At 70.0% G+C, this 56624-nt stretch carries 54 protein-coding genes (1 of these 54 only partly in view); 15 read left to right on the top strand and 39 right to left on the bottom strand.

Translation table 11 applies throughout. The annotated features are described in order from the left end of the window. The 5 genes from ACFSVL_RS42060 to ACFSVL_RS42040 all read right to left on the bottom strand — a co-directional run. Positions 1 to 168, bottom strand: partial view of a helix-turn-helix domain-containing protein gene (locus tag ACFSVL_RS42060; RefSeq protein WP_378312980.1) — the start only. It extends 708 nt beyond the left edge of the window; the window shows 168 of its 876 coding nt (coding positions 1-168); it begins with the start codon at positions 166 to 168; the stop codon falls past the left edge of the window. Between the two features lie 438 nt (positions 169 to 606). Continuing rightward, positions 607 to 1509, bottom strand: coding sequence for an acyl-CoA thioesterase II (gene tesB, locus ACFSVL_RS42055; protein WP_378312978.1), 903 nt, complete (start codon positions 1507 to 1509; stop codon positions 607 to 609). Between the two features lie 36 nt (positions 1510 to 1545). Then, entirely contained in the window at positions 1546 to 2970 is a 1425-nt protein-coding gene (pyk, locus tag ACFSVL_RS42050) for a pyruvate kinase (RefSeq protein ID WP_378312976.1), read from the bottom strand. Between the two features lie 157 nt (positions 2971 to 3127). Then, positions 3128 to 3793 (bottom strand): DUF2461 domain-containing protein, encoded by a 666-nt coding sequence (locus ACFSVL_RS42045; RefSeq protein ID WP_378312975.1) that lies wholly within the window; start codon positions 3791 to 3793, stop codon positions 3128 to 3130. A 61-nt stretch (positions 3794 to 3854) separates the two neighbouring features. Beyond that, positions 3855 to 5084: a glycoside hydrolase family 18 protein gene (locus tag ACFSVL_RS42040; protein ID WP_378313213.1), complete on the bottom strand. Its 1230-nt coding sequence runs from the start codon at positions 5082 to 5084 to the stop codon at positions 3855 to 3857. Positions 5085 to 5253: 169 nt separating this feature from the next. Between ACFSVL_RS42040 and ACFSVL_RS42035 the strand changes: the two genes are divergently transcribed. After that, complete coding sequence (locus ACFSVL_RS42035; protein ID WP_378313211.1) at positions 5254 to 5556, top strand: ArsR/SmtB family transcription factor; 303 nt, start codon at positions 5254 to 5256, stop codon at positions 5554 to 5556. A 10-nt stretch (positions 5557 to 5566) separates the two neighbouring features. Continuing rightward, complete coding sequence (locus tag ACFSVL_RS42030) at positions 5567 to 7003, top strand: aromatic amino acid ammonia-lyase (RefSeq protein WP_378312974.1); 1437 nt, start codon at positions 5567 to 5569, stop codon at positions 7001 to 7003. Here ACFSVL_RS42030 and ACFSVL_RS42025 read toward each other — a convergent pair. From ACFSVL_RS42025 to ACFSVL_RS42010, 4 genes are all read right to left on the bottom strand, one after another. Next, the gene (locus ACFSVL_RS42025; protein ID WP_378312972.1) at positions 7000 to 7563 is read right to left on the bottom strand and encodes an exonuclease domain-containing protein; all 564 of its coding nucleotides are present in this window, start codon (positions 7561 to 7563) and stop codon (positions 7000 to 7002) included. The genes ACFSVL_RS42030 and ACFSVL_RS42025 overlap by 4 nt on opposite strands. Positions 7564 to 7638: 75 nt before the next feature. Beyond that, positions 7639 to 8073, bottom strand: coding sequence for a VOC family protein (locus ACFSVL_RS42020; RefSeq protein WP_378312971.1), 435 nt, complete (start codon positions 8071 to 8073; stop codon positions 7639 to 7641). Positions 8074 to 8082: 9 nt separating this feature from the next. Next, entirely contained in the window at positions 8083 to 9354 is a 1272-nt protein-coding gene (locus tag ACFSVL_RS42015) for a S41 family peptidase (RefSeq protein ID WP_378312970.1), read from the bottom strand. A 97-nt stretch (positions 9355 to 9451) separates the two neighbouring features. Beyond that, positions 9452 to 10477: a 6-phosphofructokinase gene (locus ACFSVL_RS42010; protein ID WP_378312968.1), complete on the bottom strand. Its 1026-nt coding sequence runs from the start codon at positions 10475 to 10477 to the stop codon at positions 9452 to 9454. Between the two features lie 289 nt (positions 10478 to 10766). On the opposite strand from ACFSVL_RS42010, the gene ACFSVL_RS42005 reads away from it, so the two are divergent. Continuing rightward, entirely contained in the window at positions 10767 to 11855 is a 1089-nt protein-coding gene (locus tag ACFSVL_RS42005) for a 3-deoxy-7-phosphoheptulonate synthase (RefSeq protein ID WP_378312966.1), read from the top strand. A 269-nt stretch (positions 11856 to 12124) separates the two neighbouring features. Here the strand turns inward: ACFSVL_RS42005 and ACFSVL_RS42000 are convergent, their stop codons facing one another. Together ACFSVL_RS42000 and ACFSVL_RS41995 are read right to left on the bottom strand one after the other, a co-directional pair. After that, on the bottom strand, positions 12125 to 12613 hold the full coding sequence (locus tag ACFSVL_RS42000) for a polyadenylate-specific 3'-exoribonuclease AS (RefSeq protein WP_378312964.1): 489 nt from the start codon (positions 12611 to 12613) through the stop codon (positions 12125 to 12127). 20 nt (positions 12614 to 12633) lie between these two features. Then, the gene (locus tag ACFSVL_RS41995) at positions 12634 to 13395 is read right to left on the bottom strand and encodes a lysophospholipid acyltransferase family protein (protein ID WP_378312963.1); all 762 of its coding nucleotides are present in this window, start codon (positions 13393 to 13395) and stop codon (positions 12634 to 12636) included. A gap of 217 nt (positions 13396 to 13612) precedes the next feature. Here ACFSVL_RS41995 and ACFSVL_RS41990 point away from each other — a divergent pair, with 217 nt between their 5' ends. Genes ACFSVL_RS41990 through ACFSVL_RS41975 form a run of 4 tightly spaced genes read left to right on the top strand, consistent with a single transcriptional unit; the run spans position 13613 to position 16567 of the window. Next, positions 13613 to 14380, top strand: a complete 768-nt coding sequence (locus ACFSVL_RS41990) for an alpha/beta hydrolase (protein WP_378312961.1) — start codon at positions 13613 to 13615, stop codon at positions 14378 to 14380. Next, complete coding sequence (locus ACFSVL_RS41985) at positions 14377 to 14943, top strand: hypothetical protein (protein WP_378312959.1); 567 nt, start codon at positions 14377 to 14379, stop codon at positions 14941 to 14943. Before ACFSVL_RS41990 ends, ACFSVL_RS41985 begins: the two co-directional genes overlap by 4 nt. A 10-nt stretch (positions 14944 to 14953) precedes the next feature. Further along, on the top strand, positions 14954 to 16093 hold the full coding sequence (locus ACFSVL_RS41980) for a glutamate--cysteine ligase (RefSeq protein WP_378312957.1): 1140 nt from the start codon (positions 14954 to 14956) through the stop codon (positions 16091 to 16093). 18 nt (positions 16094 to 16111) lie between these two features. Continuing rightward, a complete protein-coding gene (locus tag ACFSVL_RS41975) occupies positions 16112 to 16567 on the top strand; it encodes a YdeI/OmpD-associated family protein (protein WP_378312955.1) in 456 nt (151 codons plus the stop codon). Between the two features lie 365 nt (positions 16568 to 16932). On the opposite strand, the gene ACFSVL_RS41970 is transcribed toward ACFSVL_RS41975, so the two are convergent. Further along, positions 16933 to 17499 (bottom strand): TetR/AcrR family transcriptional regulator, encoded by a 567-nt coding sequence (locus ACFSVL_RS41970; protein ID WP_378312953.1) that lies wholly within the window; start codon positions 17497 to 17499, stop codon positions 16933 to 16935. 106 nt (positions 17500 to 17605) lie between these two features. On the opposite strand from ACFSVL_RS41970, the gene ACFSVL_RS41965 reads away from it, so the two are divergent. After that, positions 17606 to 18391, top strand: a complete 786-nt coding sequence (locus ACFSVL_RS41965) for an SDR family oxidoreductase (RefSeq protein ID WP_378312952.1) — start codon at positions 17606 to 17608, stop codon at positions 18389 to 18391. A 281-nt stretch (positions 18392 to 18672) separates the two neighbouring features. Here ACFSVL_RS41965 and ACFSVL_RS41960 read toward each other — a convergent pair whose 3' ends face one another. The 7 genes from ACFSVL_RS41960 to ACFSVL_RS41930 all read right to left on the bottom strand — a co-directional run bounded on the left by ACFSVL_RS41960 (position 18673) and on the right by ACFSVL_RS41930 (position 24247). Beyond that, positions 18673 to 19542, bottom strand: coding sequence for an NUDIX domain-containing protein (locus ACFSVL_RS41960; protein WP_378312950.1), 870 nt, complete (start codon positions 19540 to 19542; stop codon positions 18673 to 18675). Positions 19543 to 20021: 479 nt separating this feature from the next. Then, positions 20022 to 20948, bottom strand: coding sequence for an ROK family protein (locus ACFSVL_RS41955; protein ID WP_378313209.1), 927 nt, complete (start codon positions 20946 to 20948; stop codon positions 20022 to 20024). A gap of 15 nt (positions 20949 to 20963) precedes the next feature. Further along, positions 20964 to 21338 carry a hypothetical protein gene (locus tag ACFSVL_RS41950; RefSeq protein ID WP_378313207.1) on the bottom strand — a complete coding sequence of 125 codons (375 nt, stop codon included), beginning with the start codon at positions 21336 to 21338 and terminating at the stop codon, positions 20964 to 20966. Positions 21339 to 21409: 71 nt separating this feature from the next. Next, positions 21410 to 22567, bottom strand: coding sequence for an ArsA family ATPase (locus ACFSVL_RS41945; RefSeq protein WP_378312948.1), 1158 nt, complete (start codon positions 22565 to 22567; stop codon positions 21410 to 21412). After that, the gene (locus ACFSVL_RS41940) at positions 22568 to 23005 is read right to left on the bottom strand and encodes an SRPBCC family protein (RefSeq protein WP_116202091.1); all 438 of its coding nucleotides are present in this window, start codon (positions 23003 to 23005) and stop codon (positions 22568 to 22570) included. A 27-nt stretch (positions 23006 to 23032) separates the two neighbouring features. Further along, entirely contained in the window at positions 23033 to 23827 is a 795-nt protein-coding gene (locus tag ACFSVL_RS41935; protein ID WP_378312946.1) for a metallophosphoesterase family protein, read from the bottom strand. Between the two features lie 9 nt (positions 23828 to 23836). After that, complete coding sequence (locus tag ACFSVL_RS41930; RefSeq protein ID WP_378312944.1) at positions 23837 to 24247, bottom strand: polyketide cyclase / dehydrase and lipid transport; 411 nt, start codon at positions 24245 to 24247, stop codon at positions 23837 to 23839. Between the two features lie 112 nt (positions 24248 to 24359). Between ACFSVL_RS41930 and ACFSVL_RS41925 the strand changes: the two genes are divergently transcribed. After that, positions 24360 to 26156, top strand: coding sequence for an AMP-dependent synthetase/ligase (locus tag ACFSVL_RS41925; protein ID WP_378312942.1), 1797 nt, complete (start codon positions 24360 to 24362; stop codon positions 26154 to 26156). A gap of 43 nt (positions 26157 to 26199) precedes the next feature. On the opposite strand, the gene ACFSVL_RS41920 is transcribed toward ACFSVL_RS41925, so the two are convergent. From ACFSVL_RS41920 to ACFSVL_RS41905, 4 genes are all read right to left on the bottom strand, one after another. Next, complete coding sequence (locus tag ACFSVL_RS41920) at positions 26200 to 31014, bottom strand: RHS repeat-associated core domain-containing protein (RefSeq protein WP_378312940.1); 4815 nt, start codon at positions 31012 to 31014, stop codon at positions 26200 to 26202. A gap of 104 nt (positions 31015 to 31118) precedes the next feature. Continuing rightward, complete coding sequence (locus ACFSVL_RS41915) at positions 31119 to 31586, bottom strand: YbjQ family protein (RefSeq protein WP_378312938.1); 468 nt, start codon at positions 31584 to 31586, stop codon at positions 31119 to 31121. Positions 31587 to 31613: 27 nt separating this feature from the next. After that, positions 31614 to 32708 carry an FAD-dependent monooxygenase gene (locus ACFSVL_RS41910; RefSeq protein WP_378312936.1) on the bottom strand — a complete coding sequence of 365 codons (1095 nt, stop codon included), beginning with the start codon at positions 32706 to 32708 and terminating at the stop codon, positions 31614 to 31616. A gap of 83 nt (positions 32709 to 32791) precedes the next feature. Beyond that, the gene (locus ACFSVL_RS41905) at positions 32792 to 34030 is read right to left on the bottom strand and encodes an aminotransferase class I/II-fold pyridoxal phosphate-dependent enzyme (protein WP_378312935.1); all 1239 of its coding nucleotides are present in this window, start codon (positions 34028 to 34030) and stop codon (positions 32792 to 32794) included. Between the two features lie 71 nt (positions 34031 to 34101). Between ACFSVL_RS41905 and ACFSVL_RS41900 the strand changes: the two genes are divergently transcribed. Beyond that, positions 34102 to 34584 carry a hypothetical protein gene (locus tag ACFSVL_RS41900; protein ID WP_378312933.1) on the top strand — a complete coding sequence of 161 codons (483 nt, stop codon included), beginning with the start codon at positions 34102 to 34104 and terminating at the stop codon, positions 34582 to 34584. A 44-nt stretch (positions 34585 to 34628) separates the two neighbouring features. Next, on the top strand, positions 34629 to 35774 hold the full coding sequence (locus ACFSVL_RS41895) for a GDSL-type esterase/lipase family protein (protein WP_378312931.1): 1146 nt from the start codon (positions 34629 to 34631) through the stop codon (positions 35772 to 35774). A 41-nt stretch (positions 35775 to 35815) separates the two neighbouring features. On the opposite strand, the gene ACFSVL_RS41890 is transcribed toward ACFSVL_RS41895, so the two are convergent. Next, entirely contained in the window at positions 35816 to 36694 is an 879-nt protein-coding gene (locus ACFSVL_RS41890) for an NmrA family NAD(P)-binding protein (protein WP_378312930.1), read from the bottom strand. A gap of 97 nt (positions 36695 to 36791) precedes the next feature. On the opposite strand from ACFSVL_RS41890, the gene ACFSVL_RS41885 reads away from it, so the two are divergent. Further along, complete coding sequence (locus ACFSVL_RS41885) at positions 36792 to 37142, top strand: MerR family transcriptional regulator (RefSeq protein ID WP_378312928.1); 351 nt, start codon at positions 36792 to 36794, stop codon at positions 37140 to 37142. A 265-nt stretch (positions 37143 to 37407) separates the two neighbouring features. Here the strand turns inward: ACFSVL_RS41885 and ACFSVL_RS41880 are convergent, their stop codons facing one another. Further along, positions 37408 to 37863: a hypothetical protein gene (locus ACFSVL_RS41880; protein ID WP_378312926.1), complete on the bottom strand. Its 456-nt coding sequence runs from the start codon at positions 37861 to 37863 to the stop codon at positions 37408 to 37410. A 514-nt stretch (positions 37864 to 38377) separates the two neighbouring features. Between ACFSVL_RS41880 and ACFSVL_RS41875 the strand changes: the two genes are divergently transcribed. Further along, the gene (locus tag ACFSVL_RS41875) at positions 38378 to 39319 is read left to right on the top strand and encodes a methylenetetrahydrofolate reductase (protein WP_378312924.1); all 942 of its coding nucleotides are present in this window, start codon (positions 38378 to 38380) and stop codon (positions 39317 to 39319) included. On the opposite strand, the gene ACFSVL_RS41870 is transcribed toward ACFSVL_RS41875, so the two are convergent. From ACFSVL_RS41870 to ACFSVL_RS41810, 13 genes are all read right to left on the bottom strand, one after another. Next, a complete protein-coding gene (locus ACFSVL_RS41870; protein WP_378312922.1) occupies positions 39297 to 39785 on the bottom strand; it encodes a hypothetical protein in 489 nt (162 codons plus the stop codon). The two genes, ACFSVL_RS41875 and ACFSVL_RS41870, sit on opposite strands and share 23 nt — an antisense overlap. Further along, a complete protein-coding gene (locus ACFSVL_RS41865) occupies positions 39782 to 40258 on the bottom strand; it encodes a hypothetical protein (protein WP_378313206.1) in 477 nt (158 codons plus the stop codon). The genes ACFSVL_RS41870 and ACFSVL_RS41865 overlap by 4 nt, the downstream gene beginning before the upstream one ends. A gap of 35 nt (positions 40259 to 40293) precedes the next feature. Continuing rightward, entirely contained in the window at positions 40294 to 41535 is a 1242-nt protein-coding gene (locus ACFSVL_RS41860; protein ID WP_378312920.1) for an MlaD family protein, read from the bottom strand. Then, positions 41535 to 42725, bottom strand: a complete 1191-nt coding sequence (locus tag ACFSVL_RS41855) for an MCE family protein (protein ID WP_378312919.1) — start codon at positions 42723 to 42725, stop codon at positions 41535 to 41537. Before ACFSVL_RS41855 ends, ACFSVL_RS41860 begins: the two co-directional genes overlap by 1 nt. Then, a complete protein-coding gene (locus ACFSVL_RS41850; RefSeq protein ID WP_378312917.1) occupies positions 42722 to 43918 on the bottom strand; it encodes an MCE family protein in 1197 nt (398 codons plus the stop codon). The genes ACFSVL_RS41855 and ACFSVL_RS41850 overlap by 4 nt, the downstream gene beginning before the upstream one ends. Beyond that, the gene (locus ACFSVL_RS41845; RefSeq protein ID WP_378312915.1) at positions 43915 to 44946 is read right to left on the bottom strand and encodes an MlaD family protein; all 1032 of its coding nucleotides are present in this window, start codon (positions 44944 to 44946) and stop codon (positions 43915 to 43917) included. Before ACFSVL_RS41845 ends, ACFSVL_RS41850 begins: the two co-directional genes overlap by 4 nt. Further along, positions 44943 to 45980, bottom strand: coding sequence for an MCE family protein (locus ACFSVL_RS41840; protein WP_378312913.1), 1038 nt, complete (start codon positions 45978 to 45980; stop codon positions 44943 to 44945). Before ACFSVL_RS41840 ends, ACFSVL_RS41845 begins: the two co-directional genes overlap by 4 nt. Further along, complete coding sequence (locus tag ACFSVL_RS41835; RefSeq protein ID WP_378312911.1) at positions 45977 to 47332, bottom strand: MCE family protein; 1356 nt, start codon at positions 47330 to 47332, stop codon at positions 45977 to 45979. Before ACFSVL_RS41835 ends, ACFSVL_RS41840 begins: the two co-directional genes overlap by 4 nt. After that, a complete protein-coding gene (locus ACFSVL_RS41830; protein WP_009075203.1) occupies positions 47329 to 48189 on the bottom strand; it encodes an MlaE family ABC transporter permease in 861 nt (286 codons plus the stop codon). The genes ACFSVL_RS41835 and ACFSVL_RS41830 overlap by 4 nt, the downstream gene beginning before the upstream one ends. 1 nt (position 48190) lies before the next feature. Continuing rightward, entirely contained in the window at positions 48191 to 48982 is a 792-nt protein-coding gene (locus ACFSVL_RS41825) for an MlaE family ABC transporter permease (protein WP_344267887.1), read from the bottom strand. Between the two features lie 117 nt (positions 48983 to 49099). Then, positions 49100 to 49864 carry a glucose 1-dehydrogenase gene (locus ACFSVL_RS41820; protein ID WP_378312909.1) on the bottom strand — a complete coding sequence of 255 codons (765 nt, stop codon included), beginning with the start codon at positions 49862 to 49864 and terminating at the stop codon, positions 49100 to 49102. A gap of 12 nt (positions 49865 to 49876) precedes the next feature. After that, positions 49877 to 50758 carry a 3-oxoacyl-ACP reductase gene (locus ACFSVL_RS41815; RefSeq protein ID WP_378312907.1) on the bottom strand — a complete coding sequence of 294 codons (882 nt, stop codon included), beginning with the start codon at positions 50756 to 50758 and terminating at the stop codon, positions 49877 to 49879. A gap of 124 nt (positions 50759 to 50882) precedes the next feature. Then, positions 50883 to 51068: a ferredoxin gene (locus ACFSVL_RS41810; RefSeq protein ID WP_116202111.1), complete on the bottom strand. Its 186-nt coding sequence runs from the start codon at positions 51066 to 51068 to the stop codon at positions 50883 to 50885. A 103-nt stretch (positions 51069 to 51171) separates the two neighbouring features. On the opposite strand from ACFSVL_RS41810, the gene ACFSVL_RS41805 reads away from it, so the two are divergent. Both ACFSVL_RS41805 and ACFSVL_RS41800 read left to right on the top strand, forming a co-directional pair. Then, positions 51172 to 52335: an acyl-CoA dehydrogenase family protein gene (locus ACFSVL_RS41805; RefSeq protein ID WP_378312905.1), complete on the top strand. Its 1164-nt coding sequence runs from the start codon at positions 51172 to 51174 to the stop codon at positions 52333 to 52335. Positions 52336 to 52347: 12 nt separating this feature from the next. Continuing rightward, positions 52348 to 53376, top strand: coding sequence for an acyl-CoA dehydrogenase family protein (locus ACFSVL_RS41800; RefSeq protein WP_378312903.1), 1029 nt, complete (start codon positions 52348 to 52350; stop codon positions 53374 to 53376). Here ACFSVL_RS41800 and ACFSVL_RS41795 read toward each other — a convergent pair. Then, positions 53360 to 56200: a bifunctional acetate--CoA ligase family protein/GNAT family N-acetyltransferase gene (locus ACFSVL_RS41795; RefSeq protein ID WP_378312901.1), complete on the bottom strand. Its 2841-nt coding sequence runs from the start codon at positions 56198 to 56200 to the stop codon at positions 53360 to 53362. The two genes, ACFSVL_RS41800 and ACFSVL_RS41795, sit on opposite strands and share 17 nt — an antisense overlap. Positions 56201 to 56624: the final 424 nt, after the last annotated feature.

Raw genomic sequence — 56624 nt, 5'->3', positions numbered from 1 at the left:
GCGCGGGGTGACGCCCACGTGGCCGGTCTCGATGCGGCTCACTTTGGACGCCGAGCACTCCAGCTTCTCGCCGACCTCGTCGATGGTGAGGTCGGCGGCTTCGCGCAGCCTTCGCAGCTCGCTCGCGAGGCGCCTGCGGCGAACGGTCGGTCCCTGGCCTCTCGCCACGGCAGCACCTCCGGTCCGTATTGTTGCCCGCACTACATATCTAACCAGGTGATCGACTTGTCAGTGGAGTAATAACACCGGCGAATTCCCGTGACCGCTCCAGAAGTTGCCGACGCCTGGTTCCGAACCTGCTCCGACCTGCATTGTGCAGAGTGCGCTTGTACTCTGGCATCCTGCGGGCCGCGACGCGAATCCAGCCGCGCCGACGGCCCTGAGCAGCGTAGACGACGGCCGTCCGGGGCCATTCGCGACTGCCGCGAAAACCGGATGACGTGGTGTCCGGGGCCGCCCCCCGACCGGTCCCGGGCACCTTCCTTCACCGTCCGGGTATTACTCAGACGTGTTTCCCCGCGCAATTCCGCCACGACCGTGCGGCGGTTTTCGGTGTTTTCCGCTGCCGACAACCACTCTGCGTGGTCGTCGGCGGGTCCGCCGTCCTTATCGGACTCGCAGCAGTCCTTCTTGGACCACGGTGGCGACGTGCAGGCCGTCGCGGGTGAAGAACCGTCCGGTGGCCAGCCCGCGGGCGCCCGAGGCGCTCGGCGACGTGCTGTCGTAGAGGAACCACTCGTCCGCCCGGAATGGACGGTGGAACCACAGCGCGTGGTCGAGGCTCGCGCCGAGGACCTTGTCGACGTCCCAGTACACCCCGTGCCGCGCGAGCACCGAGTCGAGCAGGGTCATGTCCGAGGCGTAGGCGAGCACGCAGACGTGCAGCAGCTGGTTGTCGGCCAGGGTGCCGTCGGCCCGCATCCAGACGCGGTGGTGCGTGGGGCGTTCGCCGGTGGTGCGGGTGACCCACGGCGGCTCGCCGATGTAGCGGATGTCGATCGGCCGCGGGATCTCGCTGAAGCGCAGGCCGTAGCCCGCGGTCAGCTCGGGGAAGGTCGGCAGCGATTCCGGCGCGGGCACGTCCGCCGGCATCGTCTCGGCGTGGTCGATGCCCGGCTCGTCCTTCTGGAACGACGCGGACAGCGAGAAAATCGCCTTGCCGTGCTGGACCGCGACCACGCGCCGGGTGGTGAACGAGCGGCCGTCGCGGATGCGGTCCACCTCGTACACGATCGGGACGCTCGGGTCGCCGCCGCGGATGAAGTACGCGTGCAGCGAATGGACCCGCCGCTCCTCCGGGACGGTCCGGCCCGCCGCGACGAGCGCCTGCCCGGCCACCTGCCCGCCGAAGACGCGCACCGACGAGTGCGCGGGCGAGACGCCGCGGTAGATGTTCTCTTCGATCTTCTCCAGGTCCAGCAGCGCGACGAGCTTGTCCAGCACCGGCTGCCCGCCGCCACCGGGGCTCGCGTCGAGTCCGGTGGCGGCTTTCCTGGCCATCTCAGTCATGCCGGAACCCTATGCGGGGAGAGTCCGGCACGTCCCTTATGCGTGGTCGTCTTCACCGAGCCGGTGGACGTGGATCAGGTTGGTCGAGCCGACGGTCCCGGGCGGGGAGCCGGCGACGATCACCACGAGGTCGCCGCGCTGGTACTTGCCCATTTCGAGCATCGCGTGGTCGACCTGCTGGATCATCCGGTCCGTCGAGTCCACCCTCGGCACGATCTGCGTCGTGGTGCCCCAGGTGAGCGCCAGCTGGCTGCGCACGCTCTGCTCCGGCGTGAACGCCATCAGCGGCAGCCGCGTGTGCAGCCGCGCGAGGCGGCGCACGGTGTCGCCGGACTGGGTGAACGCGACGAGCGCCTTGGCGTTGAGCCGCTCGCCGACGTCGCGCGCGGCGTAGGAGATCACGCCCCGCTTGGTGCGCGGCACGTGCGACAGCGGCGGCACGACCGGCGAATCCGTCTCGACGGCCTCGACGATCCGGCCCATGGTCTGGACCGTCTCGATCGGGTACCGGCCGACGCTAGTCTCGCCGGACAGCATCACCGCGTCCGCGCCGTCGAGGACCGCGTTCGCGACGTCGGACGCCTCGGCGCGGGTCGGGCGGGAGTTGCTGATCATCGACTCCAGCATCTGCGTGGCGACGATGACCGGCTTCGCGTTCTCGCGGCAGATCTGGATGGCGCGCTTCTGCACCAGCGGGACCTGCTCGAGCGGCAGCTCGACGCCGAGGTCGCCGCGGGCGACCATCACCGCGTCGAAGGCCAGCACGATGGCTTCGAGGTTGTAGACCGCCTCGGGCTTCTCGATCTTCGCGACGACCGGCAGCCGTCCCTTGCCGACCCGGTCCATGACCTGGTGCACCAGGTCGATGTCGGCGGGCGAGCGCACGAAGGACAGCGCGATGAAGTCGACGCCCAGCTGCAGCGCGAACTCCAGGTCCTCGATGTCCTTGTCGGACAGCGCGGGCACCGAGACGTCCATCCCGGGCAGCGACACGCCCTTGTTGTTGCTGACCGGGCCGCCCTCGGTCACCTCGCACACGACGTCCGGGCCCTCGACGTCCTTGACCACCAGGCCGACCTTGCCGTCGTCGACCAGCAGCCGGTCGCCCGGCTTGGCGTCCTTGGCGAGGCCCTTGTAGGTGGTGGAGACCCGGTCGTGGGTGCCGGCGACGTCCTCGACGGTGATCCGGACGACGTCCCCGGTGTGCCATTCCGCCGATCCGCTGGCGAACGTGCCCAGCCGGATCTTCGGCCCCTGCAGGTCGGCGAGGATCCCCACCGCCCGGCCGGATTCGGCGGCCGCGGACCGGACCAGGTCGTAGACCTGCTTGTGGTCGCTGTGGCTGCCGTGGCTGAAGTTCATCCTCGCGACGTCCATCCCGGCGTCGACGAGTGCCCGCATCTTCTCCGGCGTGGAGGTCGCGGGACCCAATGTACAAACGATCTTCGCGCGTCGGCTCACGTCCGGAGAGCCTAGTCGCTCGGGCCGCTCGCGTCTGTACCGATCCCGAAACTCCGGCCGCCGGACGCGGGAAGGATTCAGTTCCATGCCTCCGCGTGCGCCCGGCGGCCGGGCCCGCGCGCCGGTCCGCGAACCACCCGGCCGGGGGATGCCGGGGTCAGCGGCGCGGCTTCTCGCTGGGCCCGACGCGGTCGCGTGCCCATTCGTTGAACTTCCGCAGCTGGCGCCACGATTTCCGGACCCGGTCCAGCGCCTCGCGCTCGTGCAGGAAGTCGTCCGGCTCCCAGGCGCGCACGGCGTACACCGAACGGTGCCGCAGCAGGTCGAGGCGCGGATGGTCCTCGGCGAACCCGCGCGGTTTGGACTTCAGCCGGTCACCGAGAATTTCCCAGCCCGCCTTGCGCAGGCTCGCGAGGATCTTCTCCAGCGCGGGCCCGTGCAACTCGGTGTCGACCGCCGTGCGGTACCGGGCCAGCTGATCCGAGGCAAGGTGGAAGCAGCCGCCGCCGACGCGCAGCCCGGCCGGGCCGACCTCGACGTAATACGCTCCCCCGCCGCGGCCGGACTCGATCACGCCGCCGCAGTGCGTCTTGTACGGCGTCTTGTCCTTGGCGAACCGGACGTCGCGATACGGCCGGAACACCTTCGCCTCGCCGAAGCCCGCGCCGAACTCCGGCTCCAGTTCGGCCAGCAGCGCCTCCATCGGAGCCCGCACGTGCTCCTTGTAGACCGCCACGTGGTCGTCCCAGTAGGCCTTGGTGTTGTCCGCGAGCAGCCCGTCGTAGAACTCGACGGCGTGCTCCCCGAATCCGCTGAACTTCACCCGCAGCACGATAAACCGGGGCACCGACAGAATCGGCGCCCCGGCTCCTATCGAACGAGGGTTACTTCGCGAGTGCGGTGATCAGCTCGCCGTTCGAGGTGTCGCCGGACAGCTCCCAGAAGAAGGTGCCGCCGAGGCCCTGCGCCCTCGCGTACGACGTCTTGCCCGCGATAGTCGACGGAGTGTCGTAGCTCCACCAGTTCGAACCGCACTTGGCATACGCGGTGCCCGCGACGGTTCCGGTCACCGGGCATTTGGTCTTGAGGATCTTGTAGTCCTCGATGCCCTGCTCGTACTTGCCGGGAGCCGGTCCGGTCGCGGTGCCGCCCGGCGCGCTCTGCGTGACCCCGGTCCAGCCGCGGCCGTAGAACCCGATGCCCAGCAACAGTTTCGAGGCCGGGACACCCTTGGTCTTCAGCTTCTGGATGGCCGCGTCGGAGTAGAAGCCCTGCGTCGGCAGGCCGTTGTACGACGTGAGCGGCGAATGCGGTGCGGTCGGGCCTTGCGCGGCCCAGGCGCCGAAGAAGTCGTACGTCATCACGTTGTACCAGTCGACGTACTGCGCGGCGCCCGCGTAATCGGTGACGTCGAGCTTGCCGCCGTTGCTGCCGTCCGCGGTGATCGCGGCGGTGACGAGCTTCGACGAGCCGAACTTCGCCCGCGTCGCGGCGAGCAGCTTCTTCAGCGCGTCGGGACCGCTCGTGTCACAGGTGAGGCCGCACGCGTTCGGGTACTCCCAGTCGATGTCGATGCCGTCGAACAGGCCCGCCCAGCGCTTGTCGTTGACGAGGTTGTAGCAGGAGTTCGCGAAGGCTTCCGGGTTCTTCGCGGCCTGTCCGAAGCCGCCGGACCAGGTCCAGCCGCCGAACGACCAGATGATCTTCAGCCCGGGGTGCTTGGCCTTCAGCTTCTTGAGCTGGTTGAAGCTGCCCGCGAGCGGCTGGTCCCAGGTGTCGGCGACGCCGTCGACGCTGCCCGCCGCGTCATAGGTCTTCTGGTAGTCGGCCCACGCGTCGCCGATCGCGCAGCCGCCGCCGGTGACGTTGCCGAAGGCGAAGTTGATGTGCGTCAGCTTGTTCGCCGAACCGGAGGTCTCGATGTTCTTCACGTGGTAGTTGCGGTCGTAGATGCCCCAGTCGGTGAAGTAGCCGACCACCTTCCCGGACGCGGCAGCCTCCGTTCTCGCGGGGGCGGCCACCGAAGCCGCGGGCACGAGCGCGGCCGCCGCGGCCAGCGCCGCGGTCGCCAGGCCGGCCAAGGCCAGCAGGCGTTTTCTGCGCAAGCGAAGCATCATTGCTCCCTTCAGAAGTCACCGTCGGTGACGAGCTGATAACGGTGGGGACAACCAGCACCGTAAGTGGACTAGACCACTAGGTCAATGGTTTAGACCAAAAAACGGACATTCGGCGCACGCGCATTCCTTGACAGGCATATGCGCCGCGGGGCAGATTTCCGGGGTGATGCAGACCTTCGACGTGCTGGCCGAACCCCGCCGCCGCGCGCTGCTCGACCTGCTGCTCGACGGCGAGCGGTCGGTCGGCGAACTGGTGGCCGAGCTGCGGCTCAGCCAGCCCGCGGTGTCCAAGCACCTGCGCGTGCTGCGCGAGGCGGGGCTGGTGACGGTGCGCGTTTCCGCGCAGCGCCGCTGCTACCGGCTGCGCGCCGAACCGCTGGCCGAGGTGGACGCGTGGCTCGCCCCGTACCGGCGGTTCTGGGCGGACCGGCTCGACGCGCTCGAACAACGGCTCGACGAAACCGAGTGAGGAGCACGCCGTGATCCGAGTGGACGGCCGGACCCTGCGATGCGCCGACGTGGTCGCGGCGGCGCGGACCGAAGGCGCGCTGGCGATCGACGTCTCGATCGCCGCGATGCGCGCCGCCGAGCACTCGTGGAAGCTGGCCGAGGAACTGAGCACCCGGCGAGTCGTCTACGGCCGCACCACCGGGGTCGGCGCGAACAAGGACGACGCGGTCGACGAGCCCGCCGAACACGGCCTTCGCTTGCTGCGCAGCCACGCGGGCGGCAGCGGCGACCTGCTCCCGGACGGCCAGATCCGCGCGATGCTGCTGATCCGGCTCAACCAGCTGCTCGCCGGCCGGTCCGGCATCAGCCCGGAACTGATCGGCGCGCTCGCCGAAGCTGTGCGTACCGGAGCGCTGCCCGTGGTGCACCGGCTGGGCGCGATTGGCACCGGCGACCTCGCGCCGCTCGCGGAAACCGCGCTCGCGCTGGCCGGGGAACGCGCGTGGGCGATCGGTGCGGTGCCACCGGTTCCGGTGCACGCGGGGGACGCGTTGGCGTTCATGAGCAGCAACGCCGCGACGCTCGCCGAAGCGACTCTCGCCGCGATGAGCCTGGACACGCTTACCCGCGCAAGCCACGCCGTCGCCGCGCTCACGTACGTGGCTCTCGACGGCAACCCCGAGGCGTACGCGACACCTGTGCACGAAGCACGTCCGCACGCCGGTCAGGTGGCGTGTGCGGCCGAGATGCGTCGGCTGCTGGGCATGCACAGCACGCCGAGGCCGGGGCGTCGGCTTCAGGATCCCTTCGGGCTGCGCGCTTTTCCTCAGGTGCAAGGTCCCGCGCTGGACGCGATCCACTACCTGCGCGACGTGCTCGCCGTGGAAATCAATGCCAGCACGGAAAATCCGATGATCTCGACGGTGCACGGCGATGCGTACCACCACGCGCACTTCCACACCGCGTACGTCTCGACCGCGCTCGACCAAGCCCGCGCGACCGTGCATCAGGTCGCGGAGCTGTCCGTGGCCCGGCTGGGCGACCTGGTGGAGCCGGAATTCACTGGGCTGCGGCCGTTTCTCGCGGTGGGCCCGCCGGGGAGTTCCGGGGTGATGATCCTGGAGTACGTGGCGCACGACGCGCTCACTGAGCTGCGGCAGGCGGCGTTGCCCGCGACGCTCGGGACTGCGGTGGTGTCGCGCGGGATCGAGGACCACGCGAGCTTCTCTACCCAAGCCGCACGGGCGGCCACGGCGGCGGCCGCCGCGTATCGGCAGGTGCTGGCGTGCGAACTGGTCGCGGCGGTGCGAGCGCTGCGGATCCGGAAGGCGGAGCTGGTGGAGCTGCCGGTACGGGCAGCGTTCGCGGCGGCGGTCGAGGTGCTGGACGAGCGGCTGGATGACCGGCCGTTGACCGACGACATCGCGAAAGCCGCGGGCGTGCTGGACGAGCTGGCGCGGATCTAGCCGCCCGGCCACGCTCCGCGCTTCACGAGGTCCAGCACCAGTGCGGCGATGTTCCACGCGTCGTCGTCACCGCGATGATGGCGGCCTTCCAACGGGAGCCCGGCGACCTCGAGGGCCTGCGCCATCCCGGGACGACGGCGCAGGCCGTGGGCAGCGGTGAAAGCGACCTTCGCGTTGGTGTGCCTGCCGGTGAACGGGTATTCGGTGCCGGTGTGGCGGCATTGCCGGGTGAACTGATTGCGGTCGTAGTCACCCCAGCTCGCCCACGACAGTTCCGCCGTGCGGTGCCGCACTGCCAACGTTCGGCAGGCTTCCCGGAACGGCAGGCCGCCCGCCACCTCGGCGGGGGTCAGCCCGGTCAGCTCCGTGCAGAACGGGCTCACCTCGGACCGGGCCGGGCGAACCAGGATCCGGTGTTTCGCCACGCGCTCGCCCGCGCGCAGATCGACGACGGTGAGCCCGATCTCGATGATCTCGCTGACCTGCCCGGGCGGAGGCTGCTTCTCCCAGCAGGTCGCTTCGACGTCGACCACGTTGAGGAGATGCGGGGAGCCGTCCATGTCCGCGAGTGTAGAAACCGGGTCCCGCAACGGCACCTGGTTTTCTGGCCTATGTGGACAGTCCGGCAGCTCGGGTCAGTCCAGGCAGAACTCGTTGCCCTCGACGTCCTGCATGGAGATGCAGGACTCGTTCACCTCGTCGGCGAGCAGCACCTGCACCGTCGTCGCGCCCAGTGCGGTCAGCCGTGCTTCCTCGGCCTTCAGGGCCGCCAGCCGCTCTTCGCCCACCAGACCGGTGCCCGCGCGCACGTCGAGGTGCACCCGGTTCTTCACCACCTTGCCTTCGGGCACGCGCTGGAAGTACAGCCGCGGGCCGACGCCGTCGGGGTCGACGCAGGCAAACGCCGCGCCCTGATGCTCGGCCGGCAGCGAACGGTCGAACTCGGTCCAGCTGGCGAATCCTTCCGGCGGGGGCGGCACGACGTACCCCAGCACCTCGCACCAGAACCGGGCGACGCGCTCGGGTTCCGCGCAGTCGAAAGTGACTTGGAAGTGTTTGACCGTCCCCATGCGCCCAGCTTACCGGCGCGCCGCGGCGAGCGCCGGATCCCGTCCGGCGGCGAGGTCTTCCGGAGCGAAAACCGGGACCTGGACATCCGGGCTGATGCCGACGCCGTCGTAGGTGCGTCCGTGCGGGTCGAGGTATTCCTCGTTCGGCAACGACACTTGCCAGCCCTGTTTCGGCAGCGTCCGCTCCAGCTGGTCGGAGAAGGCGCCCTGAGTGGACTGTCCGATCAGGACCGGTCGCGGGCTCCGGTTAAGCAAGGCCTGCAGGAAGGTCTCCCCCGCTGAAACGTCCAGGCTTCCGGTCAGCACCGTCAGCGGGCCGGTGTAGCGCGGCGCGGCGGCGGGGTGCACGAAGAACGGCTGCGGCACGGTGAACCTCGTCGGGTCGTCGGGGTCGTTGCGGGCGCGTTTGGCGTAGGCGAAGTGCGGGACGCCGGTGAGCCGGGCGGCGACCTGGAGGCCCAGCGGGTCGTCACCGCCGCCGTTGACGCGCAGGTCGAGGATCAGCCCGCGAAGCCGGTGGACCCGGTCGGCGGTGAAGATCTCGTCCAATGCGGCCGCCAATACCTTGCTGCTGGCGGCGAAAGTGTCGGCATAGTCGTGGAATCCGCTGATGCGCAGGTATCCCCGGTTGCCGGGCAGGTCCGCGTAGGCGATGTCTCCGTCGGCCCAGCGCTGGATCGGCGCTCCGAGGTTGGCGTCGGTCACCGCGATCGCGCGCGGGATAGTTTTCGGATCCGGGGTGCCGGGCCGGGGCGAGCCGCACCGCTGACCCGGCGCGACCAAGCCGACATGAGCGTCGTGCAGCGGACGGATCAGTCCGCATAGGACGTCGAAGAGCCGTTCCGGATGTGCGGCGATCTCGCGGCGGGCAGCGTCCCCTTCGGACTTCCAGTCGACGCCTTTCGCTTGGAAGAACGGGTAGTTCTCGGCAAAGGTGTGCCAGAAGACGTCGAAGAGATCCGCGGACTGAGCCTGGCACGCGGGCGGCAACCCGCCGGGCACCCGGCGCAAGGACCGCGTGCCCAGGTTGTCGTCGAAGCTCATCCGGCCCGGCCGGATGGTGACGACCGAGCCTTCGTTCGTCGAAAACCGCGTGCCGTCGCCGGTTCCGGAGAGTGTGCCGGGCAGGCAGCTGACCTTGGTGACGTCGTAGGCAGTCAGCTTGCCGCCGGACACCTGGACCAGCTGCCCGTAGCCCTCGGTCCGCCACACACCGTCCACAGTGGAACTCGGCACCACGGTCAGCGAGAGGATCGTCAAGCCTGTCAAGAGGATTCGCACGAGCCGAGGGTAGAAAAAAGCCGGGGGCGCACGGAATACCGCGCGCCCCCGGCACCGAGGTGGGGTTGCCCCTACCACGGGAAGCCCAGCCTCAGCCTCAGCCGAAGAAGACCTCGGCCTCCTGGTACCGCTCCAGCGGAACGGTCTTCAGCTCGGCCGTCGCCTCGGACAGCTTCACGCGGACGATGTCGGTGCCCTTGAGCGCCACCATCACGCCGAAGTCGCCGTCGGCGACCGCGTCCACCGCGTGCAGGCCGAAACGCGTCGCGAGCACCCGGTCGTACGCGGTCGGGGTGCCGCCGCGCTGAACGTGGCCGAGCACGACCGCCCGCGACTCCTTGCCGGTGCGCTCGGAGATCTCGTCGGCCAGCCAGTTGCCGATGCCGCCGAGCCGGACGTGCCCGAAGGCGTCCTTCTCGCCGGTGACCAGCTTCTCCTCGCCGCCCTCGGGCAGCGCGCCCTCGGCGACGACGATGATCGGCGCGTACTCCTTCTCGAAGCGCTGCTCGACCCACTGCACGACCTGGTCCACCGAGAAATGCCGCTCCGGCACCAGGATCACGCTCGCGCCGCCGGCGAGGCCGGAGTGCAGCGCGATCCAGCCCGCGTGCCGCCCCATGACCTCGATGACCAGCGCCCGGTGATGCGATTCGGCCGTGGTGTGCAGCCGGTCGATCGCCTCGGTGGCGATGGAGACCGCGGTGTCGAAGCCGAACGTGTAGTCGGTGGCCCCGAGGTCGTTGTCGATGGTCTTGGGCACGCCGACGACGCCGATGCCGTCGTCGGTCAGCCGCTTGGCGACGCCGAGGGTGTCCTCGCCGCCGATCGCGATCAGCGCGTCCACGCCCTGGTCGGCGAGCACCTTGCGGATCTGGTCGACGCCGCCGTCGACCTTGTACGGGTTCGTCCGCGACGACCGCAGGATGGTGCCCCCGCGGGTGAGGATGTCCTCGACGTCGGCGAGGCCGAGCGGCCGGCTGTCGCCGGTCAGCGGACCCTGCCAGCCGTTGCGGAAGCCGACGAACTCCCAGCCGTGCACCTCGACGCCCTTGCGGACCACCGCGCGGATGACCGCGTTCAGGCCGGGGCAGTCGCCGCCCCCCGTCAGCACACCGACACGCATCTGTTGCCTCCGTCTTCCTCGCAGGGAGAGTGCAGTCACAGTCCGCGGACAGCGTAGCGGCTTTCATCTGGATCGGTGCAGGGCGGACCACCTGCCCAATCCGGTCCAGGCCGGGGCGCCTCGGCGGTGTGTTACGTTGGGGCTGTGCAGCGCTATTTCTGGTTTACGAAGCCGGCCCCGGGTGGGCACGGCGGCGTGAACCTGCGCTGACCTCCACCCGAGCCGGATCTCGAACCGGCTCGGCGAGTCCCCCGCGGGTCGGTGTCCACCAGGAAGGAACCACCCGCTCATGAGCACCCGTCTCGTCGCCGCCCCCGCCGACGCGAGCACTCTCGACAACCGCCGCACCACGTCGGTCAGTCCCCTCATCTCGCCCGCGCTGCTGCGCGAAGACCATCCCGTCGACGCCGCCGTCGCCAAAGTGGTGCAAACCGGCCGCACGGAAACAGTCGACATCCTGGACGGCCGCGACGACCGTCTCGCCGTGATCGTCGGCCCGTGCTCGGTCCACGACCCGGAAGCCGCGCTCGACTACGCCCGCCGCCTGGCCGCCAAGGCCGAGTCGCTGCGCGAAGACCTGCACATCGTGATGCGGGTGTACTTCGAGAAGCCGCGCACCACGCTGGGCTGGAAAGGCCTGATCAACGACCCGGACCTGGACGGCACCTTCGCGGTGAACAAGGGCCTGCGCCTGGCCCGGAAACTGCTGCTGGACGTGTCCGAACTGGGCCTGCCGGTCGGCTGCGAATTCCTCGACCCGATCACCCCGCAGTTCATCTCCGACATCGTCACCTGGGGCTCGATCGGCGCCCGCACGGCCGCCAGCCAGGTGCACCGCCAGCTGTGCAGCGCGCTGTCCATGCCGGTCGGCATCAAGAACTCCACGGAAGGCGACATCCAGGTAGCCGTGGACGCGACCCGCGCCGCCGCCGCGTCGCACGTCTTCCCCGGCATCAACGTGGACGGCCTGGCCGCCCTGATCACGACCTCCGGAAACCCGGACTGCCACGTAATCCTGCGCGGCAGCTCCGCCGGCCCGAACTACGACCCGGCGTCGGTCGAGGAAACCCTGGCCCGCCTGGCGAAGTCCGGCCTCCCGGAACGCCTGGTCGTCGACGCGAGCCACGGCAACAGCAACAAGGACCACGTCCGCCAGGCCGAAGTCGTCGAAGACCTGGCCGCCCGGATCGGCGCGGGCGAACGCGGAATCACCGGCCTGATGCTGGAAAGCAACCTGGCAGCCGGACGGCAAGACCTAGTCCTGGGCCACTCCGCCGACCTGACCTACGGCCAGTCGATCACCGACGCCTGCATGGACTGGGACACCACCGACACCCTGCTGGACACCCTGGCCACCGCAGTCCGCACCCGCCGCTGACCCGCGCACCGTCCGTGAGGGGAACCCTCACAGCCCCAGATTCCCTCAGGGTTCCCCTCACGGACCTGGACCGCCACCGGTGCACCCACTCACCAAGGCACCCACACCCCCCGCACCCCGATACGAAGCCGAAACTACGGCGCGGGGGTGCTTGTCAAGGCATCTTTCCCGCCTTGACAAGCACCCCCGCGCCGTAGTCACAATCGGGCTTCGGGGTGCCCCCACCTCAGACAAACCGCAACGTCGCCGCCAGGCGACGAGCCGAAGACTCACCGCCTCCGGAACGCCTCCTCGATAACCCCCCACCGCTGCAGATTATGCCGGGCATCAGCCAACGCATCATGCTGATCCCCAGGCGCGGCAGGCAACTTAGGCTTCCCCGCGTCCTCCCACCGCTGCCGCAGATCCCGGGTGAACCGAGGCAACTGCCGGGGCAACGCGGGCATCGCCCCCCACAACTGCGCCAACGCCACATGGTCGTAAGCCGCGAACCAGGCCCACAGCTCGATCCCCCCGGGCGGCTTCCCGAAGAACTCCAGCAGATCCGCCCGGATCCGCTCCCGGCTCCGCCAGGCCGGATCCGCCGGGGAAGGCAGCTTGGGCAGCACATTCTCCCGCACCCAAGCCCCGGCCCGCCCGGGGTCGAAGTCAGTGGACACGGCATAGAACTCGCGTCCGCGCTCGTCAACGACACCGATCGACACGAGGTCAATCGTCACGCCGTCCTCAATAAACTCGGTGTCGTAGAAAAAACGCACCGGGGAACTCTAGTGGGGCCTTACCCGGCCTTCGTCTCCGGCACCCGATCAGCGTCAAGCCCGCTCGGCTGCGGCGGCACCGCGGGCTTCACCCCGGCCGCCTCAGCAGCGAGCAACTCCTTGGCCTTGGCCGCGTAGATGTCGACGTACTCCTGCCCGGACAGCTCCATCAAGGCGTACATGATCTCGTCCGTGATCGACCGTTCGATGAACCGGTCGCCGGCCAGTCCCTCGTAGCGGGAGAAGTCGAGCGGCTTGCCGAAGCGCACCTCGAGCCGCCGCGGCCACCACATCTTGGAGCCGATCGGGTTGACCTTGTCCGTGCCGACCATCGCCACCGGGACGACCACGCCGCGCGATTCGAGCGCGATCCGGGCGACGCCGGTCTTGCCCTTGTACAGCCGGCCGTCCGGGGAGCGGGTGCCCTCCGGGTAGATGCCGAGCAGGTGCCCGTCCTTGACCAGCCGGATCGCGGTGTCGAGCGCGGCCTGCGCGGCGTTGCCGCCGGAGCGGTCGATGGGGAACTGGCCGACGCCGGTGAAGAACCACTTCTTGAGCGTGCCCTTGAACCCGGGCTCGGTGAAGTACTCCGACTTCGCCGGGAAGGTGACCTTGCGCTTGACCCGCAGCGGCATGAAGAAGGAGTCCGCGACCGCGAGGTGGTTGCCGGCGAGGATGGCGCCACCCGTCTCGGGGATGTTTTCGGCGCCGACGACCTTGGTGGGCCACAGCGTCTTGAGCAGCGGTCCGATGAACACCCACTTCATCAGCAAGTACAGCACCGGGTTCCTGTCCTTTCCTGCCCGCGCGGGCCCCGGCAGGTCAGCGTACGGAACAAGCACCGGCCCGCACAACGCGAGACCGCGCGGTCACCCGGCGGCAGCGACCGATCTCACAGCGGCGCCGGGCCGGCCCCCGCATCCGGAGTGGGCCCCACAACCCGGCTTCGGCGTGAGAGCATGGGAGGACTCCACCGCTTCGATCGGAAGGGCGTTCGTGATGGGCGTGCTCGCCGGCGCGGAACCGTTCTCCCACCCGGGTTCCTCCGGGGCCGGCTTCCTGCTCTGCCACGGATTCACCGCGACGCCCGCCGGCATGCGCGCCTGGGGCGACCATCTGGCCGCGGAGGGCTTCGCGGTGCGCTGCCCGCTGCTGCCCGGCCACGGCACGCACTGGCGCGACGCGAACCGGACGACCTGGCAGGACTGGTACGGCACGGTCCGCGAGGCGCTGCTGGCGCTGCGCGCGGAGTGCGACCAGGTGTTCGTCGGCGGGATGTCGATGGGCGGCACGCTCACCCTCCGCCTCGCCGAGGAGTTCGGTCCGGACATCTCCGGCATCGTGCTGGTCAACCCGTCGGTCACGCGGCTGAGCCTGGACGCCAAGGTGCTGCCGCTGCTGTCGCGGGTGGTCCCGTCGATCCGCGCGATCGCCAACGACATCGCCAAGCCCGGCGAGGTCGAACTGGCCTACCCGCGCACGCCGGTGCGGGCCGCGGCGAGCCTCGCGAAGCTGTGGAAGATCGTGCGGGCCGACCTGCCCAAGGTGACGCAGCCGGTGCTGCTGCTGCACTCGCGGGTCGACCACGTCGTCGAACCCGAGAACTCGCAGATCGTGCTGGACAGCATCTCGAGCACGGACGTGACCGAGGTGGTGCTGGAGAACAGCTTCCACGTCGCGACGCAGGACCACGACGCGGACCTGATCTTCAGCCGCAGTGTCGACTTCGCCCGGGAACTGCGGGCGGGACAGGTGGGTGCCGGATGAACCGGGGGAAAGGCGCGGACGGACCCGAGGACGTCGACGCCACGTTCGCCGAGATCGTGGCCGATCTCCGGGCCGAGGGCGTGGGCGTGTTCCTCGACGAGGACCCGTTCGCGAGCGCGGGCCCCGCGTCCGCCGAATCCGACGCGTCCCCCGGCGCGGAACCCGAAGCGGGCAAAGCCAAGCCCAAGCCCGCCGCCGACCCGCCGCCGTCCGCTCCCCCGTCGGCGCCGTCCACGTCGTCCTCGCCGCCGGAGGGCTGGCGGACCGGCGGCACGGACTGGGACACCACGATGTTCTCCGGCGACCCGGCCGAGGACGACGAGCACTACGTGCCGCCGGAGCCGCCGCCGCTGCCGCGCTGGCGCAAGGGCGCGTTCGTCGTGCTGCTGTTCTTCGTCGTCGGGCTCCTGCTGCTGATCGTGCCGAACCTGATCGGGGTCGGGCCCGCGCTCGCCACGCCGCTCGGCATCCTCTCGCTCGCCACCGGCATCGCGCTGCTCCTGCTGCGCGTGCGCCAGGGCCCGCCGCCGGGCGCGGACCCCAGCAACGGCGCCCAGGTCTGACCGGACGGGCATGCGGATCGACTTCCGGGCGTCCCGGCGTTCCACCGTCGGCGCGGAATGGGAACTCGCGCTGGTGGACCGGCGCAGCGGGGAATTGCGGTCGGTCGCGGAGGAACTGCTCGCCGCGGTCCGCCCGGACGGCGCCGGCGAGCATCCCCGGATCAAACAGGAACTGCTGCTCAACACGATCGAGGTGGTCAGCGGCGTCTGCCGGACGGTCGGCGAGGTGAAACACGACCTCGCCGAGGCACTGGACGAGGTGCACCAGGTCACCGACCCGCTGGGCGTCGAGCTGTTCTCCGCCGGATCGCATCCGTTCTCCTCGTGGTACCGGCAGAAGGTGACCGACAAGGAGCGGTACGCCAAGCTGATCGACCGCACCCAGTGGTGGGGCAGGCAGATGCTGATCTACGGCGTCCACGTGCACGTCGGGCTCGACCACCGGGACAAGGTGCTGCCGGTGCTCGACGGGCTGCTGCGCTACGCGCCGCACCTGCAGGCGCTGTCCGCGTCGTCGCCGTACTGGTCCGGCGAGGACACCGGGTACGCCTCGAACCGGGCGCTGATGTTCCAGCAGCTGCCGACCGCCGGGCTGCCGTTCCAGTTCCGCGAATGGGCGGAGCTGGAAGGCTACGTCGAGGACATGTTCACCACCGGCGTGATCGACCATTTCTCCGAGATCCGCTGGGACATCCGCCCGGCCCCGCACTTCGGCACCGTCGAAATGCGCGTGTGCGACGGACTGCCGACGCTGCAGGAGGTCGGCGCGATCTCGGCGCTCACGCAGTGCCTGGTGGACGATTTCAGCGCCCGCCTGGACAAGGGCGAACAGCTCACGACGCTGCCGCCGTGGCACGTGCAGGAGAACAAGTGGCGCGCCGCGCGCTACGGCCTGGACGCGATCGTCATCCTCGACGCCGCCGGCCGCGAACGCCTCGTCACCGAAGACCTCGCCGAACTGCTGGACCGGCTGGAACCGGTCGCCCGCAGGCTGGACTGCGTACGCGAGCTGCGCGATGTCGAGAACATCCTCCGGGTCGGCGCGAGCTATCAGCGGCAGCGGGCGGTCGCGAAGCAGTACAACGGATCCTTGAAGGCCGTAGTCGCCGCGCTGGTCACCGAGATGCGCGACGGCGTCCCGCACGCTTAGGTTGACTGGGAGGCAGCGATGTCGCACACGTTCCGCACGCTCGTCGAACTCAACGGCAAAACCGCCACCGGCCTGCGGGTCCCGGCCGAGGTGGTCGAGGCGCTAGGCCAGGGACGGCGCCCGAAGGTCCGCGTGACGATCGGCCCGCACACCTACCGGAGCACGGTCGCGGTCTACTCCGGAGAGTTCATGCTGCCGCTCAGCGCGGCGAACCGGGAGGCGGCCGGGGTGTCTGCCGGGGAGACGGTCGAGGTCACGCTCGAAGCCGACCTCGCCGAGCGGACCGTCGAGGTGCCCGGCGACCTGGCGGACGCGCTGGCCTCGCGGGCTGGTGCGCGGGCGGCGTTCGACAAGCTTTCCTTTACCGCGCAACGGGAACGGGCGGAGGCGGTCTCCTCGGCTAAGCGCGCGGAGACGCGGGAACGGCGGATCGCGAAGATCGTCGCTGAGCTGTCGGGGGATGGGATTGCCTGAGCTTCGCTGGGCCTCGCTTGGTGGAGCTTGACCGGGCCGGATTCGCTGGGGGCTCGGCTGGCCCATCTCAGCCCGGCCTGCTGAAGCTGCCCAAGCCGAACTTGCTGAGGATGGGATTGCTTGAGCTTCGCCGGACCAGGCTTGGTGAAGCTGCTCAGGCCGGATTCGCAGGGGCGCTGGCCCACATCAGCCCCGGCCCGCTCAAGCCGCCCAAACCCACCTCGCCAGGGCTCGCTTAGCCACAGTCAGCCCCGGCCCGGCTTGGTACGGCTGCCCAGATTCGCCCGCCCCTCGCCAACCCGCGGTCAGCGGTGGCTTGCCGCTCGCCCAAGCCACCCCGGCCAGGTCCTCCGAGAACCGGGCACCTAGCCCACGGTCAGGCCCGGCTTGCCGAAGCCGCCCAGCACGGTGTCGACGACCTGGGTCGCCAGCGCGTCCGGATCGGCCGAATCCTGGTCCTGCGCCGCCTCGTGGATGAGCGCGCAGTACACGCGGCGGGCCCAGACCAGGTCGATGCCGGGCCGCAGCGCGCCGGTTTCCTCCAGCCGCCGGAAGAAAACGTCGCACAGCGCCAGCACGTCCGGAGTGAGAACGCCTTCTCCGTCCGAGTGCGTGTTCATCGCGAACCCCCACCGGAGCTTGACCCGCAGCACGTTGGCGGTCACCTGGTAGAGCGCCACCAGCGGCGGCGTGACGTCGGGCCGGACGCTCGCCAGCGCGTCGTGGAACTGCTGCGTCGCCCAGAGGGTCATGGCGTTCACCAGTGCGTCCCGGCTGGCGAACCGGCGGTGCACCGTCGTCCGCGAGACGCCCGCCGCTTCCGCGATCTGCTCCATGGTCGCCGCCGGATTGTCGCTGAGCACGCGTTCGGCGGCCTCGAGGATCGCCTGGACGGTCCGTTCCGAGTCCGCGCGCAGGGCCCGCTTCTCCATAGTGGTCAGTTTACGCCATGGTCACCACTCCTCTCCTAGTTGCGTCATCTATGTTGCAACTGATAGCGTACATGCATCGTCGATGATCCGAGTTAGGAGTCGTCTCATGGACCTGCAGTTGACCGGCAAGACCGCAGTGGTCACCGGAGCGAGCCGAGGAATCGGGCTGGCCACGGTCTCCGCGCTGATCGGCGAAGGCATGCGGGTGGTCGCCGCCGCCCGCACGATCACCCCGGAACTGAAGGAAACCGGTGCCGTGCCCGTCGCGGTGGACCTCTCCGCACCGGACGGTCCCGGCCGGCTGATCGAGCAAGCCGTCGCGGAGTTCGGCGGGCTGGACGTCCTGGTCAACAACGTCGGCGGCGGCGACAGCCCCGGACAGGCGGGCGGGTTCCTCTCGCTCACCGACCAGCAGTGGACGGAAATGGTGGAGCTGAATTTCCTCGCCGCGGTCCGGGCTTCCCGCGCCGCACTCCCCCATCTGATCGAACGCCGCGGGGCGATCGTCACCGTCTCGTCGAACGGCGCGCGGATGCCGCATTCGGGCCCGATCGCTTACACCACCGCGAAAGCCGCGCTGACCGCGTTGGGGAAGGCGCTGGCGGAGGAGTTCGGGCCGCAGGGAGTGCGAGTCAACACCGTCTCGCCCGGACCGGTTCGCACGGCCTTGTGGGAGGGCCCGGAGAGTTACGGGGCCGAGCTGGCGTCCTCGATGGGGCTGTCGCACGAGGATCTGCTGGCCGCGCTGCCCGCGGGTGCCGGGATGTTGACGGGAAGGCTGGTCGAACCCGAGGAGGTGGCCACGTTGATCACGTATCTGGCCTCGCCGCTGGCCGCGAGCATCACCGGGGCGGACCACCTGGTCGACGCGGGATCGGTGAAGACCGTGTGACGGATGGCTGGACTGCGGAGAGGGCCGGGCCGCGCCCGCCTGGCTGCTGCAACGGGATTCCGAACCGTGCGCCTAGCTCTCCGAGCAGCGGCAAAGCACCAAGACCGGGCAACGTCCGCCTAGCTGACCGGACAACGCACGCCTGGTGCAGGGCAACGCACGCCTGGCTGACCCGGACAGGTGCCTGCGTCGCTGACCAGGCAACGTCCGCCTAGCTGGCCGGGCAACGCCCGCCTAGCCGACCGGACAAGTGCCTGCCTCGCTGAACGGGCAACGGCCGCCTAGCTGCTCAGCTCCCGAAGCAGCGTCCCGGGCCCCAGCACTCCCGCGCCGAGTGCGCCGACCCGGCCGCGCAGCTCGCGGTCGGCTGTCACCACCACGACGTGGTCGTCCGGGCGCTGACGGGCGGTGGCGGTCACCTCGACGATTTTCGAGTCGCCGTCCGTTTCCGCCGAGACGACCTCGATGCCCGGGATCGAGCCCACTCCCCTGGCCTGGCCCTCGACCACCAGCACCACCCGCGGCCACCAGGACCACGCCGGGCCCGCGCCGATGCCGGCGACGTCGTCGCGCAGGCCGCGTTCGGCGGGGCCAGTCAACTGGTCGCGCAAGCGTTCCGCGGCACCGCGGCGGTCGCGCCACCAGCCGTCGGGGCGGGAGCCCATCACGTTCGCCGCGTCGACCACCAGGACCAGTTCCCGGCCCAGTTGCTCGCGCAGAACCGGCCACGCGGCGGCGAAGTCGCGGTGCAGTTTGAGCGCGGCCACCTCGTCGAGCGGGACCCAGCGCATCTCGGCGCTTTCCGAGTTCGCGACCTGGGCCTGCAACGCGCTGTCGGCCAAGCCGAGCACGGTCGTGTACTGCCATTCCCCGTGGTCCAGCACCGAAGCCGACATCGCGCGGAACGCCGACGAAGGGATCGCGGCTTCCTCCCACGCCTCCCGCGCGGCGGCCTCGTGCACAGTCTCGCCGGCTTCGAGCGCGCCGCCGGGCAAGGCCCACGTACCGCCGTTGTGCACCCACCACGCGCGGCGCTGCAACAGCACGCCCCGGCGGGGATCGCACAACAACAACCCGGCCGCGCCGAACGCGCCCCAGTGCTGCCGGCCGCAGGAACACCGCACGAAGCGGTTGGCGGTCATCGGCGTCACCCGGCCCAGCCTTCCACAGAACCCCGTGAGTGCCTATGCCCGGTGAGGACCCGGAGATCGCTCCGGCGACCGCGGCCCGCCACGAACCTCGGGCACGATGACCCCGGCCAGGACCGGAATCAGCACGCACCCGAACCTCGGGCACGCCCAGCGAGAGCCCGAAGACCGCCCCGGCCACCGCAACCCGCTACGACGCCCCGGCAAGGACCCGAACCAGCACGCCCAACGACCCGCCCGCACCTCGTGAGTGTTGATCCCGGTTCTAACCGGGATAGCCACTCACGACACCCCGGCAAGAACCAAGGCCAGCGCTCACCACGCGCCCGAACGTCGTGCGCGGCTATGCCGGTTCTAACCGGCTCAACTACTCACGACACCCAGCGAGAACCAGAACCAGTCCTCACAACACGCCCGAACCGCGTGCGCATCTCTGCCGGTTCAGCCACTCACGAGGGCCGGGCAGGAACCAGGGGCAGCGCTCACAGCGCGTCCATCGCCAACGCCGCCGCTCCCACGATCGCTGTGTCGTCGCCGAGATGCGCCGTGCGGATCCGGGCCAGTGGGCGATGCCGGGCGCCGGTGATCGCTCCGGCGTAATGCTCGCGGGCCTCGTCCAGGAAAAGCGGCGCGGACTCCGACACCCCGCCGCCGATGACGATGATTTCCGGGTCGAAGACGTCCGCTACCAGGGCCAGTCCCTCGCCCAGCCATTTCGCCAGTTCTGCCATGGCGCGCAAGGCGATCGGGTCGCCGTCGCGGGCGGCGCGGGCTACTCGGCGGCCGGTCACCGAACCGGGGTCGCCGGCGATTTCGCGGGACAGCACGGTCGAGCGGCCTGGGTACCGGGCGAGGAGTTCGACCGCGGTCGCGGCCAGGGCCGTTCCGCTGCAATACCGTTCCCAGCAGCCGTACTTGCCGCATGGGCACGCGCGGCCGTCGCGGACCACCGTGAGGTGGCCTAGTTCCGGGGCGACGCCGTGTGCTCCCCGATAAATCTCGCCGTCCAGCAGCAAACCCGCGCCGATACCGGTGCCTAGCGCGACCAGGGCCGCCACGTTGGCCCCGCGTGCCGCGCCGAAGCGGTGTTCTGCGACGACTGCTGAGTTGACGTCGTGTTCCAGGGTCACCGACAGGCCGACGCGCTTGGCGATCCGGTCCGCGACGGGAGCGTCCCGCCAGGCCAGGTGCGGTGCGAACATCACCGAGCGCCGGTCGCGGGCCACGAAACCGGCTACGGCCAGGCCGACCGCGGCGACCTCGTGCCGGTTGCGCAGGGTCTCGACGACCCCGGCGATGGCGTCTTCGAGCGCGTTCTCCTCGCTCGGCGTCCCGACGCGCGCCGTGTCGAGCAGCGAGCCGCGCTCGTCCACGACGCCGGCGCGCACGCTGGTGCCGCCGACGTCCACCCCTACGGTCAGCAATCAGTTCTCCCGCTCCGGCTGCCAGTCCGCGCGTTTGCGGACGACGATGTGCTGGACCCGCGACGACGGCTCCGAAGACGCTGGCGCCGGGGCCGCGGCGGGCCGGAACCCGGGCATGTGCACGCCCTCCTCCGGCTCCCAGCGGTCCGCGAGCACCGCTCGCAGCAGCGCGACGAGCTGGGCGGCCTGTTCGAGCACCCTCGCCACGAACTCCGGCCGTTCGCCGCGCACGACGGCGACGATCGCACACAGCGGGCACCACCCGCATCCCGAAGTGCTGTCCTCCACATCCGGCGCGCCCGGTTCCTCCGGGCCGGAGCCGTGCCCGGCGGCCATGACGCCTTCCAGCCACGGCGCGGCGCGTTCGATCACCATCTCGACCAGCAGCCGGATCTCCTCGGCCAGCTTCAGGCCGTCGGCACGGGACTCCTCGTCGTGTTGTTCGCTCACCCGGATCCCCGGTTCCCGGCCAGGCTGACCACCAGGCCGTCGGCGTCGGATTCCGCGCCGGTGATCCGGCACGGGCGCAGCGTCTCGGGCAGTGCGACGAGCCGGCGGAACCCGTCCACGGTGATCGCCAGGTCGTCGTCGACGCGGGCGAGGTCGACCGCCGAATCCCGGTCCAGCGGGAGCGCGACCCGCAGCCGGAAGCCGTCGCCTTCGGCGGCGACGGACAGCAGCGGCGTCACCGGTTTTCCGTTGCCGGACAAGGGATCCCGGCTGCCGTACAGTTCGCGGGCCAGTTCGGCGAGCGCCGCCGCGCCCACCGGTTCGCTCGCCCGGTGCTCGACGCGGGCCAGCTCGTCCGGGCCGAACCCGGCTTCGGCCAGTTCCGCCAGCACCGCGTCCTGCTGGTCCCGCCGGGTGCGCAGCCACTTCGCCGCCGAACCGCGCCAGAACCCGGGCGCGGGCATGAGGCGGTTGGCGATCAGGCCGTCGACCGCGATCCCGCGCAGCGCCAGCGACGTCAAAGTGCGCCTGGCCTCGGCTACCACCACTCGCTCCGGAGTAAGCACGAGCCGCACCGTCGTGACGCGCGGATCGGTGAGCAGCTCACGCAGCGCGTCGAGATGCGCGCCGAGCTGCCGGACCGACGCCGCGACGCGCCGGTTGCCGAAGACCCGGCCGAGGTAGCCCGACACCGCTTCCGGCAGGGAGAGCAAGCGCAGCGTCTCGGCGGTCGGGCCGCAGTCGACCACCACGGTGTCCCACGGGCCCTGCGAGGCCAGCCGCCGCACCTCGCTCAGCGCGAGCAGCTCGTCCACGCCGGGCAGCACGGTCAGCTCTTCCGCGTCCAGGACGTCCAGCCCGGCTCCGGCCAGCACTTTCCGCAGCTCGCCGCGCAGCTCGTGCCAGGTGCGGTCGGCCAGCGCGCGGGAATCCACCTGCGCGGCCCAGAGCCCGGCTGGGGTGCCGTCGCGGCGGAGGTCCACTTCGGAGGGTTCACCGCCGAGCGGTGTGCCGAACGCGTCGGCGAGGGAATGCGCCGGGTCGGTGGACACGACGAGCGTCTTCCTGCCGCGGCCGGCCAGCGCGGCAGCGGTAGCCGCGGCGAGCGTCGTCTTCCCGACACCCCCCTTGCCGGTGAACAGCAGGATGCGCATCTAGCCCTCGGCCCTGCGCTTGAGTTCCTTGAGCGCGGTGTCCATGACCATCTTCTCCGCCTTGCGCCGCAGCAGCCCGATCATCGGCAGCGCCAGCTCCACCGACAGCGTGTAGGTGACGCGGGTGCGCCCGCCGCCGAGCGGCTCGAGCGCGTACCGGCCGTTCTGCGCCTTCTGCATCTGGCCCTTGACCAGGTGCCAGCTGACGCCGAGACCGGAATCGTCCCAGTCGTATTCGAGCGTGTACACGTCCTTGATCGGCCCGGCGTCGAGGGTGAGCTTCACCTGCTTCGCCCGGCCCGCGTCGTCGGTCGCGAGCACCTCGGTCTCCCGGACCGCCTTGGTCCACTCCGGGTACGCGGGGAAATCGGAGATCACCGACATGACCCGTGCGGGCTCGGCGTCGACCTCGATGGACTGCGTGGACTGCTCGGCCATGGGACGAAGCGTAGCCGGACAGCACAGTCACCAGCGCAGCACGTAGGGCTGCCCGGTCTCCTTGAAGTGCCCCACGTTGCGGCACTCGGTGTGCCCGACCCGGCGCCGCACGGCCAGCGGCTGGTGCACGTGGCCGAACACCGACCAGCGCGGACGCTGCCGCCGGATCAGGTCCAGCAGCGCCTTCGACCCGAGTTCGGCACGCCGCGCGACCACGTCGTAGGTCAGTTCGGGCACCGCGGGCGGGATGTGCGTGCAGAGGACATCGACTTGGTCCAGCAGCGAAACCGCCGCGTCGAACTCCTCGCGCGCCCGCAGGTACGGCCGCCAGGCCGCACCCTTGCGCGGCCTCGGGAGCACGCCTTCGGGCAGCACCGCGCCGCCGGCGAAGCCGAACCGCAGGCCGCCGATGGTGACGACCTCGCCGTCGACCAGGTGCACGCCCTCGCCGGCGAACTCCGGCCACGCCGAGGGCGCGTCGACGTTGCCGGGGATCGCGTACGTGGGCGCGGTCATCGAAGCGAACAACGTGGCGTACTGCTCTCGGACCGCTTCGTCGACCGCGGCGGCCGGGTCGTCCAGCGTGGCCCACAGCGTGCGCGAGTAGGCGACTGTCTCGTCCCTGGTGCCTTCGCGGCGCAGGCGGGCGAACTCGCCGACTTTCTCCGCGCCGAACAGCACGCCCATGATGCCTTTGTCGTGGTCGTGGTAGTCGACGAAGTCGAGCAGGTCGCCGAGCACGACCAGCGCGTCCGCCCCGTCCCCCGCCCGCTTCAGCGCGTCGGCGTTGCCGTGCACGTCCGAAACGACGTGAACCCGCACAAGAGCCTCCTACTCGACGGGCCGGGGCGGAACCCCCGGCTCGCGCCCGTCCTCGAGGATCTCCTTCAGCTCCAGCGCCACGTCCTTCGCCGCCCGCGCCCGCCGGTCGAACTCGCGGCGCAGTTCGCGCGGGCTCAGCTCGCGCGGGGCGCCGCCGGGACCGGCCGGCGTGGCCCGGAGGAAGTAGTGCAGCACGGTGCCGTCGAGAACAGGTTCCAGCCAGACCTCCATGGTACCGATCAAGGCGCCGGTGACGGTCCAGCGCAGGCCCTTGTCCCCGCGGTCGGTGTAGACCTGCAACTCCAGGTCGGGCCAGTACCGCCGCCACGAGCGCGGGTCGGCGAAGGCCGCCGCGACGGTGGACGGGGGCACGACGATGAAGGTCTCGTCGACGAGATCGAGAGCGGGCGGTGCGTGCACCCGGACACGATGTCACGACCTCGCCGCGCGGCGCGTGCCAGCATGGTCTTAAGGTCTACGGCAGGCTAAGTTGACTGGCGGGTAACCGCACGCGTCGAACACGGAGGTCCACGTGCGCGAATACAGCGCCCCCGCCGGGAAGCCGGTGACCGACGACGAGAATCTGGCCGATGTCGTCTGGGCGAACGCGGAGCGGTTCTCCGACGTGGTCAGCTTCCGCAGGCAGGTCGAGGGCACCTGGCTGGACGTCACCGCGAAGGACTTCGCCGACCAGGTCGCGGCCGCGGCGAAGGGCCTGATCGCGGCGGGCGTCGGGCACGGCGACCGGGTCGCCCTGATGTCGAAGACCCGCTACGAGTGGACGCTGATCGACTTCGCGATCTGGGCCGCGGGCGCGGTCACGGTGCCGATCTATGAAACGTCCTCGCCCGAACAGGTGCACTGGATCCTCTCCGACTCGGCGGCCAAGGCCGTCGTGGTGGAGACCGGCGCGCACCGCGAGGCGGTCGAGGAGATCAGCGGGCGGCTCAGCACGCTGGAGCACACCTGGCAGATCGAGGGCGACTCCCCCGCGGTCGACGAGCTGACCGCGCTGGGCGCCGAGGTCTCCGACGAGGACCTGCACACGCGCCGCCGCGGCGTCACCGCGAACGAGACGGCCACCATCGTCTACACCTCGGGCACCACCGGGCGGCCCAAGGGCGTCGAGCTGACGCACCGGAACCTGCTGGCCGAGATCCGCGCGGACATCGAGGCGTTCCCGGAGCTGATGGAGCAGGGCAACTCGCTGCTGTGCTTCCTGCCGCTGGCGCACATCCTCGCCCGCGCGATCGCGATCACCGCGCTCACCGCCCGGGTCACGCTCGGCCACACGCCGGACGTGAAGAACCTGGTGCCGGACCTCGGCACGTTCCGGCCGACGTTCGTGGTCGCCGTGCCGCGCGTGTTCGAGAAGGTCTACAACACCGCCAAGCAGAAGGCGCACGCCGACGGCAAGGGCAAGATCTTCGACGCCGCCGAGGCCACCGCGGTCGCGTACAGCGAGGCGCAGGAAAACGGCGGCGCCGGGCTGGGCCTGCGCGCGAAGCACCTGCTGTTCGACAAGCTGGTGTACGGCAAGCTGCGCGCCGCGCTCGGCGGCCGCTGCATCGCCGCGGTCTCCGGCGGGGCTCCGCTTGGCGCGCGGCTGGCGCACTTCTTCCGCGGCATCGGCGTACCGGTGTTCGAGGGCTACGGCCTCACCGAAACGTCCGCGGCGGCGAACGTGAACACCAGCGCGGCGTTCCGCGTCGGCACCGTCGGGCGGCCGGTCGCGGGCACCTCGGTGCAGATCGCCGAGGACGGCGAAGTGCTGCTCAAGGGCGACGTCGTGTTCGGCCGGTACTACAACAACCCGGAGGCGAGCGCGGAAGCCCTCACCGACGGCTGGTTCCACACCGGCGACCTCGGCGAGCTGGACGCGGACGGCTTCCTCAAGATCACCGGCCGCAAGAAGGAGATCATCGTGACGGCGGGCGGCAAGAACGTCGCCCCGTCCGGGCTCGAGGACGCGATCAAGGCCGCGCCGCTGGTGAGCCAGGTGATGGTGGTCGGCGACCAGCGCCCGTTCATCGCCGCGCTGGTGACCGTGGACGAGGAGTACTTCCCGGCGTGGAAGGCCCAGCACGGCAAGCCCGAAGCGGCGACGGTGTCCGAACTGGCCGAGGACGCGGACCTGCGCGCGGAAATCCAGGCGGCGGTCGACGAGGCGAACAAGCAGGTGTCGCACGCGGAGTCGATCAAGAAGTTCACCGTGCTGGCGAACGACTTCACCGAGGCGGGCGGCGAGATCACGCCGAGCCTGAAGCTGAAGCGGGGCGTGGTGAACAAGAACTACGCCTCCGACATCGAGGCGCTGTACCGGAAGTGACCCGGCCGAGGGGCGCCGGGCCGGCGCCCCTCGCGTGCCGCTCCTAGTGCGGCCTGCCGAAATACTCGTCGGCCATGTTCTGCCGCACGATGTCCGCCTCCCCGTTCCGGTATCTCGGGTCGTGGTCAAGGAAGTCGTCGATCTCGCGCAGCGCCGACGGGGACGCCCCCTGCCTGTCGGGGGGAAGATTGCCGATGTGCTCCACCATTTCGTCGTAGGAGTGCGCGTTCCGGGTGATGTTCTGGAGGTTGTATTCCGTCCGCGGCGGGCCGCCGAACCGGTTCTCGTTGTGCAGCACGTTGTGGTACTCGAGCACTGTGCCGTTCGTGTTGCCGGCGTGGAAGCCGTTTTCGTTCTGCCGGATGTGCCCCATCTCGTGGAAAATCGTCCGTTCGGGCACGTTCTCCCCCAGCGCGATGATGTTGCCGTCGCGCCGGTAGGAACCGCCGCCCATGTGCTCCATCATCATGCTGGCGGGAGTTTCCCCGGCGTCGGTGAACCGCCCGTTGGGGCTGCGGAGGATGTCGGGCGTGTCCCCGAAGAATTCGCCGATCATCCGGTTCTCGTCCAGCCCCGCACGGTATTCCGGCGGAAGATCGCGCAGATAGGTTCCCATGGTGACCTTCGGGTCGTCCGGGATCCGGAGGAAACGGGGGTCGCTCTCGATCCCGAGCCGGTTCCGGTAATCGGCGACGTTCTCCTCGAAGGTGCGAGGCGGCGGAGTCGGCTCGCGGGGCGGGGTTTCCTCCCGGGGCGGCTGGTGCGGGGGATTGTTTTCCTGCACGTGCCCGGCGTTGTTCCCGCCGCCGGGGGTTTCGTTCGGCCGTGCGTCGTCGTTCGGGCCGGATTTCTGCCTGCCCAGGCAGTTCCCGAGCCCCAGCGGGTCCGCGTCGGCCAGCGGGTTGGGCACGTACGCGGCCGGGTTCGGGGCCGGGGCGAGACCGAGCGGGTCCTGGCTCAGGTAACGGCCGGTTCCCGGGTCGTAGTACCGGAAAACGTTGTAGTGCAAGCCGGTTTCGTCGTCCGCGTACTGGCCGGGGAACCGCAGCGGCGTGCCGCCCGGGCGGGCGCGGCCCCACAGCGAGGCCGACGCCTGCCAGGACACCGTGCCGTAGGCGTCCACCAGGTCCACCGGGGTGCCGACGGGGTCGGTGACGAACGAGAAGAACCGCGCGCTCTTGCCCAGCAGTTCGGTCTGCGCCACCGGGCGCACGGTGCCGGGCAGGTGGTCCCAGGTCAGCGTGAGCGGGGCGGAACCGGCGAGCCGGTGTTCCTGTTCGACGAGAAGCTGGCCGCTCCAGGCGAACAACGTCTCCTCCGCCGGCGCCTCCGCGCCGGGCAGCCAGCGTTGCTTGGCGATGCGGCGGCCCAGCGGGTCGTAGCGGTAGCGCCACTCGGCGCCGTCCGGGGTTTCCACGGCGAGCAGCCGGTCCTGCGCGTCCCAGCGGTAGGTCCAGGTGCGGGAGTTCTCGTGGCGGGCGACGAGCCGTCCCTGCGCGTCGTGGACGTAGCGCACCGCGCCGGCCGAGGCGAGCCGGTTTCCGGTGTAGCCGCGCGGGCCGGAGTCCGGTTCGGCGAACGGCAGCTGTGCGTGGCGGATGTTGCCGGACGGGTCGTACTGGTAGGTCTCCTGGCCGTTCCGCCGGGTCACGGCGGTGATGCGGCCGGCGGCGTCGAGCTGGTAGCGCGTGGCGCCGGACAGCGAGTCGTCCACGCCGGCCAGGTGGCCGTCGGGGCGGTAGTGGTACTGGCGTTGCTGCCGGATCTGGCCGCTGGCCGCCAAAGTCTGCCCGACGAGCTGGTTTTCCTCGTCGAAAGCCTGTGCCAGCACGGTGTTTCCGCCCAGCACGCGTTCGACCTCGCGGCCCGCTTCGTCGTGGCGGAAGCGCACCTCGTGCCCGGCGGCCGACAGCGCGACCGCTTTTCCGGCGTCGTCGAAGGTCCACTCGCTGACCGAGCCGGACGGAGTGGTGCGGCGCATTCCGGACGGCTCGTGGACGTAGCCGACCGCGCGGCCGTCGACCGATTCCCGGAGCACCCGGCCGTCCTCGTCGCGCTCGATCTCCAGCACGCAGGAACCCTCAGTGGCGCGCGAAAGGAAGCCGACGGGGTCGTACTCGTAGCGGACGGTCCCGCTTTCCGTGCGCCGCTCGATCACGTTGCCGAGCGCGTCGTAGCTGTACTCGGTGACCGCGCCCAGCCCGTCGACCGACCGCACGAGCTGACCGGCCGCGTCGTAGGCGAACTGCCGCTCCCGGCCGTCGAAGTCGGTTTCGGCGACGAGCCTGCCGTCGGCGTCGTAGGTGTAGTTCCAGGTCAGTCCGGCCGGATCGGTGATGCGGACGAGCTGCAGTTCGGTGTCGTACTCGTACGTGGTGCGGGCGCCGGTGGCGTCGGTCTTCGCGATCGGCAGGTCGAAGGGGCCGTATTCGAAGCGGGCGTCCGAGCGCTCCACGAGGTTGCCTTCGGCGTCGTAACGCCATTCCTCGCGCCGTCCGGACGGGCCGATCCGGCTCGCCTGGCTCCCGTCGACCGTCCAGCCGAAGCGGGTGCCGTCGGCGACCACGCGCGGGCGGCCGAACTGGTCGCGCTCCACCGGATCGGGCTCGGAGCGCGCCGGTTCTCCGCCGGTCAGCTGGCGGTCCTGGGCGAATTCCGCCGGGGCGATCCCGGCCTGCGCGGTGAACAGGTCCGGCGCGGTGCCCGGCGGATAGACCCGCCGCCAGGTGCGTTCGGCGGTCTCCACGGCGACGGTCAGCGTGCCGTCCGGCGCGGAGCTGACCCGCGCGCGGCTGCCGTCCGGGCGAACGACCGCGGTGAGCTGGCCCTCGGCGGTGTACTCGAAGCCGGTGGTGCGCCCGAGCGGATCGGTGCGCGACAGCAGCCGGTCGTAACGGTCCCAAGTGGACACTGTGACCGCGCCGAGCGGGCTGACTTCCCGGGTCGGCTGCGAGGTGTCGTTGAAGTGGAACTCCGAGACGTGGCCGAGTGCGTTGGTGTAGCGGGTGATCCGCTGCTCGCGGTCGTAGGCGAACGCGCTGTCGTAGACGCCCCGGTCGCCGACCGTGCGCACACAGCGGCCGTCGGCGTCGTAGACGTAGCGGAACCAGACGCCGTTGCGGTCCTGCCAGCCGGTGATCCGGCCGTCGGTGTCGTAGTCGTAGTGCGTCGCCAGGCCGGAGGAGTTGAAGACCCGGGTCAGCCTGCCGAGGTCGTCGTAGCCGAAGCGGCGGACCAGCACCGGTTCCCGGCCGTCGCCGAGCACGCGGATCGCGGTGACGCGGCCCGCTTCGGCGTCGAGGGCCACGCGGTAGCCCGCGGAGTGGCGGATCAGGCGGGGAGCGCCGCGGTCGTCGTACTCGACGGTCATCCTGTCGCCCGCGGCGTCGGTCGCGGTCAGCAGCGGGAAAACGCCGCCGCGGCCGGGGCCGAAGCGCAATTCCGTGCCGCCGACCGGGTCGGCGAGCAGGTAGCCGCCGTCGTCGGTCGCGGTGAGCGGGCGGCGCGGGCCTTCCAGCGGCAGCACCGGTTCGCCCGTGGCGGCGCGCGGGTACACCAGGATCCGGCCGTCCGCCGCGAAGAACCGGACGGCTCCGGAATCGGCTTCGAGCCGCTGGTCCACCGTCGACGTCCAGTTCGGGCCGAACCAGCGGCCGGACCGGTAGGACGAGACGTGCAGCCGTTCGAGCACCAGCGGGCTCGGCAGTTCGAGGTCGGTCGCCTCGACCACGACGGTGCCGCGCACGACGTCGACCGGGTCGCCCTCGAACCGGCATTCGTCGGTGCCGTTGCGGGTGTCCTTGGGCGGCCGGACGTCCCCGGTGCCGGGCTTGGCATCGCCGGGCCGTTCCCCGCCGCCGGACGGCCCGTCCTCCCGGGGCGGCGGGGCGGGGTCGCCCTGCGGTTTGGTCTCGTCCTTCGGCGGCGGCGCCGAGTGGTCGCCCTGCGGCTTGGTCCCGTCGTTCGGCGGCGGCGAGTGATCGCCGGACGTGGTGGTCGAATCCCCGCCCTTTTCGTTCTCCGGCTTGGGTTTCGGCTCCGGTTTCGGTTCCGGCTTCGGCTTGGTCTCGATGTTCTTCGGCGCGCCCGACGGCTTGACCTTGCCGCCCTTGATGCCCTTCAACGCCTTCGCGGCGTCCTCGAACAGCGTGCCCGCCTTCTTCAGCAGCGGCATCAGCGCCTTGAGCGCGGCGACCAGCTGCTTGGTGATCCGGGCCAGCTCCGCGGCGGTCTTGGCGACCGCGGCGGTCACCTGCGGCAGCACCCAGGCCATCCCGATCCCGGCGGTGAACAGCACCTGCAGCGCCCAGCTGATCAGGTGCCCGACGAGCTGCGCGATGATGTCGCGGACCAGCATCCGGACGGCGGCGACCACCTCGCCCGCGGTCTTCACCCCGGACGCCGCGCCCTCGGTGCCCTTCTGCGCCGCGCCCAGCAGGTTGGCGACGTCCTTGGTCCGCTCGCGGTAGGCGTCGGCCGCTTCGCCGGTCCAGCTCTGCAGGTCCTTCTCGACGCAGGCGGTCAGGTCCTTGCCGATGCTTTCCAGCTCTTTCGCGACGTTCGTCCAGGTCTCGGACTGCGCCTTGATCTCGTCGGCGTTGCCGGTCAGCGCCTCCAGCGCCTGCTTCAGCGGCCCGACGTGCTCGATCAGCCAGCCGACGCCCGCCGCCAGGATCGACCCGAACGGGTCCATCACGGTCGACAGCACGTCCAGCGCGACCCCGACCGTCCCCATCGCGATCGACGCCCAGTCGCCGGACTCGATGCCGGACTTCACCATTTCGCCGGATTCGAGCAGGGTGATGCCCGAATAGGCGGTGGTCGAGTCCTTCGTCTCCGCGATCAACGGGTTGCTCACCCGGCTCACGCTACGGGGTGGCCGCGGCCGTCACCCGGAGCTGCGCCCTGGTTGCCCGTGCGTCCACCCGGCAGCCGGACGCACGGGCAAGCACGCCGTGCCCGTCAGGCCTGCGGCGGCTGAGCCTGGTACTGCTGCTGCGGCGTCTGCGCGTACTGCTGCTGCGCGGCGGCCTGCTGCTGTTGCGGAGCCTGCGGCTGTTGCTGGGCGCCGTCCGGGACTACGTAGACCGCGGTGCCGTAGGCGGCGATTTCGCTGGCGGTACCGGCGATCTCGTTGCAGTCGAAGCGCAGCGCGAGCACGGCGTTGGCCCCGTGCTGCATGGCTTCCTGGCACAGCCGGAAGAGGGCTTCGTGGCGCGAGTCGGACAGCAGCTTCGTGAGCCCCTTCAGCTCGCCGCCTCCCATCGCCTTGAAGCCGGACCCGATGTTGGAGAACATGTTGCGGCTGCGGACGGTGAGCCCGAAGACCTCGCCGAACACGCGGACCACGCGGTACCCGGGCAGGTCGTTCATCGTGGACAGCAGGATCGGGAACTGCTGCGGCTGTTGCGGTGGCGCGGCTTGAGTCATGCGCGGATCGTATCGTCGGCGAGCGGCTCACGCTGTGATTCGCGCACTCCAGTCCAGATGATGCCGGTATGCCCACCCTTGGCTGGCCCCGACGTCGCTGCCCGCGCTGACCGCCACGAGTTTCTCGACGCGGGCGCGGCGCAGCCGGTCGTAGGCCGCGAACGCCGCGGGCGCGTCCGGCAGGTCGCGCAGGCACTGGCCGAGCACCACCGCGTCTTCCAGCGCCATCGACGCGCCCTGTCCCGCCGCCGGTGACGCCGCGTGTGCCGCGTCCCCGGCCAGCACCATCGACGACGTGGACCACACACGGGTGGCCGGCAGGTCGTAGGAGTGGCCGCCGTGGACGTCGTCGCCGGTCGCGGCCACGATCGCGGCGCACGGCAGCGGATCGCCGACAAAGGCGGCGTGCGCGAACTCGCGCCAGCCTTCCGGGGTGACGGCGGCGATCTCCGCGCGCGAGCGTTCCGCGTCGGGGACGCGGGCGAACCAGAACGTCGCGCCGTCCGGGGCGGTGGTGTAGCCGAACGCGGCGCGGCTGCCACGGAACATCCGGTAGACGCCGGGCGCGGCGGGCAGGCCCTCGGCGCGGGTGTAGCCGTAGACGATGGTCAAGCCGGTGTAGCGGGGAGGCTCGGCCGTCGGGTCGATCAGCGTGCGGACCACCGAATGCAGGCCGTCCGCGCCGACGAGCACGTCACCGGACTCGGTGGTGCCGTCCTGGAAGGTCGCGGTGATGTTGCCGGTGGCGGAGACCAGGCGCTTGCCGCGGACGATGGCGATGCCGCGGCGTTCCGCTTCTTGTTGCAGCGCACGGTAAAGCGCGGCGCGGGTGAGGGTGCGCGGGCCGTCGAGCTCGCGGTCGAACGTCCGGCTGCCGACGGTCGTGCCGTCCGGGGCGATCACTTCGACGCCCAGCGCGGCGAAAGACGCCTCGATCACCGGGGTTTCGGCATCGATGGCACGCAGCGCGTCCATGCCGTTGTGCATCACGGTGAGGAACGCGCCCGCGTCCGCTCCCCCGCTGGGATGCGCCTCGAACACCACCGGCTCGTGCCCGGCGAGGCGCAGCGCCATCGCCGTGACCGTGCCCGCGACTCCGCCGCCCGCGATCAGAACCCGCATCGTGCCCCCGCCCCTGGAAACGGCCCCTGGATACGACCGTGCCGCCGCCACCGTAGCGGGTAGCGGCGGCACGGAACCAGAGATCAGGCGCGCTGCGCGACCGCGAGCCGCACGCAGACGGCGAGGGCGCGGACCGCCTCCTCCACCTCGGCCAGTTCGGGGAAGGTCGGCGCGATGCGGATGACCGCGTCGGCCGGGTCGTCGCCGTGCGGGTGGGTGGCGCCGGCCGGGGTCAGCGCGACGCCCGCCTCCTTGGCCAGCCGCACGACCTCCTTCGCGGTGCCCTCGGGGACGGTCAGCGAGACGAAGTACCCGCCGGTCGGCTTGGTCCAGGTCGCCAGGTCGCCCAGCTCCTCGGTGAGGATGCGCTCGACGGCGGCGAACTTGGGCGCGATCAGCTCGGCGTGCTTGCGCATGAGCGCGCGGACGCCGTCGGCGTCCTTGAGGTACAGCGCGTGGCGCAGCTGGTTGACCTTGTCCGGGCCGATGGTGCGCTTGCTGAGCACGCCCTGCCACCACGCGAGGTTGGCCTCGGACGCGCCGAAGAACCCGACGCCGGCGCCGGCGAGGGTGATCTTCGAGGTGGAGCCGAACACGAACGCGCGGTCCGGGTTCCCGGCCTCGGCGCAGAGCGCGAGGATGTCGGCCAGTTCCGGCTCGTCGTCGGTGAGGTGGTGCACCGCGTAGGCGTTGTCCCAGATGATCCGGAAGTCCGGCGCGGCGGTCGGCATCGCGGCGAGCCGCCCGGCGACCTCGGCGCTGAACGTGACGCCGGTCGGGTTGGAGTACTTCGGCACGCACCAGATGCCCTTGACCGCGGCGTCCTCGGCGGCGAGCCGCTCGACGACGTCCATGTCCGGGCCGGTTTCGGTCATCGGCACCGGGATCAGCTCGATGCCGAACCGCGCGGCGAGCGCGAAGTGCCGGTCGTAGCCGGGCACCGGGGCCAGCATCGCGATCCGCGGCTCGTCGGCCCAGCGGCGCTCGGCTCCCGGCAGGGTGCTGAGCATCGCCTGCGCGACGGTGTCGTGCATCAGCTCCAGGCTGGAGTTGCCCGCGGCGAACAGCTGCTCGACCGGCACCTGCAGCGCGCCGGCGAAGATGCGGCGCAGCTCCGGCAGTCCCTTGAGCCCGCCGTAGTTGCGGGTGTCGGTGCCGTCCTCGGCCTTGTACTGGCCGTTCGGCAGAGTCAGGAGATCCGCGGAGAGGTCGAGCTGCCGGGGCGACGGCTTGCCGCGGGTGATGTCCAGGGACAGGCCGCGCTCGACCAGCGCAGCGTAGTCGCGACGGGCAGTGTCGACGTCGACAGGAGCTGTGGTCATACCACCACGCTAAACCGCTCGCGCAAGCCAGTTCGGGTGACCCCCGGCTCCGGTGGGCTAGCGTGGAGCACGTGCGGTACCTGGTGCATGCCGAGCAGCGGCAGTTCTCCTTGCGGGACAAGGACGCCTGGCGTCCCGGCGACGGCGGCTGGACCGACGAGGCGGTGTCGGTGCACCGCGTCGCGGTAGAGCCCTCGTCGCTCTCCGTGGCGACCGCGCGGTCCGATTGGGTCGAGGTCGACGTTGCGGTCGCGATGGCGGCGCCCTCGGTGCGGCCGGACGCGTCCCACGTCGTGGAAGCCGATCTCGACGTCCCCGGCGGCGAGGCGACGCTGGCCGGTCCCGCCGGTTACGCCCGCCAGGAGCACCGGATCGCGGTCCCGCCCGGCCGGTACCGGGTCCGAGTGTCCTATGTGGAGAGCGGGCCGCCGGACGCCGAATGGCACGACCACGAGTTCGGCGAGCATTTCCGGTACGTGCTGGACCTGTGGCCGGTCGCCGGAGCCGCGCCGGTCGCGGTGGTGCGCCAGGGCGCGCAGGTGTGGGACGGCTGATATCCCGTTGGCGGCGGGCGGCGCGGAACGGCAGACTCGGCGGCATGCAGTGGATCACCACAGAGATCGGCGAAGAGTTCGTGCGCGGTGCACTTGAGCTGGAGCGCACGCCGCAAGGCTCGCTGCCGCACCGGCTGACCGCACGCGCGCGGGCGCAGAACACCGACGACCGGGTCGCGATGGCGGAGAGCCAGCCGTCCGGCGTGCGGCTGGCGTTCCGCACCGAGTCGACCGCCGTCGAGCTGGACACCCACCGCACGAAGGTCGGCTACGTCGGCGTGCCGCCGCTGCCGGACGGCTCCTACGACCTCGTCGCGGACGGCAGGCTGGTCGACTCCGCGACCGTCTCCGGCGGCGACGAGCTGATCATCGACATGACGACCGGGCGCAGCGAAACCCGGTCCGGCCCGTCCGGCACGGTCCGGTTCTCCGATCTGCCCGCGGGGCCCAAGGACGTCGAGATCTGGTTGCCGTACAACGAAACCACCCGCCTGCTGGAGCTGCGCACCACCGCTCCGGTCACCCCGCTGCCGCCCGCCCGGCGGGTCTGGCTGCACCACGGCAGCTCGATCAGCCACGGCACCGGCGCGACCGGCCCGTCCCAGACGTGGCCCGCGCTCGCCGCCGCGGCCGCCGGGGTCGGCCTGATCAACCTGGGCTTCAGCGGGAGCGCGCTGCTGGACCCGTTCACCGCGCGGGCGATGCGGGACACGCCCGCCGATCTGGTGAGCGTGAAGCTCGGGATCAACGTGGTGAACGCGGACCTGATGCGGCTGCGCGCTTTCGGCCCCGCCGTGCACGGGTTCCTGGACACGATCCGGGAAGGGCATCCGGACGTCCCGCTGGTGGTGGTTTCGGCGCTGCTGTGCCCGATCCACGAGGACACGCCGGGGCCGGGCGCGCCGGACTTCAGCACCGGAAAGCTCCAGTTCCGCGCGACCGGCGACCCGGCTTCCGTCGCGGAGGGCAGGCTGACACTGAAGGTGGTGCGGCGGGAACTGGAGCGGATCGTCCGCGACCGGGCGGATCCGGCGCTGCACTACGTGGACGGGCTTTCCCTTTACGGGGAAGGGGATTTCGCCGAGCATCCGCTGCCGGACGCGCTGCACCCGGACGCGGCCACGCATCGGTTCGTGGGGGACCGGTTCGCGAAACAGGTCTTCGGGCCGGGCGGTCCGTTCGCGGAGTGAAGCTCGTGGCCTCAGGCTGGGCAGCCTGAGGCCACGATCGGTCAGCGCGCGAACCGGCGGGCGAACTCCGCCATCCCGGTCGGGCGGATGTCCGGGTAACGGTCGTTGTCCAGCGGCTGCAGCTTCGCCTTCCCGGTGACCATCGCCCAGACATACTGCAGCGCAACATAATCCGCCGGCCCAGCCGCAACCGACTTGCGACGCTCGATTTCCGCCGCCAGTTCCTCGGTGCTGCCAAGGCGGCGAAGCGCGAGGCTCCGGCCCGAACCGCGCTCCAACGCCGCGTGGAAGTCCTTCATGGACAGCACATCTCCAGCCATGCGCACCGGTCCGGAAGCGTCCGCGTCCAGCGCCACGGCAGCGGTGTAGGCCGCGGTGTCCGCGACGGTAGTGAAATCGCACGGCTCGTCGCCGTCGCCCCAGTAGCTGAACGTTCCCTTCTCCCAGTCCACGATTTCGAGGAACGACGCGGTCATCACCTCGTGAAACGCGCCGTTGAGGACGGACGTCACCTGGATTCCGGCCCCGGTGAAGGCTTCGTGCGCCTTCCGCCGGTCGTCGAGGAAGACGTTGTCCCCGTCGTCGAGCCGGAACAGGTCCACCGCGAAGTCCGACGGGATCAGCCGGGACACACCCGCCTTTTCCGCCGCCCGCAACAGGGCGAGCTGCCCGTCCACGACGACCTCCGGACCGCCCTGCACCGCCGAAACGACCACGTCCACGCCGTCCAGCGCGCGGTCGGGCCGCTCCAGCGTGCCCTGGACGATTTCCGCGCCCCGTTCCTTCAACGCCCGCGCCGCTTCGGCCCCGGCGGACTCCGGCCGGACCAGCGCGCAAACCTGTGCGCCGCGGCGCAGCAGGCTCCCCGCGATCTCGCGGCCCAGCATTCCCGTGGCCCCCGCGACCAGCACCTTCGTCACTTTTCACTCCTCCTGGATCACTGCCGCTTGACTTCGGCGATCGCGACGCTAATCCTTGAAACCCATTACAAGGTCAAGTCATCGGAGTCCAGGTCACATGCGCATCGGGGAGCTGTCCCAGCGGACCGGCGTCGACGAGCAACTGCTGCGGTACTACGAAAAACAGGGCCTCCTGCGCCCCGCCCGCACCCCGAACGGCTACCGCGACTACGCGGAGGCGGACGTCGGGGCGGTCCGGCGCATCCGCGAACTGCTCGCCGCGGGCCTGCCGACCGCGACGATCGCCGAGATCGGCTCGTGCGTCCGCGACGAACCGCTGACCCCGGCCTGCGACGGCGTGCTCGAACGGCTGCGCGGCGAACGCGACCGGATCGACGCGGCACTGGCCCGGCTCCAGTCGTCCCGCGCCGCGCTGGACACGGTGATCCAGCGCCGGGCCGCGACCTGACTGTCCCGGCTGCTAACTTCCGCCCTCCAAAAGTTGCTCGCCAGTGCTGGCGACGACGTCCTCCTATTCGGCGTCACCCCGCCCCCGCAGCACTTCCCCAGAGCGAATCCAGCAGATCAGGGGCATCCGGACGTGCCGCTGGCGTTAATGGCGACTGGCGCTCCGACGTCCGCGGTATTGCCCGAACGGGCCTTCACCGTACGGAGAACCGAAGGCTGCCACACATCGGCCCGCGCGGAGGGCGCGGGCCGGGACGGAACTCCGGCTAGGAAAACCTAGGGTCAGAGAGACTCAAGGACAATGCATTGCCCAGATTGTTCACCACGGTAAACCTTCCCTCGGAAACGATGATCCGCTCGAACGGGTTCGAGCGCTGCAACGCCACCAGCCAGCGCAGGCCGCCCGCCCCGTCGAGCCGGGCGAAGAACCCGTCCGCGCCGAGTTCTCCTTCGCCGCACACGAGAGATCCGTCCTCGATTTCGGTCCGCATGGCGACATCGACGCTCATCGTGTATGCCGGATCCGCCAAAACCTCGTCCAGGTCGAGCGGAGAACCGATCCGGAACCACGAAAGCTCCGCACCATTCGTCGTCACCGCGAAAGCGGTGTCATCCGCCCGGTAGAGCCCGGAGACCGCAGGTGCGTTGCCGAAGCGCCACAGGGAAGCAACCCGCGCCGTCATTCCCCCTCCGCCCGAGGCCTCTCGTTCAATCCCTGCCACGGCACGCGACACCCGTTTTCGTCTCGGTTGCGCTTGCTGGTCATCCGCTTTTCGAAACTCCTGTCCCAGTTCATGCCCGATGTCTTCGCGGGATTAGGGGACTGCGGATCGACCCGTTCCGCTTTGACCTGGTAGTCGGACACCTGCTGGCGAACTTCGCGTGCCGCGTCCAGCCGATTCCAGTCCCAGACACCGTTCAGCATGGATTCCACGGAGTCGTTCGCCGAAACGGTGCGACCGGCGGCTGCTCCGGCACCACAACGAGCCGGATCACCTGTCTGGCCATCGACGCCTCCCCTGGTCGCCCACGCAGAAAGGTGATCGGCCCCGCTCCGGTTTCGTTAGGCCGTCCCGGCAGCTGTTTTCCCGCGAGGAACCGGATGTTCACCGGCCAAAGCATCTGCCCGTTTCCGTTCCCCATCGAGGACGAACCGGCACTGCACCGACCGGACGCAGGGTCTGTCGGGCCAGGCGGTCCCTTCCCGGACAGCACCAAGCTGCTAACTTCCGCCTCATGGCGGACCACACTCTCCGGGCGAAGCTGGCCGACGCCGGCAGCGGCATCCTCCTGTTCGGCATCACCCCGCCGCGCCTCAGCACCTCCCCCGAGCGGATCCGGGAAATCACCGCCGCCACCCTCGCGCGGCTCAGCGACCTGGACGTCGACGGCCTGGCCCTCTACGACATCGACGACGAGAGCGACCGCAATCCGGAGGAGCGGCCGTTCCCCTACCTGCCGACCCTCGACCCGGCCGGCTACCACGCGGACTACCTCGACGAATGGGACCGTCCAGCGGTCATCTACCGGTGCGTCGGCAAGTACCCCGAGGCCGAGCTGCGGGACTGGCTGCGCACCGCCGACACCGAGCGGGTGCTGTCCGTCTTCGTCGGCGCGTCCTCGAAGAACAAAGAGGTGCACACGCGGCTTTCGCAGGCGCAGGCGCTGCGCCGGGAAGTCCGGCCGGAGCTGCTGCTCGGCGGCGTCGCCATCACCGAACGGCCCGACGAGCACCTGCGGCTGATCGCCAAGCAGCAAGCGGGCTGCGCGTACTTCATCTCGCAGGTGATCTACAGCGCCGACGCGGCCAAGAGCATGGTCTCCGACTACTTCTACGCCTGCCGCGAGCAGCAGCTCGAACCCAAGCCGGTCCTGTTCACCCTCTCGGTCTGCGGTTCGGCGAAAACGCTGGCGTTCCTGAAGTGGCTCGGCGTGCACGTCCCGCGCTGGCTGGAGAATTCCCTGCGCCACGCGGACGACACGCTGGCCGAGTCGTACGAGCAGTGCCTGGCGAACGCCCGCGAACTCGCCGCTTTCTGCCGCAAGCTCGGGATGCCGTTCGGCTTCCTCGTGGAAAGCGTGTCGATCCGCAAGGTCGAGATCGAGGCCTCGGTGTCCCTCGCGCGCGAGGTGAGCGGGCTGCTCGGCCGCAACGCTACAGCGGATCCAGCGCAGTGATCTTCCACTGTCCGTCGGTGCGATGCGCGGTCACCGACAGCTGGCCCACCGACGACTGAGGCGCCCCACCACCGGGCAGAATCGTCTGCTGGTCAAGGAAAAGCAGCAGACTCGCGTCGTCGCCGTGCAGCGACCGGACGCCGATCGCGCGGACGGTTGTCGTGCGGACGAGTTTTTCGTTCGCCGCGCGCTGGCGGGCGGCGGCGAACTGGCCTTGGTACTGGCCGACCGCCGAGCCGGTCAGCACGTCGGCCGCGGCGCGGGACGTGCGGTCGAGGTTCGCGTAATCGTAGGAGAAAATCGCCTTGACCGCGGCGCCGACCTGGTCGGTCACCTGCGCGGTCGCGGCCGGGTCGACCATCGCCTCGTCGTCCTCCGGCTGCAGCAGCGACGCCTGCACCCCGAACCACACCGCGCACGCCAGCGCGAGCCCGGCCACGCCGGCGGCGATCGTCCGGCGGTTCACGAGCCCACCGCCTGGACCGCGCCGATCTTCCACGCATCACCGTCGCGCGCGAAGTCCACCGCCAAGCGGGCCTGTTTCGCCGAAGGCGTGCCGCCGCCGGTGCTCACCCGGACGTTCAGCACCGCGATGAGCCTCGCCGTGCCCGCCGAGGGGTTCAGCTCGGTGACGGCGGCCTGCACCAGCGAAGCCGTCGACACGGTTTTGGTGCGCTTGGCCCGGTCGATCTGCATCTGCCGGTCGCCGGAGAGGTCTTTGCCGTACTGCCCGGTCGTCACGCCGATCCAGCGGTCCACGTCGACCGCGCTCGTGCGGTAGTCGATCGTGTTGAGCGTGACCAGGCCGGTGCTCGCGGCGGCCAGCACGGCGTCCCGGGCACGGCCGCGCGCCAGGCCGTCGTCCTGCGCCGCGCTCCACCACGACCAGCCGAACCACGCCGCGGCCAGCACGGCGACGACTGCCAGCCCGCCGAGCATGCGTGCGGTCAAGAAGGGCCGAGCCGGAGCATCCATCACGAACCGCCCAGCAACGCCCCGAGCCCGCCCTTCAGCGGTGCGGTCAGCTGGCCAAGCAGACCCGGCAGCTGCTGCTGCGAACCCTGGTCCGAAGGCGCGGAAGCCTTGGGCGCGGCGGGAATCGCGGGCGGCTTCCCCGCGTACGGCGCGTTCTGCGCGCCCCGCACCTCGGTCGGGCTGCCCGGCGGCTCGGCGCAGTAGGCGTTCATGTTGACCGGCGCGTCGCTCGTGTCGTTCGCCGGACGCTGTTTCGTGCCCTCGTAGCCCTTCGTGCACGAGTGCGGGTCGAAGAAGTTGAACACCACGCCGAGGTGCCCGGTGCCGTCCGGCGACGTCGTCGGCGAGAACGCCGAGATCACCGGGTACGCCACCAGCAGCTCTTCGATGGCGTCCTTGCGCATCGAGGTGACCTGCGCGGTGGTGAGCGAGTTCGCGAACAGCACGCCGAGGTCGGTGCCGGACGTGGCGAGCACGTCGCTGATCTGCCGGCTCAGCTGCGGGGCCTCGTCGATCACCTTGCGCACGGCGGGATCCGACGACTTCAGCTGCCCGGCGATCGTCTTGAGCCCGGACGCGAAGTCCGTGATGTTCTTCGCCTGCCGTTCCTGGGTGGCGAAAACCGTCCGCGAGTTCGCCAGCAGCCCCTTCGTGTCCGGCACGTACTGGGTGGCCGTCGCGGTGAGCGAACTGGTGCTGTCCAGCAGCTTCTGCAGCTGCGGCCCGGAACCGGCGAACGCGTCGTACGTCTCGTCCACCACGGTCTTCAACGACTCCGGATGGACGCTCGCGACCAGGCCGTCGAGATGGGTCAGCACGGAATCCGGCGTCGCGGGCAGCGAGGTGCGGTCCTGCGCGATCACGGAGCCGTCCTGCAGGTACGGCCCGTCCTCCCGGTCCGGCAGCAGGTCCACGAACTGCTCCCCCACCGCCGACCGGTTCGCCACCTGCGCGTGCAGCGCGGACGGGATGTCCGGGCCGCCGGAGTCGATGTCGAGCCGGACGTCGATGCCGTGCGGGGTCAGCGTCATGGCCCCGACCCGGCCGACGGTGACGCCGCGGTAGGCGACCTCGGAGTTCACGAAGACCCCGCCGGAATCGGGCAGCTTGAGCGTCACGTGGTAGCCGCGGTTGCCGAAAATCCGGTCGAGACCGGCGTAATGCCCGCCCGCGTACGCCACCGAGACGATGGCGATCGCGAAGAACACCAGCAGCTGGATCCGGGTTTTGCGCGTGGTCATCAGCTGCCTCCCACCAGACCGCCGAGCAAGCCGCCCAGCACACCGCCGTACCCTGGCTTCGAGCCGCCCGTCGGCGGGGTGTTGGGCAGCGGCAACGGCAGCTGCGGCACCGCCCCCTGGCCGCCGGCGGGCGGAGCGTTTGTCGACGGCGTCGGCAGCTGGAACGGCGGCTGCGACGAGTTCGCGAAGTTCTGCACCAGCTTGTCGAGATCGAGGTTGATCCGCGCGTCGACGTTCGCGTAGTCGCCCTTGATCACGTTGCCCGCGTAGTCCGGGAACGGGTAGGTGAGCAGGATCCGCAGCGCGTTCGGCAGGTCCTTGCCCGCCGCGCTGAGCTGGCGCAGCGTCGGCTCCAGCGCCTTGAGGTTCATGACGAGCTGATCCCGGCTGCGGTTCACCGTGTCCACCGCGACCCCGGACAGCTTGTTCAGCGCGTTCAGCATCCCGACCAGCTGGTCGCGCTGGTCGGCGACGATCTTCAGCCCGGGCGCGAGCTTGTCCAGCGCGGTGGCGAGGTTCTGCTTCTGCCCGACGAGCGTGGTCGACAGCTTGTCCAGCCCGTCGATCGCGCGCAGGATCTCGCCCTTGTGCCCGTCCAGCTGGGTGGCCAGTTCGTCCACCCGGGACAGCAGCGCACGCATCTGCGGTTCGTTGCCGGACAGCGCGTCGTTGAGTTCGTGGCTGATGTTCTGCAACTGGTCCACGCCGCCGCCGTTGAGCAGCAGCGACAACGCGCCCAGCACCTCTTCGATCTCCGGGTTGCGGTTGCTGCGGCCGAGCGGGATCTGCGCCCCGTCGGCGAGCTTGCCCGCCGGTTTCTCCGCGGTCGGCGCGCTCAGCTGCACGAACTTCTCGCCGAGCAGGCTGGACTGCCGCAGCTCGGCCCGCGCGTTGGCGGGCAGCTGGACGTCGCCGTTCACCGTCATCGACACGAGCGCGGACCGGGTGTCCGGGGTGAGCGCGATCCGGTCGATCCGGCCGACCGCGACGTCGTTCACCTTCACGTTCGCCTGCGGCACCAGGTCGAGCACGTCGGTGAACAGCGCGGTGACGTGGTAGGGGTGGTCGCCGACGTCCGGGCCGCCGGGCAGCGGCGTCGAGTACAGCCCGTTGAACCCGCCGTCGCTGCACCCGGCGAGCACCAGCACCCCGGCGAGCACGCCCGCCAGCCGTTTGCGGAGGCGTTTCACTTGCCACCTCCGGGCTTCTCGGTCAGCACGTCCGACAGCGGCAGCGGCAACGGCGGCAATTGGCCGTTCTGCAAGGAGTTCAGCGCCTGCGGGATGGACGGCAGCTTGAGCGTGCCGTCGAGCACCGGCGCGAGCTTCTTGCAGATGTTGCCGAGTGTGTCCGGAAGCGGCTTCGGCGTGCCCGCGCTGATCAGCCGGCACACGGTCAGGATCGGCGGGTTGGTGATCTCGTTCAGGTTGTCGCGCACCGCGATCGTGCCGGACGCCGCGTCGTAGGTGTTGATGAAGTTCGTCGCCCCGGTCGGCGCGATGTCGAGCACCTCGGCGAGCGAGGCCCGCTGGTCCACCAGCACCTTGGTGAGCGAGGCCAGTTTGGCCACATTGGACGAAAGCCCGTTCTTGTTGTCCGCCACGAACTGCTTCACGTCGCCCAGCGAGGTGGACAGCGAGTCGAGCGCCGCCCCGACGTCGTGCGAATCGTCGGCGAGGAACCCGCTGACGTCCGCGAGCCGCTGGTAGAACTCGTTCAGCTGACTGTCGCTTTGGGACAGTGCGGAGGTGAAGGAGTTCAGGTTCTTCACCGTGGAGAACAGGTCGTCCTTGGAATCGTCGAGTGTGCCTGCCAGATCGGCGAGCCGCCCGACGGTCGAGTTCAGGTCCTTGCCGTTGCCCTTGAGGTTGGCCGCGGCGGTGTCCAGCAGGTCGGAGAACGCGCCGTTTTTGTTGGCCCCGTTGGGTCCGAGCGCGGTGGACAGCTTGTCGAGGCTCGCGTAGAGGTCGTCCAGTTCGACCGGCGTCGCGGTCTTGTCGCGCGCCAGCACGGTTCCGCTCGCGAGCGTCGGGCCGCTGTCGTACGACGGGGTCAGCTGCACGTACCGGTCGCTCACCAGGCTCGGCGAGACGACGACCGCGCCGACGTCCTTCGGGATCGGCACGTCGTCGTTGACCTTCATGTCCACGCGCACCGCCTGGCCTTCCGGCGTCACCGCGGTGACCTCGCCGACCGCCACGCCCAGCACGCGCACGGACGAACCGGCGTAGAGGCCGACGGTCTTCCCGAAGTACGCCGAGATCTTCGTCCCGCCGGTGTCGCGCAGCGCGAAGTAGATGCCCGCGGTGAGCAAAAGCGCTGCGACACAAGCGAAGCCGAGCCAGGTGACCAGACTCCGCCCAGCGCGAGTTTCGACAGTCATCGTCCACCCACCCCCTGGTCCGGCGCGGAGATCGGCGGCGTGCAGCCCTCCGGGTTGATCGAGATCCCGCCGGCCGTGATCGTCGGCGGCAGCAAGCCGCACAGGTACCCCTCGAACCAGCGCCCGTTGCCGGTCGCGTTCGCGCCGACGCGGGCGAACGGGGCCATCAGCTGCAGGCTCCGGTCGAGGTTGCCCTGGTTGCGCTGCAGCACGTCAGTCACCTTCCCGAGCGCGGCGAGCGTCGGCCCGATCTGCGTGCGGTTGTCCGAGACCAGCCCGGACAGCTGCTTCGAGATCTCCTGCGTGCCCTTGAGCAGCGTGCTGATCTGCTGACGACGCTGCTGCAGTTCGGTCAGCAGCAGATTGCCGTCGCTGATCACCTGCTGCAGCTGGGCGTTCCGGTCGGACAGCGTCTTCGAGATCTTGCTCGTGTTGGCCAGCAGCGCGTGCAGATCGGCGTCGCGCGAGGACACCGTCTTCGACAGCGCCGACAGCCCGGACAGCGTGTCCTTCAAGTACTGCGGACTGTCCTTAAGAGAATCCGACAACGCGGTGAAGCTCTGCGCGAGCTGTTTCGTGTCGATGTCGCCGACGGTCGTGGACAGCTGGTTGAACGCGTCCTGCAGCTGGAACGGCGTCCGCGTGCGCTGCACCGGGATCGTGTCGCCGGGCGTCTGCGTGCCGCCGCCTTTCGTGTCCAGCGCGAGGTACTTCTCCCCCAGCAGCGTCTTGATCTCGATCGACGCGGTGGACGCGTCGCCGACCCGCACGCCCTTCACCCGGAACTTCACGAGCACCTGCTTGTGCCCCAGCTCCACCGAGGTCACCTGCCCGACCTTGACGCCGGCCACCTGCACCTCGTTGTCCGGCGCGAGCCCGGCGGACTCGGCGAACGCCGCGGTATAGGTGGTGCCGTTGCCGAACATCGGGATGCTGTCGGAAAAATACGTCACGGCGGTGATCAGCACGATGAGCACGAGCGTCACCGCGCCGACGCCGGCCTGGTTGCGATCCTTGAGTCGTTTCACGGGCCACACCTCGGCGCGCGTTCGGTGCCGGGGATCGGCACGATCGGCAGCGTCACGTCCAGCGAGGAAATGCCGATGGTGCCTTCGATCCCGCACAGGTAGTAGTTGAACCAGCTGCCGTAGCTCAGGGTCCGGGTGAACTTCTCCAGGTTCCCCGGCAGCACCTGCAGCAGGTGCTCGATGAGCGGCTGCGAATCGTTGAGGTTGTTCGCCAGCTTGCCGAGCTGGGTCACGTCCTGCTGCACGGCGGGCCGGGCGTCGGCGAGCAGGCCCGCGGTCGCGTTGGTCAGGTCGCCGAGCGCGCCCACCGCGTCGCCGATCGGCTTGCGCTGCTGCGCCAGCCCGCTCACCAGCCGCTGCGTCTGGTCGACCAGGTCGCCCAGCTGCGGGCCGCGCGCGTTGACCGTGCCGAGCACCTGGTTGAGATTGTCGATCACCTGCCCGATCACCTTGTCCTTGCCCGCGATCGACGACGTGATCGACGCGGTGTGCGACAGCAGGCTGGTGATCGTGCCGCCCTCGCCCTGGAACACCTGCACGATCTCGGCGGAGAGCTGGTTGACCTCCTTCGGGTCCAGCGCCTTGAACAGCGGCTTGAACCCGTTGAACAGCACGGTCAGGTTGAGCGCCGGTTTGGTCCGCTCCGGCGGGATCGTGTCGCCGGGGGACAGCATGTCGCCGCCGCTGACGTCGGTGCCGAGCGAGAGGTAGCGCTGGCCGACGAGGTTGCGGTACTTGATCGTCGCGGTGGCCAGCGAGGGCAGCTTGTACGCCGATTCGACGAGGAACCGCACCTCGGCGTAGTTCTGCTCGCCCTGGTCGACGCCGATGGTCTCGACCTGGCCGACTTTCACGCCGGAGATCCGCACGTCGTCGCCCGCCTGCAGGCCGGACGCGTCGGTGAACTTCGCGACGTAGGACGCGGTGTTGCCGAAGTTCGTGTTCGCGATCGTGGTGGCGAGGACCCCGGTGAGCAGCACGGTGACCACGGCGAAGATGCCGATCTTGATCAGCGCGGGAACGAACGACCTCACTTCAGCTCCACCTCCGCCCCGCGGTACAGCGGCCCGACCAGCAGCGACGACCAGCCCGGCACGTTGGCGGGCGTGGTGTTCAGCGTCGGCGAAATCAGCAGGTCGAGCAGCTTCTGCTCGTCGGCCGACCCGACGATGCTCGGCGCGCCGCCGGTGGACCCGGACCCGCCGGGCAGCGGGCCGTTGGTGATGTCGCCGGGCAGCGTGCCGTCCGGTTTGTGCGGCGGGGCGGGTTTGGTCGCCCCGTCCTTCACCGCGCCGTCCGGCGGATACTGCGGCCAGTGCCCGGGTTTCGGCACCTGCGGATAGCAGCGCGGGCCGCGTTTGTCGTCGTACTTCGGCTCGTCGACGCCGGGCAGGTACTTGCCGCGGCTCGCCGAGAACTCGATCGTCACGCGGCTGACCTCCGGATGCGCGGTGCCCTTGCCGAACGCCAGCTCCGCGTTCGGCACCGTCCCGGCCAGCTGCTTGAACAGGCACGGGTATTCCGGCGCGTACTTCGCGAGCACGTCGAGCGTGGGCTGCACGGCGGTGGTGAGGCGGATGATGTTGTCCTTGTTGACTTCCAGGAAGCGCGTCAGGTCGGTGGCGGTGCCGGTGACCGAGGAGTACAGATCGGTCAGGCCGCGCTGTTTCTCCACGATGGTCTGCGTGGTCGTGGTGAGGTCCGACAGCGCCTGCAGCGCGTCCGGCGCGGCCTTGTCGTAGATGCCGGAAACGTTGGCCAGCCCGGTGATGTCGGCCTTCAGGTCGGGCAGCGACGGGTTGAGCTTGCCGAGGTAGTCCGACAGCTGGGTGAGCGTCTGGCCGAGCTTCTTGCCGCGTCCGTCCAGCGCGGTGGACACGGCGTTGAGCGTGCTGGAGAGCTTCTCCGGCTGCACCGCCTGCAGCAGCGGCATGACGTGGTTGAGCACCTGCTCCAGCTCGATCGCCGTGCTGCTGCGGTCCTGCGGGATGACGTCGCCCGCCTTGATCGGCCGCTGCGCCTGCTCCGGCAGCTGCAGCGCGACATACCGTTCGCCGAACAGGGTTTTCGGCAGCAGCCGCGCCGACACGTTCGACGGGATCACGTCGGTCTTGTCCGGCTGCAGCGCCAGTTCCAGCTCCGCGTGGTCGCCGACCGGCCGCACGTCGCGGATCTCGCCGACGAGCATGCCGCGCACCTTCACGTCGCCGCCGACGCGCAGCTGGCTGCCGACGTGATCGGTCTCCAGCTTCACCAGCGTGACCGGCGTGAACACCTTGCGGTAGGCGGCGATCGTGGTGGTGAAGAACAGCGCCGCCACGACCAGGAAGACCAGGCCCAGCAGCTGGTACTGGAGCCGTTTGCGCAACTCTCGACGGGTACTCATCCGGATATCCGCACTGTCGTGTTCGCGCCCCAGATCGCGAGGCTCAGGAAGAAGTCCAGCACCGAGATCAGCACGATCGACGTGCGCACCGCGCGGCCCACCGCGATGCCCACCCCGGCCGGCCCGCCGGACGCGGTGTAGCCGTAATAGCAATGGGAAAGGATCACCAGCACGCTGAACACGATCACCTTGGCGAACGACCACAGCACGTCCTCCGGAGGGAGGAACAGCGTGAAGTAATGGTCGTACGTGCCCGCGGACTGGCCGTAGAGCCAGATGGTGATCTGCCGCGACGCGAGATACGAGGACAGCAGGCCCACCGCGTACAGCGGGATCACCGCGGTCACGCCGGCGAGCACCCGCGTGGTGACCAGGTACGGCATGCTCGGCACGGCCATCACTTCGAGCGCGTCGATCTCCTCGGAGATCCGCATCGCGCCGAGCTGCGCGGTGAAGCCGCAGCCGACGGTGGCCGACAGCGCGAGCCCGGCCGACAGCGGCGCGACCTCGCGGGTGTTGAAGTAGGCCGAAATGAAGCCGGTGAGCGCGGCGGTGCCGAGCTGGTTCAGCGCCGAATACCCCTGCAGGCCCACGATGAGGCCGGTGAACAGCGTCATGCCGATCATCACGCCGAGCGTCCCGCCGATCACCGCGAGCCCGCCGGTGCCGAAGCAGACTTCGGTGAGCAGCCGCGTGGTTTCGCGGCCGTAGCGGCGGATCGTGCGCGGCGACCAGGCGAGCGCCCGGCCGTAGAACGACAGCTGCTTCCCGAGCCCTTCGAGACTCGCGCCGGGGCGCGCGATGATCTCCAGCGTCCGGTCGGACGCGCGCGTTTGCTCGATCGGTTCGGCCGTCATGTCACAACGCCTTCGGGGGCACGACTTTGAGGTACACGGCGGTCAGCACGACGTTGATCAGGAACAGCAGCAGGAAGGTGATCACCACCGCCTGGTTCACCGCGTCGCCGACGCCCTTCGGCCCGCCCGCCGGGTTCAGCCCGCGGAACGCGGCGACCACGCCCGCGACGAAGCCGTACAGGAACGCCTTGATCTCGCTGATCCAGAGGTCCGGCACCTGCGCGAGCGCGTTGAAGCTGGCCAGGTACGCGCCGGGCGTGCCGCCTTGCAGGACCACGTTGAAGAAGTAGCCGCCGAGCACGCCGACCACGCTGACCAGGCCGTTGAGCAGCACGGACACCACGATGGCGGCGAGCACCCTCGGCACCACGATGCGCTGGATCGGGTTGACCCCGAGCACTTCCATCGCGTCGATTTCTTCCCGGATCTTCCGCGCGCCGATATCAGCACAGACGGCACTTCCTCCGGCACCGGCCACCAGCAGCGCGGTGATCAGCGGGCTCGCCTGCTGCACGATGGCGAGCGCGCTGGCCGCGCCGGTGAACGACTGCGCGCCGATCTGCGTGGTCAGCGATCCGAGCTGCAGCGCGATGACCGCGCCGAACGGGATCGCGACCAGCGCGGTCGGCAGAATGGTCACGCTCGCGAAGAACCAGCACTGCTGGATCCATTCGCGGAATTGGAACGGACGCTTGAAAATCGCCCGCAGGACCTCCCAGGACAGCGTGGCGAGCCTGCCGACCTGAGTCAGCGCCGCGGTGCCCGGGAGAGTGACCGAGCCGCTTCCGCCCACCGCACCTCCCAGTAGTCACCCCCGAGTCTTGCCCATCCCCGCCCGCCGATTTCGGTTAGCGGTGTTCACTCCCGTCCCTTCAGCCCCCAGTCGTCACGCTCAGCTCACCAGCACCGTTCAGAGTTTCAACGCATGGGTGGCGGTAGCCCCGCCGTCCGCGACGAACTCGCCGCCGGTGCAGTACGAACTCTCGTCGCTGCCGAGGAACACCAGGAGCGGCGCGATCTCGTCGGCGCGGCCCACCCGGCCGAGCGCGACCTTCTTGCCCACCCAGGACACGTCCACCTCCGCGCCCGCGGCGTCGGACACCATCTTCGTGTCGATCATGCCCGGATGGACCGAGTTGACCCGGATCCCGCGCGCGCCCAGTTCCAGCGCGGCGACCTTGGTCATCCCGCGGATCGCGAACTTGGTCGCGGTGTAGGCGACGAGGAACGGCATCCCGGCCAGACCCTCCACAGAGGACACGTTGACGATGGAGCCGCCGCCGGCCCCGGCCATGGGTTCAACGACCGAGCGCATGCCGAGAAACGCCCCGATCTGGTTGATCCGCACGACGCGTTCGTATTCGGCCAGCGGCGTCTTCGCGAGTTCCGAAAAGTACAGCACCCCGGCGTTGTTGACCAGCACCGTCGGCGGCCCGAACTCGGCCACCGTGCGGTCGACCGCGGCCGTCCAGCCGTCCTCGTCGCTCACGTCGAGGTGGCAGAACGCGGCCGCGTCGCCGAGTTCGGCGGCGAGTGCCTTGCCTTCGTCGTCGAGGACGTCGGCGATCACCACTTTCGCGCCTTGCGCCACGAACGCGCGCGCGGCGGCCGCGCCCTGTCCCCGGGCCGCGCCGGTGATGAGGGCGACCTTGCCGGTGAGCCGGTGCTCAGTCATGCGTCCTCCGGTTCAGGGCAGCGAAAGCAGATCGGTCGCGGCGAACATCCGCTCCGGGTCCCGATCGGCGAAGTGCGCGCCGACCTTTTCGGCGAGTTCACCGGTGGTCCAGGCGCCGTTCGCGGTGTCGAACCGCTCCTCCACCGACGGCGGCTTCAGCAACGCGACCATGCCGCCGTGGACGACGAAAACCTGGCCGTTGATGGCGTCCGCGTCCGGCGAAGCGAGGAATGCGACAAACGGAGCAACGTGCTCTACCGACAACGGATCGAGCCCGTTCTCGGGTGCTTCGCCGAAGACATCCGCGGTCATCGCGGTGCGGGCGCGCGGGCAGATCGTGTTGGCGCGCACGCCGTACTTCGCCAGCCCGCGCGCCGCGGACATGGTGAGCGCCGCGATGCCCGCTTTGGCCGCCGAGTAGTTGGGCTGCCCCGGCGAACCGACGAGGAACGCCTCGGACGCGGTGTTCACCAGCCGGCCGTACACCGGCTGTCCCTCCATTTTGGAGCGATCGCGCCAGTACGCGGCGGCGTTGCGGGACAGCAGGAAATGCCCGCGCAGGTGCACCGCGATGACCTTGTCCCAGTCCTCGTCGGACATCGAGAACAGCATCCGGTCGCGGAGCACGCCCGCGTTGTTCACGACGATGTCGAGGCTGCCGAAGTGGTCGACCGCGGCCGACAGCAGCTCTTTCGCGGTTTCGGCCGCCGAGACGTCCCCGGCCACCGCGAGCGCTTTGCCGCCGTGCTGTTCGATCTCGGCCACCACGTCGGCTGCCTCGCCGATGTCGTTGACTACGACAGACGCGCCTTCGCGGGCCAGCGCGAGCGCTTCGGCCCGGCCCAGCCCGGCTCCGGCGCCCGTGACGACAGCGACCTTGCCCTCGAGTGTCATCGAACCGCCCCAGTCCGGTCGTCGTTCGTCTTCCGCTTGGCCGGTTCCACCCGCGAGCCTCCTCGTCGAAGCCTGCCTGACGAAGCACAGACTAGAATCTGTTCTCGTATTGAGCAAGCCCTGATCAACCGGTCGTGAACAGGGCGTTCTTCGGGCAGTTCGTCACCGCTTGCGAAACACGTTCTACTTCATCCTCCGGAACCGGCCCGATCACCAGGTTCTCGTCGTCGTCGAGATCGAAGACCTCCGGCGCGAACCCGACGCACACCGCGTTGGCTTCGCACAGCGTCCGGTCGACACTGACCTCCATGCTTCCTCCCGCTCGCCGCTCCTGGTACAACTAGAACAGGTTCTAGCTTACCGCCGGGGCCCGGTACGACACCACAACGAGACCGGCGGGGTGGAGGTGACGGGTGCGGATCGACTATACGAGCGAGCAGCAGGCACTGGCCGCTGAGCTGCGGGAGTACTTCGCCGAGCTGATGACGCCCGCGCGGCGGGAAAGCCTCGCCGCGCCGGGCGGCGAGTACGGCGACGGCTTGGCGTACAAGGAAATCGTCCGGCAGCTCGGCAAGGACGGCTGGCTCGCGCTCGGCTGGCCGCGCGAGTACGGCGGCCAGGACCGGAGCATGCTCGACCAGCTGGTCTTCACCGACGAGGCGGCGGTCGCCGGGGTGCCGGTGCCGTTCCTGACGGTGAACACGGTGGGCCCGACGATCATGCGGTTCGGCACGCCGGATCAGAAGGCGTTCTACCTGCCGAAGATCGCCGCGGGCGAGCTGCATTTCGCGATCGGCTACTCCGAACCGGGCGCGGGCACGGACCTCGCCTCGCTGCGCACGCGGGCTACCCGCGACGGCGACGAGTACGTGGTCAACGGACAGAAAATGTGGACCAGCCTGATCGAGTACGCGGACTACGTGTGGCTGGCGGCGCGCACCGATCCGGAGGCGCGCAAGCACAAGGGCCTGTCGATCCTGATCGTGCCGACCTCCGCGCCGGGCTTCTCCTGGACGAAGGTGCACACCGTCGCCGGCCCCGGCACCAGCGCGACCTACTACGACGACATCCGCGTGCCGGTCACGTCGCGGGTCGCCGAGGAGAACGCGGGCTGGCCGCTGATCACCAACCAGCTCAACCACGAACGCGTCGCGCTCACGTCCGCCGCGCCGGTGCGCAAAGCGCTGGCCGACGTCGTGGCATGGGCCCGCGAGGAGTCGCTGACCGACCGCGAATGGGTCCGGACGCACCTCGCGCGCGTGCACGCTTATGCCGAGTACCTGAAGCTGCGGAACTGGAAGATCGCCTGGGCCGCGGTGGCGAGCGAACTCGGCCCTGCCGAGGCGTCGGCGACCAAGGTGTACGGCACCGAGATGGCGATCGAGGCGTACCGGCTGCTGATGGAGGTGGTCGGCGCGGCCGCCGTGGTGCGCGACGGCTCCCCCGGCGCGGTCCTCGCGGGACGGCTGGAACGGCTGCACCGTTCGGCGTTGATCCTCACCTTCGGCGGCGGCACGAACGAAGTGCAGCGCGACATCGTCGCCGCCACCGCCCTCGGCCAGCCCGTAACGCGCTAAGGAGTTCTCCCGGTGGACTTCTCTCTCACCGAAGCACAAAACGACCTCTCCGCCCTGACCCGGCGCATCCTCACCGACCAGGTCACGGCGGAATCGCTGGGCCCGCACGGCTCCGGCGGTTTCGATGCTCCACTGTGGACTGTTCTGGCCCGCTCCGGCGTCCTCGACGCAGCCCTGCCTTCGACGGTCGGCGGCGGCGGTTTCGGGCTGCTGGAACAGTGTTCAGTCCTCATCGAGATCGGCCGCGCGGTCGCCCCGGTCCCCTACCTGTCGTCCGTCGTCCAGGCTGGCTCGGTGCTCACTGATCCGTTGCTGGCGGAACGATGGCTGCTGCCGGTCTCACGCGGCAAAGCCGTGCTCGCTGTCGCGCTGGGCGGGTCGTTCGTCGCTTCCGACGGACGCCTCACGGGCACGCAGACCGCGGTCCCCTTCGCGGCCTTCGCGGACGCCTTACTCGTCGAAGCCAACGACGGCGTGTACATCGTCGAGAAGGACGCTCCCGGCGTCACTGTCGAAGCGCAGTCGACCACAGACCACGCCGACGCCGGTTTGGTGACGCTGTCCGACGCCCCTGGAGTCGCTCTCGGCGATGTCGGCGAACAGCTGCGCCTTCGCGGCACTCTCGGTGCCTGCGCACAACAGTTGGGCGTCTTGGAGCGCGCGCTCGAACTAACCGCCGACTACACGCGCGAGCGCAAGCAGTTCGACAAGGTGCTGGGCAGCTTCCAGGCCGTCCGACACCGCCTCGCCGACGCGTACATCGACGTAGAAGCCGTACGGCTGACACTGTGGCAAGCAGCCTGGAAGCTCGCCGAAGGCCTCCCGGCGGCCGCTGACGTGGCCACCGCGAAGTTCTGGGCCGCCGAAGCCGGACACCGCGTCGCGCACACCGCAGTACACCTGCACGGCGGCGTCGGCATCGACGTGGAACACCCAGTGCACCGCTACTTCGCCGCCGCGAAGCGCCTGGAGTTCACCAGCGGCGGCGCGACCGAGCAACTGCTGGGATTGGGCGAACTGGTGGTCAGTCCAACGGCGTGATGTGCCGCAGCCGACGCGGTCCGGTATCCGGCCGCGTCGGCGGTGCGCCCACGACCAACCGTGCGTTGGCGACAAACGCCCCGTCCGGCGACGCGAGTATCGGATCCAACGCCAACGACCGCACCTCAGGGTTGTCCTCGGCAAGCGCCGCCACGCGCAACACCATGTCCTGCAACGCCGCGAGGTCCGCAGGCTCGTCGCCGCGATACCCAGTCAGCAACGGCGACGTACGCGGCTCACGGATCAGCGTCGCCGCGTCAACGTCCGTCAACGGCACCGCCCGATACGCGCGGTCGCCGAGCAGCGTGCTGACCAACCCGGACAGTCCGAACGAGACCAGCGTGCCGAACGACGGGTCGTCCTGCAGCCCGATCACGCACGACAGCCCCTTCGGCGCCATCTGCTGCACGTACACGTCTTCGTCGCCTGAGACCGCACACAGATCGCGGTACGCCCCGCGTACGGAGTCTTCGGACATCAGGTCAAGCCGTACCCCAGCGAAGTCCGGCCGACCCCGCAACCGCTCATCCACCGCCTTCAACGTGACGGGATACCCAAGCTCGGTCGCCGCAGCCACCGCTTCGCTTTCGCTGGACGCCACCCGGAACGGCACCACATTCACGCCGTAGCAACTCAGCAACCGCACCACGTCGTCGTCCGACAGCAACGTCGAACTGCCGTCCTCCGGCAACAGCTCGCGCACGATCTCCTGCGCCTGCTCGACATGCAGACCGCCAGGCCGCACCAACGTCCCCTGCGGCCGCTGCCGCCACGCGGCGTACCGCACCACTCGCGCCAACGCGTTCACCGCACGCTCCGGACTCGAGTACGACGGAATCGACCCACGCGTCGGCACCCCGTCGTCCGAAAGCACCGCGAGTTCGTCTGGCACACCTTCAGCGGCGAGGAACGTCGAGACGATCGGCTTCGACTGCTTCATCTCCGACACCGCTTCGCGCAACGCTCGCGCGTACGCAGCACCAGGAATCGCCACCGGCGGCGCGAAGACCGCTATCAACGCGTCAGTCTCCGGCGAATCCAACGCCTCCCGCACCGCCGTCGCAAACTCGTCCGGCCCGGCCTGCGGCCCGATGTCGACCGGATCGAACGCCAGCCGCAACCCCTCCGCCCGGGCAGTGTCGGCCGCCAGCAACCCGATCGCGCTGGAGTTCCCGACAATCCCGATCCGCGGCCCCGCCGGCAACGGCTGATGCGCGAACACGAGCGCCGTGTCGAACAACTGCGCCAGCGACTCGACGCGCACGACGCCTGCCTGCTCGAACAACGCCTGCACACTGGCCTCGTCGACTTCCGCTGACGTCGCCGCGAGCTGCGGCCGCACCGCATGCCGCCCCGACTTCACCGCGACGATCGGCTTCGACCGCGCCAACCGCCGCGCGAGCCGCGCGAACTTGCGCGGATTGCCGAACGATTCGAGGTACAGCAGCACCAGATCGGTGTCCGGGTCAGTCTCCCAGTACTGCAGCAAGTCATTGCCGGACACGTCGGCCCGGTTCCCCGCCGACACAAACGTCGACAGCCCCAGCCCGCGCGACCCCGCGTCCGCCAGAATCGCCGTCCCGAGCGCCCCCGACTGGCAAAAGAACCCCGTCCGCCCCCGCTTCGGCAACCGCGGCGCGAGCGTCGCATTGAGCCGAACGTCCTTCGCGGTGTTCAACACACCCAACGCGTTCGGCCCGACCACGCGCATCCCGTGCGCCCGCGCCTCGCCGACCAGCCGCAACTCCGCGTGCAACCCCAGCGGCCCAGACTCCGCGAACCCGCCAGACACAATCACCAACGTCTTGACGCCCTTGGCCAGACAAGCGTCCAACACGGACTCAACGGCCTCCGCGGGCACCGCCACCAACGCAAGATCAACCGGATCCGGAATGTCCAGCACGGACGGATAAGCCCGCACCCCGCGAACCGACCGATGCTCCGGATTGACCGGATAAACCGCCCCCGCGAAGTCCGCCGCGAGCATATTGGCGAACGCGACATGCCCGACCTTGGTGGGATCCGCCGACGCCCCGATCACCGCCACCGTGTCCGGATGCAGCAGGTTGTGCACGCTCCGCGCCTCCGCCGCCTGCTCCCGGGACCGCGCGACCGCGAGCGACTCCTCCGTCGGATCGATGTCGAACTCGAGATGCAGCACGCCTTCCTCGATCGCGCGGCTGACCTGGTAGCCGGCGTCGCGGAACACCCGGACCATCGCCGCGTTCTCGGCCAGCACCTCGGCCACGAACCGCCGCAACCCGCTCTCGGACGCCGCCGCCGCGAGGTGCTCCAGCAGAATCGACCCGAGCCCCCGCCCCTGATGCTTGTCGTCGACAACGAACGCAACCTCCGCCGACGGCCCCTGATCGAGCCGCTCGTAACGCCCCACCGCGACCACGTCGTCCCCCAACAAGGCGACAAACGCGACCCGATCGTGGTGGTCCACGGTGGAAAACCGCTCAAGATCACGCGGTGGGATGCGCGGATAGGCCCCGAAGTACCGGAAGTACCGCGTGCGATCGGAAAGCCTGCCGTGCAACGCGACGAGCCCATCGGCGTCGCTGGGGACGACGGGTCGCAAGTGGACAGTGCCACCGTCGGAGAGGACTACGTCGGCTTCCCAATCGCGGGGGTAGTCGTAGGGATCGCGCTTTCCGCCCGCCGCGGCGCTTTCCGCTGCGGTGTTCTCCGCGGCGGCGCTTTCCGCGGCAGTGCCGTTCGCAGCGGCCGTTTCGCCAACCGCTGCGCCACCGCCCACGCCAGGACTCCCTGCCGAACCCTCGCCCGCCGCAGCGTCGCCCGCTCCGGACTCGCCAGACATCGCATCGCCTCCCGCTGGCGCCGAACCCCCTGCCGAACCAGACCATCCCGAACCCGCGCGCCCACCCGCCACCGGGTTCTCACCGGATGCGCCAGGTTCGCCGCTCCGCGCCGATCCGCCCGGCACATCGCTCTCCCCTCGCTCGCCGCCAGCGGCCGGAGCCCGGCCAAACCCACGCGGCTCACCACCCCACGCAGGCCCGCCCGGCACACCGGATTCCCCGCGCCCGCCGTCGACAGCCGAAGCCTCGCCAAACCGACGCGACTCACCACTCCACGCAGATCCGCCTGGCACACCGCTCACTCCGCGCCCGCCGCCAGCAGCCGCGCCACGCGATCCGGTGCGGCCGTCCGGACTCTGCGCGCCAAGCCCGCGCGTCGTGCGGCGGGAGTCGGCAGCGGGATCGCCCGGGCCAGGAGCGCCG

Origin of the sequence: Amycolatopsis silviterrae (assembly GCF_042684085.1) — a bacterium.
GTDB classification, from domain to species: Bacteria; Actinomycetota; Actinomycetes; order Mycobacteriales; family Pseudonocardiaceae; genus Amycolatopsis; species Amycolatopsis silviterrae.
This window is presented reverse-complemented; position numbering and strand designations above follow the sequence as displayed.

Excerpts from the sequence above, each read along its gene's own strand:
- tesB (WP_378312978.1), bottom strand. The coding sequence starts at position 1,509 with ATGACTGAGATGGCCAGGAAAGCCGCCACCGGACTCGACGCGAGCCCC.
- ACFSVL_RS42040 (WP_378313213.1), bottom strand. The coding sequence starts at position 5,084 with ATGCTTCGCTTGCGCAGAAAACGCCTGCTGGCCTTGGCCGGCCTGGCG.
- ACFSVL_RS42035 (WP_378313211.1), top strand. The coding sequence starts at position 5,254 with ATGCAGACCTTCGACGTGCTGGCCGAACCCCGCCGCCGCGCGCTGCTC.
- ACFSVL_RS42025 (WP_378312972.1), bottom strand. The coding sequence starts at position 7,563 with ATGGACGGCTCCCCGCATCTCCTCAACGTGGTCGACGTCGAAGCGACC.
- ACFSVL_RS42020 (WP_378312971.1), bottom strand. The coding sequence starts at position 8,073 with ATGGGGACGGTCAAACACTTCCAAGTCACTTTCGACTGCGCGGAACCC.
- ACFSVL_RS42010 (WP_378312968.1), bottom strand. The coding sequence starts at position 10,477 with ATGCGTGTCGGTGTGCTGACGGGGGGCGGCGACTGCCCCGGCCTGAAC.
- ACFSVL_RS42005 (WP_378312966.1), top strand. The coding sequence starts at position 10,767 with ATGAGCACCCGTCTCGTCGCCGCCCCCGCCGACGCGAGCACTCTCGAC.
- ACFSVL_RS41990 (WP_378312961.1), top strand. The coding sequence starts at position 13,613 with ATGGGCGTGCTCGCCGGCGCGGAACCGTTCTCCCACCCGGGTTCCTCC.
- ACFSVL_RS41985 (WP_378312959.1), top strand. The coding sequence starts at position 14,377 with ATGAACCGGGGGAAAGGCGCGGACGGACCCGAGGACGTCGACGCCACG.
- ACFSVL_RS41980 (WP_378312957.1), top strand. The coding sequence starts at position 14,954 with ATGCGGATCGACTTCCGGGCGTCCCGGCGTTCCACCGTCGGCGCGGAA.
- ACFSVL_RS41975 (WP_378312955.1), top strand. The coding sequence starts at position 16,112 with ATGTCGCACACGTTCCGCACGCTCGTCGAACTCAACGGCAAAACCGCC.
- ACFSVL_RS41970 (WP_378312953.1), bottom strand. The coding sequence starts at position 17,499 with ATGGAGAAGCGGGCCCTGCGCGCGGACTCGGAACGGACCGTCCAGGCG.
- ACFSVL_RS41965 (WP_378312952.1), top strand. The coding sequence starts at position 17,606 with ATGGACCTGCAGTTGACCGGCAAGACCGCAGTGGTCACCGGAGCGAGC.
- ACFSVL_RS41950 (WP_378313207.1), bottom strand. The coding sequence starts at position 21,338 with ATGGTGATCGAACGCGCCGCGCCGTGGCTGGAAGGCGTCATGGCCGCC.
- ACFSVL_RS41945 (WP_378312948.1), bottom strand. The coding sequence starts at position 22,567 with ATGCGCATCCTGCTGTTCACCGGCAAGGGGGGTGTCGGGAAGACGACG.
- ACFSVL_RS41940 (WP_116202091.1), bottom strand. The coding sequence starts at position 23,005 with ATGGCCGAGCAGTCCACGCAGTCCATCGAGGTCGACGCCGAGCCCGCA.
- ACFSVL_RS41915 (WP_378312938.1), bottom strand. The coding sequence starts at position 31,586 with ATGACTCAAGCCGCGCCACCGCAACAGCCGCAGCAGTTCCCGATCCTG.
- ACFSVL_RS41910 (WP_378312936.1), bottom strand. The coding sequence starts at position 32,708 with ATGCGGGTTCTGATCGCGGGCGGCGGAGTCGCGGGCACGGTCACGGCG.
- ACFSVL_RS41905 (WP_378312935.1), bottom strand. The coding sequence starts at position 34,030 with ATGACCACAGCTCCTGTCGACGTCGACACTGCCCGTCGCGACTACGCT.
- ACFSVL_RS41895 (WP_378312931.1), top strand. The coding sequence starts at position 34,629 with ATGCAGTGGATCACCACAGAGATCGGCGAAGAGTTCGTGCGCGGTGCA.
- ACFSVL_RS41885 (WP_378312928.1), top strand. The coding sequence starts at position 36,792 with ATGCGCATCGGGGAGCTGTCCCAGCGGACCGGCGTCGACGAGCAACTG.
- ACFSVL_RS41875 (WP_378312924.1), top strand. The coding sequence starts at position 38,378 with ATGGCGGACCACACTCTCCGGGCGAAGCTGGCCGACGCCGGCAGCGGC.
- ACFSVL_RS41865 (WP_378313206.1), bottom strand. The coding sequence starts at position 40,258 with ATGCTCGGCGGGCTGGCAGTCGTCGCCGTGCTGGCCGCGGCGTGGTTC.
- ACFSVL_RS41860 (WP_378312920.1), bottom strand. The coding sequence starts at position 41,535 with ATGACCACGCGCAAAACCCGGATCCAGCTGCTGGTGTTCTTCGCGATC.
- ACFSVL_RS41850 (WP_378312917.1), bottom strand. The coding sequence starts at position 43,918 with ATGACTGTCGAAACTCGCGCTGGGCGGAGTCTGGTCACCTGGCTCGGC.
- ACFSVL_RS41835 (WP_378312911.1), bottom strand. The coding sequence starts at position 47,332 with ATGAGTACCCGTCGAGAGTTGCGCAAACGGCTCCAGTACCAGCTGCTG.
- ACFSVL_RS41830 (WP_009075203.1), bottom strand. The coding sequence starts at position 48,189 with ATGACGGCCGAACCGATCGAGCAAACGCGCGCGTCCGACCGGACGCTG.
- ACFSVL_RS41820 (WP_378312909.1), bottom strand. The coding sequence starts at position 49,864 with ATGACTGAGCACCGGCTCACCGGCAAGGTCGCCCTCATCACCGGCGCG.
- ACFSVL_RS41815 (WP_378312907.1), bottom strand. The coding sequence starts at position 50,758 with ATGACACTCGAGGGCAAGGTCGCTGTCGTCACGGGCGCCGGAGCCGGG.
- ACFSVL_RS41810 (WP_116202111.1), bottom strand. The coding sequence starts at position 51,068 with ATGGAGGTCAGTGTCGACCGGACGCTGTGCGAAGCCAACGCGGTGTGC.
- ACFSVL_RS41795 (WP_378312901.1), bottom strand. The coding sequence starts at position 56,200 with ATGTCTGGCGAGTCCGGAGCGGGCGACGCTGCGGCGGGCGAGGGTTCG.